We start from the raw sequence: 54,814 nt of genomic DNA, 5'->3' as shown, positions 1-54,814 counted from the left end.
CATCCGGATGACGCCGGGTACGCGCTGTGGGCGGATGCGCTGATCGCTGCGGGCATCGGGCGGGGTGGCCATGGAACAACAGCGACGACATCGCTTCGTTAACCGGTTTCAGGCTAAGCGATGGCCATGACCGCCGCCACGCCCATCGCCGCCGATCCGCGCCCGCCATCGGCGGTCAGCGGCGGTGCGGGTCTCGCCGGGATCGCCGGCGTCTTCGCGTGGATCATGGTCGCGCGGCATTACCATATGGACGGGCCGTATGCGGCGCTGGTCAATCTGGTGGCCTGTGGCGTGCCGATGGCGCTCTGGTCGCTGCTGGTCGACAAGGTGCATCGCAATCTGTCTACCGGGATCGACTGGACAGGCCCGCGGCCTTGGCGCGAGACGATCGACATCAGCCTGACCAAGCTGGCGGGGCTGTGGATCACCTGGGGGGGGATCGCGCTGATCTATGCCACCGGGCGCTTCTACTGGATCGGCAATTTCGCGTTCGCGATGTGGTGCCTGACCTGGGCCGCGCCGGTGCTGTTCGTGTGTTCGGTGCCCTATGTGCTGTGGATCGACCGGCGACTGGTGGCCCCGCGCGATGGCGCGTGGATGCTGGGCGCGTGGATGACGGGGCAGGCGGGGGTCGAGCGCGAGGCGATCTACAATCACCTGCGCAGCTGGGGGGTGAAGGCGTTCTTCCTCGCCTTCATGCTCGGCGGTCTGCCGGGCGGGTTCGGCGAGTTCGTGCGCGGTGACCTGAGCGTCGTGCTGCGCGATCCGGTGGCGCTGTCGCTGTGGCTGATCGCGCTGATGTTCCTGATCGACATGGCGTTCGCGACGGTCGGCTATGTCCTGACCTTCCGTCCGCTCGATTCGCATATCCGCACCGCCAATCCGTTCGCGGCGGCGTGGATGGCGGCGCTGATCTGCTATCCGCCGCTGACGCTGATGATGGACGGCGGGGTGCTGGATTATCATATCGGCACCGCCAGCTGGACCTACTGGCTGCAATGGCATCCGGTCCTGCTGGCGCTGACCGGCGCGGTGCTGGTCGGTCTGACGGGTATCTATGCCTGGGCGACGGTGGCGTTCGGGCCGCGCTTTTCCAACCTGACCAATCGCGGGATCCTGACGCACGGGCCGTATCGGTGGACGCGGCACCCGGCCTATTGGTCGAAGAACCTGTTCTGGTGGATTTCGACCGTGCCGTTGCTGTCGACCGGCAGCCTGGTCGACGCCGCGCGCGCGACGTTGACCCTCATGGCGGTCAGCGGGGTGTATTACTGGCGCGCGAAGACCGAGGAGCGGCACCTGATGCTAGATCCTGACTACCGCGCCTATAACGACTGGATTTTACGCAACGGTGCAATTGCGCTGGTGCTGGCGTGGGTGCGGCGGCGGGGCAAGGCTGTCTGAGGCCCGAAACCTTTCGTTTCCCGGCGAAGGCCGGGGCCCAGCAGGGTAAACGGCGGTGCACAACTCCCAACGCTAACCCAACTGGGCCCCGGCCTTCGCCGGGGAACTGAAGAGCCTGTGCATCCGCCGCGATGCGGCCTTCAGAAGCTGGCCTCGCCGTACACCTTCGACACGTCACCGTTCCATGCGCCGTGATAGCGCTCCAGCAGCACCTCGGCCGGCACCTTGCCGCTGCGGACGATATCGCGCAGCGGATCGAGGAAACCGGTTTCGTTGTCGCCCGCACCATTCAGCCGCGACCGCGCCGACAATCCGGCTCCGGCAATGTCGAGCACCTGCCCCGCCACATCGCGAAGCTTGCCGCCACCGGGCAGCGGCGCGTCGAGCGCGAGCTTCGGCACCGCATCGCGCAAGCGTTGGCGATCGCCGATGTCCCAGTCCTTGACCAGATCCCACGCCGCATCCAGCGCCTGGCTGTCGTACAGCAGCCCGACCCACAGCGCCGGCAGCGCGCAGATCCGGTTCCACGGGCCGCCATCCGCCCCGCGCATTTCCAGGAAGGTCTTCAGCCGCACTTCGGGGAAGGCGGTCGACAGGTGATCGTTCCAGTCGTCGAGCGTCGGCTTCTCGCCCGGCAGGACCGACAGTTCGCCCTTCAGGAAGTCGCGGAACGACAACCCGGCGGCGTCGATGTAGCGACCCTCGCGGTAGACAAAGTACATCGGCACATCGAGCGCATAGTCGGCGTACCGCTCATACCCAAACCCGTCTTCGAAGACGAAGGGCAGCATGCCGGTGCGCGCGGGGTCGGTGTCCGACCAGATATGGCTGCGGTACGACAGCATCCCGTTCGGCCTGCCCTCGGTAAAGGGCGAAGCCGCGAACAGCGCGGTGGCGAGCGGTTGCAGGGCCAGGCCGACGCGGAACTTCTTCACCATGTCCGCCTCGGACGCATAGTCCAGATTGACCTGGATCGTGCAGGTCCGCAGCATCATGTCGAGGCCCATCGCGCCGACGCGCGGCATGTGCCGCAGCATGATGGCATAGCGGCCCTTGGGCATGATCGGCAGTTCGGCGCGGGTCTTGTCCGGCCACATGCCCATGCCGAGGAAGCCGATGCCGAGCTTTTCGCCGGCGGCCTTCACCTGTTCCAGATGGCGGCCGGTTTCGGCGCAGGTCTGGTGCAGATTGTCGAGCGGTGCGCCGGACAGCTCGAACTGGCCGGCAGGTTCCAGGCTGATGCTGCCGTCCGCGCCCGACATGGCGATGACGTTTCCGCCCTCCATGACCGGGGTCCAGCCATATTGCTCCAGCTCGCCGAGCAGCGCGCGGATGCCGCCAGCCTCGTCATAGGACGGGGCGTGATGGTCGCTGGTCGAATAGACGAATTTTTCGTGTTCGGTGCCGATCCGCCAGCGATCCTTGGGCTTCTCGCCGTGCGCGAAGCTGGCGATCAACTGGTCGCGCGACTCGATGGTCGGTGCGTTGCTCTTCGAAACCGGATCTGACGTCATGAACCGCGCCTTACGCTGCGACGCGGGGCGGCGCTAGTGGGACGAACATGGCCGTTCAGGTCCAGTCCCCCGCCGCCGCCATCCACAGCGCGGTTGCAGCAGCAGCGGCGGTATCGGCGCGCAGGATGCGGGGGCCAAGCGCGATGCCGATCGCCTGCGGCATGGCGCGGATCGCGGCGCGTTCGTCGGCGTCGAACCCGCCTTCGGGGCCGATCAGGATCGCCGCCGCACCGGGTTTCGCGCGCATTGCGTCAAGCGCGGGCGCACCGCCGGTTTCGTCGGCGAAGAACAGCGTACGTTCGTCGGGCCAGTCGCGCAGCAGCGCGGGCAGTTTGACCGGGTCCGCAACCTGCGGGATGGCGGTGCGGCCGCATTGCTCGGCTGCCTCGATCATGTGGGCGCGCAGCCGGTCGGTATTCGGCTTGTCGACGACCGTGCGGCGGGTGACGACAGGGACATAGCGGTCGACGCCCAGTTCGCATGCCTTTTCCGCCATCCAGTCGACGCGGTTCTTCTTCAGCGGCGCGGCGCACAGCCACAGGTCGGGGACCGTTTCGCGTGGGCGCAGGCATTCAGTCACCTCGACCGACAGGTCGCGGCGGCCGACGTCGCGGGCGATGGCCAGCCATTCGCCGGTCGCATCGTCGAACAGCTTTACCGGATCGCCGACTTTCGTCCGCATCACCGACACCAGATAATGCGCCGCCGGCCCGTCGATCCGGCGAACGCCGGGGGCAAGGGACTCCTCGACGAACAGGCGCGGCGTCGATTGCGGCGGCCAGGCGGGGGTGGCGGGCATGGGGGTATCCTGTTGCATGGGCTGGTCCCCTCTACCCGTCCGGTTCGAGCGAAGTCGAGAAACCCGATGTTCTAATGTTTCGGCAGGCGTCGTTTCCACAGCCGTCGCCCGACGACAAAGGCCAGTCCGATCGCCAGCACGGTCAGCACCACGCCGACCGCCGCGACCCCCGCGACGCGCAGGATCGCCCAGAACAGCGCCTCGACGAAGCGCCCGACCGCGACCGACAGGCCGATCATGGGGTGGTGACGGGGTTGCGCACCGTCACGGGGTAGCCGCTTCGGGCTTGCGCGCCAAACGCCGTGTTTCTAGGCGGGACTGGAGTGCGGGTAGACTTGGATGTCCGATGGATGCGTTGCTGTTGTCACTCAGTCCACAAGGCGAAGCTTTCGCAAGGTTTGTCCGTCCACCCCGGCCTTCGCCGGGGTGGTGAGATGGAGCAATCCGGTTGATAAAAACCGCATCGCCAACGAAAGCTACGGCCATGACCGATACCATCGTCCCCGACAGCGAGCACAAGGGGCTGGTCGGCCGCCTGCCGCCGACCTTGCGCGGGTTCGCGCTGCTGGCGCGGTTCGACCGGCCGATCGGCTGGTGGCTGTTGTTCTGGCCCGGCGTCTGGGCGATCGCGCTGGGGGGCGGACTGGTCGACCGGTTCGATCTGGTGGCGTGGTTCCTGCTGGGCGCGATCGCGATGCGCGGAGCGGGGTGCGTGTACAACGATATCGTCGACCGCGATCTGGATGCGAAGGTGGCGCGTACTGCGCTGCGGCCGATCCCGGCGGGGCTGGTGTCGGTGAAGGCGGCGTGGGGGTGGCTGCTGCTGCTGTGCCTGGTCGGACTGGTGGTGCTGGTCCAGTTGCCGCCGCTGGCGGCCGGCGTCGCGGTGGCGAGCCTTGCGCTGGTCGCGGCGTACCCCTTCATGAAGCGCATCACCTGGTGGCCGCAGGCGTGGTTGGGGCTGGTCTTTTCCTGGGCCGCACCGGTCGGCTGGGTGGCGGTGACGGGCGGGGTCGGCTGGCCGCTGGGGCTGCTCTATGCCGGGTCGATTGCCTGGGTGATCGGGTACGACACGATCTATGCACTGCAGGACCGCGAGGACGATGCGATGATCGGCGTGCGATCCTCGGCACTGGCACTGGGCCGATCGGTGAAGGCCGGCGTAGCGGGGTTCTACGCCGCCGCAATCCTGTGCTGGGCGGGCGCGGTGTGGCTGGTCCGGCCTGACCTACTGGCGCTGGTCGCGCTGCTGCCGGTGGCGGCGCATCTGGCGTGGCAGGTGGCGACGCTGGTCGTGGGCGATGGCGACAATGCGCTGCGCCGGTTCCGGTCGAACCGGTTTGCCGGCCTGCTGATGGCGCTGGCCTGCGCGGCGGTGGGAACCGTGCTCTAGCTATCGCGGCGCAGCGACCCTAAATCCGGGCGATGCTGACACCCGAACACGCGCAAGCGCGCGCCGCCGATATCGTTACCCGCGCCAGGGCCGCCGGTGCGGACGCCGCCGATGCGGTGTTCGCCGCCGACGCCGCGCTGGAAGTCTCCGTCCGCCTTGGCAAGCTGGAGGATGTCGGTCGGTCCGAGTCCGAGGAACTCGGCCTGCGCGTGTTCGTCGGCAAGCGGTCGGCCAGCGTCTCGACGTCGGACCTGTCGGTCGCCGCGATGGACGCGCTGGTCGAACGCGCGGTGGCGATGGCGCGCGAGGCGCCCGAGGATGCCTGGGCCGGCCTCGCGCCCGAGGAGCGGCTGATGCACGGCGCACCGCCGCATCTGGATCTGGAGGATGCTGGCGATCCCAGCCCCACGACCCTGCGCGACATGGCGATGGCGGCGGAGGATGCGGCGCGCGCGGTCCCCGGCGTCACCAACAGCGAGGGCGGCGGGGCCAGCGCTTCGCGCGTCGTCTGGGCGCTGGCCACCAGCCACGGCTTTGCCGGGGCGTACGGCGCGACCGGATACGGCCTGTCGGCCAGCGTGCTGGCGGGCGAGGGCAGCGGGATGCAGCGCGACTACGCCTATCATTCCGCCCGCCACCGCGCGCACTTGGATTCGCCCGAGGATATCGGTCGCGAGGCCGGCGAACGCGCGGTGGCGCGGCTGAACCCGGGCCGTGTCGTCAGCGGGCCGATGCCGGTGGTGTTCGATCCGCGCGTCGGCACCTCGCTGCTCGGTCATCTGATCGGCGCGATCGGGGGGCAGGCGATCACGCGCAAGACCAGCTTCCTGCTCGACGCGCTCGGCACGCGGATCTTCCCCGAGGGCGTTCAGGTGCGCGACGATCCGCACCGTCCGCACGGCCTGCGCTCGCGCCCGTTCGATGGCGAAGGACTGCCGGTGTCGCCGACCGCGATCATCGAGGATGGCGTGCTGGAAACCTGGCTGCTCGACAGCGCGGCGGCGCGGCAACTGGGGCTGGAGCCGACCGGCCACGCCGCGCGCGGTATCGGCGGCGCGCCGGGCGTCTCGACCAGCAACCTGTACATGGCGGCGGGGCATGTCCCGGTTGCGACGCTGATCGAGGATATCGCCGACGGCGTGTTCGTGACCGAGCTGATCGGCAGCGGCGTCAACGGTGTGACCGGCGATTACAGCCGGGGCGCGGCGGGCTTCCGCATTGTCGACGGGCAGATTGCCGGGCCGGTCGCCGAGTTCACGATCGCGGGCAATCTGAAGGACATGTTCGCACAGGCGACGCCGGCCAACGATCTGGTCTTCCGCTTCGGCAACAACGTGCCGACGATCCGCATCGATGGAATGACCGTCGCGAGTGGCTGATCCGGGCGATCTGGCGCACGCGGTCGCCGATGTCGCGGCAGAGGCAGGGCGGCTGGCGATGGGGCGTTGGCGCACCGACTTCCGGCAATGGGAAAAGGCGCCCGGCAACCCGGTGTGCGAAGTCGACCTGGCAGTCGACGTGCTGGTGCGTCAGCGCCTGTCGGCGCTGTTGCCCGATGCCGGCTGGCTGTCGGAGGAGACGGTGGATACCGCCGACCGGCTGGCGCGTCGCCGCGTCTGGGTGGTCGACCCGATCGACGGGACGCGTGACTATATTCGCGGGCGGCCCGGCTGGTGCGTGTCGATCGCGCTGGTCGAGGCGGGGCGGGTCGTGATCGGCGTGCTTGATGCGCCGGTCCGGCAGGAGGTCTGGCGTGCGGTTGCCGGCGGCGGCGCATGGCGCAACGGGGTGCGGCTGGCGGCCGGGTCGTGCGCGCGGATCATCGGTGCGCGGGTGCCGACCGATGCGCTGCCCAAGGCCGATCGCGACCTGACGATGGTCGCCAAACCCAATTCGATCGCGCTGCGTATCGCGATGGTCGCCGCCGACGAGGCCGATCTGGTCGCGACGCTGCGCTGGGGCAATGAATGGGACATCGCCGCCGCCGCGCTGATCGCGGCCGAAGCGGGTGCGGGCGTCACCGACGCGCTGGGCGGCACGCTGACGTTCAACAAACCCCAGCCGCGCGATTTCGGGGTGCTGGTGAGTGCGCCCGGTATCCACGCGGCGGCGGTGGCGCGGCTGGCGGACCGGGTGGCGGCGGCGCGGGGGTAGGTACGACTTTCCGTCATTGCGAGCGTAAGCGAAGCAACCCAGGGCGTCCTGATCCGGCTCTGGATTGCTTCGCTTACGCTCGCAATGACGGGTCAGTTATAGTGCGGTCGTGGAATCCTGCACGGCATAGCGGACCGGGGCCTCGGGCAGCATGAGCATCGGCACGGGCTGTCCGGCGGTGACGAGCACCTGATCGACAGGAACCGCGTCGTTCGCCTCGCGCGCGACGAACGCCTGTATCAGCCGGGTGCCTTTGGTGGGTACCAGCGTGGCGGGGATCGGCGTCGGGGTCCGGCCCATCGCCGCCAGCCAGTCCGGCCGGCCGCCGATCCGCCGCGTGGCCGGATGGGCGACCTGCAGGTCGACATGTCCGCGATACTGGCCGACGACGAGCGGCTTGCCGCCGTTGACGAGCACGGCCGGCCGTGTGCCGATCCGGTCTGCTGCCGCTGCATAGAGCAGGGGCGAGCCGCTTCCGTAAGGGTTGAGCGTTGTCTGGTCGATCGTCAGCGGGTCGATGCCGGTCATCGCCTTCAGCCGGGTCGCCATCCAGCGAACGGGGACGCCCTCCATCACGATCGGTGCTTCGGTGGCGTGGCTGAACCCGACATGGATCAGGATCTTCGACGCCGGATAGGCCCTCACCGCGCGACGGACGAGGTAATCCGCCTGCATCTGTTCGCGCCGGGCAACCTGCGCCTTCCAGTCCTCGCCGGGCGGGCGGCTGTAGTCCGTCGTTTCGTACGCGACCGGGCGATAGCCAAGCGCCAGCGACTGGCGGATGAAGTCGGCGAAGACCGGATCCTGGGTGTAGGTACCGGTTGACCGGCGGATGTAGCCATCGTGTGACAGCCTTGCCATGTCCTTGGCGACCACCGCGTCATCGGGGCGGTTGGAGAAGGTTTCCGCCGCCAGCACGTCATAGCCGAGGGGGCGCAGCGCCTTTGCTACAGCCAGACCGAACGCGCGATCGCGGGGCACGGCGTGGTCCTCGTTCAGGATGACGATCCGGGTCTGGCGCGCGCGGGCGACGATGGCCGCGATGGCATCGGTCGCGGTCGCGGTACGCAAGGCGGCTAGGTCGGCCGGCTCCGGGGGGAGCGGGACGACACCCGGTTCCGGCGCTTGCGGGCCCGGTTCGCCGGTCATCATCCCCTGCAATTCGGCCCAACTCTGATAGGCGGGACCGGGCTTCGGGCTGCCGTCGGCGTTGAACGCCTCCGGATGCAGCAGGTCGGCGGCGGCACGATAGTGGCCATCGCGCCGCGCCTTCCAACTGGCCTGTTGCGAATCCGGCTTTGTTGCGTCCTGCGCAAGTGTCGCGGCACTCATGACGCCGGCAACGACGGCCATGATCGTCCGGATCCGCATTCAGCCCGGCTCCCCGTCACCGCGATACTTGATTTCCAGATAGCGACCGCGTGTCGCCAGGCTGTCGAGGTCGCCTTGGGCCAGCCGGTTGGTCATGTCGCCGATTTCCTGGTCAATCACCTTCAGGCCCGCGACCAGTTCGGCATCGGGCGTGCGGCCGTTGCGCGGGACGCCGCGTAAAGGGGCTGGCACGCGCTGATAGTCGGCGACGAAGGCGGGCAGTTGTTCGCCGATCAGCCGGCGCAGGTCGGCGGCGTCGGGCGTATCATCCTCGACCCGCGCGAGTTGCGGGCCGAGCGCGTCGAGGCGCAGGCCGATCTGGTCGACCAACGTGATCGCGGGCGCGGGAAGGGCCTGGCGCTGCGCCGACAGCCAGCGGCCGGTCTGGGCGGGCAGGGCCTTCAATTCGACCGCGCGCAGCTTGTCCGGGCTGGGCGCCGGGCGTTGGTCGGGCAGGATGGCGAGCGCGAGGGTGGTGGCGATCAGCAGGACCATGACTAGCGTCGTGCCGATGATCCCCAGCGGCACAATCAGCCCCACGACGAACGCGGCGATCAGGATCGCGGCATCGGCGACGACGATCCGGGTCAGCCGGCGTCGGGCGCTGCCGGTGTTGCGGCGGCGTGCCGACGGGATCGCCGGCGCATCGCTGCTGCCGATGCGGTCCCAGGACGCGCGGGCGCTGCGGATGGCGTCGTCTACCTCGCTCACAGGCCCTACATCGCCTCCAGCTTGAACTGGCTGCCGCCCGAAATGGCACCCGCGCCTTGCGTCGCGCCCTCCGCCCGGGCGATATAGCCGCGCGACTTCTCGACCTCGCCCGACAGGGTGTTGACCGTCGTCTTCATCGAATCGAGCGCCTTCAGCTTGAACGTGTCGATCGCGTCCATCGTCTCGTAGATGTTCTGGAACGCGCGTTGCAGCGTCTCGATCGGGATGGTCGAGGCGGCGGCCTGTTCGTGGATCGTCGCCGTCTGGCTGCGCAGCAGCTTCCCCGTCGAATCGATGATGTTGGCGGTGGTGGTGTTCAACGCGGTGATCTGTTCCAGCACCAGCTTCTGGTTGATCAGCGCCTGCGCCACGGTGACGGCGGTGCGCAGCGCGGAGACGGTCGTGGTCGATGCGCGGTCGACCCCCTTCACCAGCTCGACATTGTTCTTCTTGACCAGGTCGAGCGCCAGATAGCCCTGCACCGTGACCGCCATCTGGGTCAGCAGATCCTGCGTCCGCTGGCGGGTGTAGAACAGCGCGGTCTCGCGCACCGCCTTGGCTTTGGCGGGATCGCTGTGGTCGAGTTCGTTGGCCTTGTCCTCCAGCCGCTGATCCATCGTCCGCGACAGCAGGATCATCTGTTCCAGCCGACCCATCGCGTTCCACAGGTTCGCGCGTTCGGTGTCGATGGCGGCATTGTCCATCAGCAGCTCGTCCTTGCCGCTGGCGAGGCTTTTCAGGATCTGCGCGATGTGCGTCTGCGAGGATTTATACCCGTCGAAATAGTCGCGCATCTTGCTGCCGAACGGGATCATGCCGAACAGCTTCTTCGGCGCGGACAGGTTGCCGCGCTTGCCGGGATCGAGATCCTCGATGATCCGGCGCAGCTGGGCCAGGTCGGAGCCGACGCCCGTTTCCTGGTCCATCGCCTTTACGGGACGGTCGAGGAAGCGGTTCGACTGGCTGGAGGCGTCGCGGATCTCCTTCGACCCCATCGCGGTGATCGCGTCGACGCGCTTGCCGAACTCCGGGCTGTTCACGTCCTGCGCCAGCAGGTCGTTGACGAAGCCCTCGACGCGCTCGTCCAGCTTCGACTTCGTGGCGGCATCGACCGGGACCAGACCGGCGGCCTGTGTCGGCGCGACGACCGGCACGGCCTCCGGCGGGGTCAGGACCAGCGCGGGACCAGCGGTGGTGGTGTCGGCGGTGGTGGCCATCGCGGGTAATCTCCGTGTCGTTCGCGTCGTTCCTGGGCGAACCCTGACGCGGTTCGGGGTGCGGTTCAAGTGTGTTGCTGATGTAATACGCAAATGTCGCCGTTCAATCACGCGAACGACCCGAAACTGCAATCATTCCACCGTAGCAACGACGCCAAGAACAAAGGGGACGACCATGACCACGACGCTGACCCGCGGCCTTGTCGCCGCGCTGCTGTGCTGCGCCTCATCGGGGGCGCTTGCGCAGGCCGCCGTTCAGGCACCACCCTTGCCAGAGGCCCCACAGGACGCGCAGGACCGGCTTGCGACCGATGGCGGCGATATCGTCGTGACCGCGCAGAAACGCGAGCAGTCGATCAAGGACGTGCCGCTGACCGTGTCGGCGCTGAGCGGCGCGCGGCTGGCCGAGATCGGTGTCAATTCGCTGTCGGAAATGGCGCTGTTCATCCCCGGCCTGCGCATCCAGGAGCAGAGCGCGAACAACCCCGGCTTCGTCATTCGCGGCATCACGTCGGATTCGGGGTCGTCGCAACAGGGCGCGCGCGTCACCTTCTATTACAACGGCGTCGACATTTCGCGGACGCGCGGCGCGTATCAGGATCTGTACGACCTTGAGCGGGTCGAGGTGGTGAAGGGGCCGCAGGCGACGCTGTTCGGCACGGCGGCGGCGGTCGGCGCGGTCAGCATCATCTCCGCCAAGCCCAGGCCCGGGTTTTCGGGCGAGCTGAACGCGACCTATGGCAATTTCAACCGGACGCAGGTGTCGGGGTTCCTGAACGCCGGCAACGACACGATCGCCGCGCGGCTCGCCTTCGCGTACAAGTACCGCGACGGCTATGTCCGCAACATCGCCGGCGATCCCGATGTGCCGAACCAGAATCAGGGGCGCGTCGATCAGGACGATCTGAACGGGCAGGATCAGCGCGGCGTACGCGGGTCGATCCGCTGGACGCCGACCACCAGCCTGACCGCCGACCTTGTCCTGACCTATGACGGTCAGCGCAATCCCGGCACCGCTTTCAAGAGCCGCGCCTTCGCCCCGACCGGCGGGCAGACCGGCGACTATGGCTATGCCGAATTGTCCGGCTCGCCCTACAGCCTTGAGGTGTTCGGCAAGCGCAAGCTGGGGCTGGACCGGAATGTGTACGACGCCAACCTGACGGTCGCGGTCGATGTCGCGCCGGGCGTCACCTTCACCACGGTCAACGGATATCGCCGGTTCGACAGCAACGAGACGTTCGACGCCGATGGCGGCCCGGCCTGGTATCTGGAGTTCGCCGAGGACGCCAAGGGCGACCAGTGGAGCCATGAAAGCCGCTTCGCGTTCGAGGGGCCGAAATATCGTGCCTCGTTCGGCTGGAACGCGTTCTTTGAAAACAATTCCCAGCGCGTGCCGTTCTCGACCGAGGAGGGGACGTATCTCGCCTGTTCGGTGACCGGGGCCTATGCGCCGTTCCGTAACAACCTGAACCTGGCCGGTATTCCCACGGGCACGGGTTGCGTCGCGCCGAACGGCACGATCCCGGCGGCGTCGCGCGCGACCGCGATCCTGACGCGCGGGGCGGCGAGCCAGATTCCCTATGCGGCGGTGTTCACCAATTTCGGCAACAACGACACCTATTCGATGTTCGCCGATGCGACCTGGATCCCGACACCGGCGCTGGAACTGACCGCCGGCGCGCGGGTGCTGATCGAGGACCGGCAGTCGGGCTACAGCTCGATCCAGCCCAATTCGGCGATCCTCGCGTCATTCGGGATCCGCACCAGTTTGCTGGGCACCGCCAACACCAATGGCGTGAAGTTCGAGGCGCAGCGCAGCTTCGCCGCCGTCCTGCCCCGCGTGAACGCGCTGCTGCGCATGACCGACGACGTCAACCTGTATGCGACGGTCAGCAAGGGGCGCCGATCGCCGGTGGTGCAGCTGGCCGCGCGCGCGGGCACTCCGGTGACGCCGAACCTTCAGATCGTGCCGGAGGAGAATGTCTGGAACTACGAAGGCGGAATCAAGGGCGCGGTCGGGCCGTTCAGCGGGTCGGTCGGCGTGTTCTACCAGAATTACGACGGGTTCCAGGTGTCGGTGACCAACAATGGCGTGACGACGACGCAGAGCGCGGGATCGGCCAAGAATCTGGGCGTCGAGGCCGAGGGCAATCTGCGGCTCGGCCAGGTGCTGACCCTGTTCGGCAGCTTCGCCTATATCGACGGCGGCATCGGCAAGGATACGGTCAACGGCGTGTTCGCGGGCAACCGCTTCCGCCTCCAGCCCGAGATCACCGCCGCCGCTGGCGCGACGCTGCGGATGCCGGTCGGGTCGGCAACGCTCTACGCCACGCCGTCGGCGACCTATCAGAGCAAGGTGTTCTTCGAATTGCCGAACAACAACGCCATCAGCCAGGGCGGCTATACGCTCGTCAACGTCCGCGCAGGGCTGGAGTTCGCCGAAGGGCGATACCGGATCGGCGGCTTCGCGCGCAACCTGACGAACAAGCGGTATCTGATCGACGCCGGCAACACCGGTGGCGGGTTCGGCGTGCCGACCTATATCGCCGGCGAGCCGCGCTTCTATGGCGTGGAGCTGGGCGGCAAGTTCTGACCCGAAAAAAAACGGTGCGGGCGCAGGCGGGCGGGGAACCTTCCTGCCCGCACCTTGTTGCCGCGCACCATTTCGGCTAAGGGCGCGGCAATATCGACCCACATCTACGAAATCGAGAACCTTATGAGCCTCCGCAACGTGGCGATCATCGCGCACGTCGATCACGGCAAGACGACCCTGGTTGACCAGCTCTTTCGCCAGTCCGGCACGTTCCGCGACAACCAGCGCATCGAAGAGCGCGCGATGGATTCGAACGATCTCGAAAAAGAGCGTGGGATCACGATTCTCGCCAAGCCGACCTCGGTCGACTGGACGCCCCCGGGTGCCGCTGAAAGCATCCGCATCAACATCGTCGACACCCCCGGCCACGCCGATTTCGGTGGCGAGGTCGAGCGTATCCTGTCGATGGTCGACGGCGTCGTCCTGCTGGTCGATTCGTCGGAAGGCGCGATGCCGCAGACCAAGTTCGTGACCGGCAAGGCGCTGGCGCTGGGCCTGAAGCCGATCGTCGTCGTCAACAAGGTCGACCGCGCCGATGCGCGCATCCAGGAAGTGCTGGACGAGGTGTTCGACCTGTTCGTGTCGCTCGACGCGAATGACGACCAGCTCGACTTCCCGGTGCTCTACGCGTCGGGCCGCAACGGCTATGCCTCGACCGACATGGACGCGCGCGAAGGCACGCTGATCCCGATGTTCGAGACGATCGTGAAGCATGTGCCCGCGCCCAAGGTGGAAGTGGAGGACGTACCCTTCACGTTCCTGGTCACGCTGCTGGACCGCGACAACTTCCTTGGTCGCGTGCTGACGGGCCGCGTCAATTCGGGCAAGATCAAGCTGAACCAGCCGATCCACGCGCTGAACAACGACGGCAAGATCGTTGAGACGGGCCGCGCGTCCAAGATCATGTCGTTCCGCGGCCTGGACCGCGTGCCGGTCGACGAGGCCAAGGCGGGTGACATCATCTCGCTTGCAGGGCTTTCGGTCGCGACCGTGGCCGACACGATCGCCGACATCACGGTGACCGAGCCGCTGCACGCACAGCCGATCGACCCGCCCACGCTGTCGATGCGCTTTGCCGTGAACGATTCGCCGATGGCGGGTCGCGAGGGCACCAAGGTGACGAGCCGCATGATCCGCGAGCGCCTCTTCCGCGAAGCCGAGTCGAACGTCGCCGTGAAGGTGACCGAGGCGGCTGACAAGGACAGCTTCGAAGTCGCCGGCCGCGGCGAGCTTCAGCTGGGCGTGCTGATCGAGACGATGCGCCGCGAAGGGTTCGAGCTGGGCATCAGCCGCCCGCGCGTGCTGTTCGGCGAGGACGAGGACGGCAAGAAGACCGAGCCGTACGAAACCGTCATCATCGACGTCGATGAGGAGCATTCGGGCACGGTCGTCGAGAAGATGAACCTGCGCAAGGCCGAGCTGACCGACATGCGTCCGTCGACCGGCGGCAAGACCCGCATCACCTTCTCCGCGCCGTCGCGGGGCATGATCGGCTATCACGGCGAGTTCCTGTCGGACACGCGCGGCACCGGCATCATGAACCGGCTGTTCGAGAAGTACGGTCCGCACAAGGGCCAGATCGAAGGTCGCAAGAACGGCGTGCTGATCTCGAACGGATCGGGCGAGGCGAACAACTACGCACTGGGTCCGCTCGAAGAGCGTGGCATCCTGTTCGTCGGCCATGGCGAGGCGCTGTACGAGGGCATGATCGTCGGCGAGAACGCCAAGCCGGACGACCTTGAGGTCAACCCGATGAAGACCAAGGCGCTGACCAACTTCCGCGCCAGCGGCGGCAAGGACGATCAGGTCCGCCTGTCCCCGCCGAAGCGTGCGACGTTGGAGCAGGCGATCGCGTATATCGACGATGACGAGATGGTCGAAGTCACGCCGAAGTCGATCCGCCTGCGCAAGCGTCACCTTGATGCGAACGAGCGCAAGAAGGCCAGCCGCGCCAAGATCACCGGCTGATCGTTCGGACCAATGACGACGAAGGGGGTGGCCGAAAGGCTGCCCCCTTTTTCATGTGCGGGGTCGTCGGGCGGCGGATTGGGGGGACAGCGGAAGGCCTGTCTGGTTGTTGATGCCGACAACCAGCTTGTTCTGCTTATCGGCCGATGACATCATCCCGATCCGTCATTGCGAGCGTAGCGAAGCAACCCAGGGCTGTGTCTCCGACGCTCTGGATTGCTTCGCTACGCTCGCAATGACGGGGGCCTACCGTCGGGGCCGACCATACCGCCCGCCGCCTGCTGCTGGTCAGCGCCAGCGAAGCACGGTCATCACCGGAAAGTGGTCCGACGAATAGCGAACGCCGTCATGGTCGGTGATCGTCGCATAGGACCGGGGCGTGAACCGCCGTGCGAAAATCCAGTCGATGCGGCGGTCGGGCGTCCCGGTGAAGTCGTGGAAGGTTTCCACCGGGCCGGTCGCGCCGGCGATCCGGGTATCGGTCAGGCTTGCGGTCAGCGTGGCATAGGCGGCGCTGCCCGGTACGGTGTTGAAGTCGCCGGTCAGGACAACCGGTGTCGTGCCGGCGATGGTGGCGATCCGCCGGGCGATCAGCGCGGCCGCCCTGGTCCGGGCCGATTCGTCTTCCGCGCGGTAGGGGAAGTGGGTGTCGAACAGATAGAAGGTTCGACCGGTGCGGGTGCGGAACTTGCCCCAGGTGACCATGCGCGGCAGCGGATGGCCCCAGGTGATGCTGGCGATCGTGTCGGGCGTGTCGGACAGCCAGAAATCGCCACTGGCCAGCAGGGTCATCCGGTCGCGGCGATAGAAGACGCCCATATGCTCGTCGCCATGCCCGCCACGCCGGTCGCGACCGAACCAGGTGAAGGCCGGCAGTTTGCCGACGATATAGTCGCCCTGAACCTTGAACAATTCCTGCGTGCCGATGATGTCGGGATCGGCACGGGCGATGGTGGCGACCAGCAGGTCGCGGCGCTGCGCCCACGCGTTCGGCCCGTCAGACGCGATCGGCAGGCGAACATTGAAGCTCATGACGCGCAGGTCGCGCGGGCCGTCCTTCGCGGTTGCGGGGGTGGCCATGGCGACAAGCGCCGCCAGCATCATCACGAAACGGATCATTATCCCTCCAGAGCGCGGGCGCGGCGACGCTGGACCGAACTGCCCAGCCCGAGGGCCTCGCGATATTTGGCGACCGTGCGCCGGGCAATGTCGAAGCCCTTCGCGTTCAGCAGGTCGACCAGCGTATCGTCGGACAGGATCTTGGCCCCTTCGTTGGCGATCAGCGCGCGGATCGCGTTTTTTACCGCCAGCGCCGAAACCGCCTCGCCGCCCTCGGTCGCCGCGATTGCGCTAGTGAAGAAATATTTCAGTTCGTAGAGGCCACGCGCGCAGGACAGATATTTGTTGCTGGTGACCCGACTGACGGTCGATTCGTGCATCTCGATCGCTTCGGCGACCTGTTTCAGCGTCAGCGGGCGCAGGTGGGTAACACCGTTCAGGAAGAATGCCTCCTGCTGCTTCACGATCTCGGTCGCGACCTTGATGATCGTACGCTGGCGCTGGTCGAGCGCTTTCACCAGCCAGTTGGCGCTGGCGAGGCAATCGGACAGCCAGGCCTTCGACGTCTTGTCCTGCTTCGTGCCGGACAGCTCGGTGTAATAGCCGCGGTCGACCAGCACGCGCGGCAGGGTTGCGCCGTTCAGTTCGATTGCCCAGCCATCCCTGGTGCGGGCGATGAACAGGTCGGGGACGACCGCGCGCGCCGGCTCGCCACCGAAGCGGCAACCGGGTTTCGGATCATAGCCGCGTAGTTCGCGGATCATGTCGGCCATGTCTTCGTCATCGACGCCGCACATCCGCTTCAGCCGGGTCAGGTCGCCGCGCGCCAGCAGATCGAGATTGTCGATCAGCCGGGCCATGCAGGGGTCGTAGCGATCCGCCTCCTCCGCCTGCAGGGCAAGGCACTCGGCCAGGTCGCGCGCGCCGACGCCGGTCGGATCGAAGGTGTGGATGACCGCCAGCACCGATTCAACCCGGGCAATCGGCACGCCCAGCCGGTCGGCGACCTCACGGAGCGGTGCGGTCAGGTAGCCGGCGTCGTCGATCTGGTCGATCAGATGTGCGGCGATAAACTGGTCCGCGCCGTCCACCGCGACGCCGGCCTGCGCCAGCAGATGGTCGTGCAGGCCAAGGCTGGTGTCGGCGAACGCGTCGAGGTCGGGGCCGTCTTCGCTGCCCATCCCGCCGCTGCCGGTCGCGGCCAGCCCAAGGCCACCGTCAAGGCCGCCGATGCCGTCGGCAGCGCTGTCGTGATGGAAGCTGTCGGCGGCAAAATCGACGTCGATCGCCGCTTCGCCCGCGTCGCCGCCGGACAGGACGAGTTCGTCGGCCCCGGCCGGGGTATCGCGCAATGGCTCGGGTGTCGGTCCCGCGTCGCCGCCGTCGTCGGTGCTGCCGGCCTGCAACAGCGGGTTGCGCTCCAGCTCCTCGGCCAGAAACCCCTCAACCTCAAGATTCGACAGCGCGAGCAGCTTGATCGCCTGCTGCAACTGCGGCGTCATCACCAGCGACTGCGACTGGCGGATGTCGAGGCGGGGGGCGAGGCTCATGGGGTGGGCGGTGACGTCATGGTCAGAGCGAGAAGCCCTCGCCCAGATACAGGCGGCGGACATTGGCGTCGGCGACCAGTTCGGCGGGCGAGCCGGTGAACAGCACGCGGCCGTCATAGATGATGTAGGCGCGGTCGACGATGTCCAGCGTCTCGCGGACATTGTGGTCGGTGATGAGCACGCCGATGCCGCGCTGCTTCAACTGGCACACCAGGTCGCGGATGTCGGCGATGGAGATCGGATCGATGCCGGCGAACGGTTCGTCGAGCAGGATGATCGACGGATTGGCGGCCAGCGCGCGGGCGATCTCTGCGCGGCGACGCTCGCCGCCCGACAGCGCCATCGCCGGCGCGTCGCGCAGGCGGGTGAGGCCGAATTCATCGAGCAGGGTTTCCAGCTTGGCCGCGCGCGCGGCGACGTCCGGTTCGGACAGTTCGAGGACGGTGAGGATGTTCTTCTCGATCGTCAGTCCGCGAAAGATCGAGGTTTCCTGCGGCAGATAGCCAAGGCCCAGAATGGCGCGGCGATACATCGGCAGGCCGGTAATGTCGTCGCCATCGAGCATGATCCGGCCCGAATCGGGCTTCACCAGACCCATCACCGAATAGAAGCAGGTCGTCTTGCCCGCGCCGTTGGGGCCGAGCAGGCCGACGACCTCGCCCTTGCCGACCGACACCGATACATCGGTCAGGACGGTGCGCTTGTCATAGGACTTGGCGATCGACACGACCTGAAGCCCATCCATGACCGGTGCCTCGACGATCGGTTCAGCCATCGGGACGGGGCCGATGTCAGGAATGTCGAGCGTTGGGGCGTCCATGGATGTCATGCCTTGCAGGAATGGATTGCGGTGTCGTTACCGCAACTGCGTCTGGCAGGAAACATGCATGTTCGCCGTGATGCCCGGCGGATCGGCTCAGTTGCGTTTGGGCACCGAGAAGGTGCCGGTCACGCGGCCGCCGCGCTGGGTAACGGTGCCCGCACCCGGATCGACCGTGCCGCCTGACGTGCCGCCGCCGGCGACCGACGACCCGTCGATGACGGCGCGGTCGGTATCAAGATTCAGCGTCAGCCGACCGCCGCTCACGGTGTTGCCGTTCTGGGTCAGCGTGACGCCGCCCAGCATGGTGATGACGCGGCGATTGAGGTCATAGACCGCGTACTGGCTGCGCGCGGTCTGGGTCGGGCGCTTCACGACGACGCTGCCCGATGCGTCGAGTCGCGACACCTGCGGACTGCCGCCGATGACCTGACCGGTATAGGCCACCGTCATCCGCGCGGCGTTCAGCGTCATCGTTCCCTGCCGCACCGCGACGTTGCCGCTGAGCACCGCGCGCGCCGCCTTGTCCTGCAATTCGATGTGATCGGCGCCGAAATCGATCGGCGCGTTCGAATCATGGCGCGCCTGCGCCGATGCCGGGACCGCGAACGGCAGCGTCGACAGGAGCGATGCCGAAGCAAGCAGGGCGAGGTGGAGAAGGGGCAAGCGCATGGCGGCTATTTCGTGCGTCGCGGGTCAATCCGCAAGCGGGCATTGCCGTCCAGCGTTACAGTGCGGGCTTCCAGGTCGGCGCGCATCGCGTCGGCGCGGAACGTCCCCTGCGGCACGGTGCCGGTCGCGACCCCGCCGCTGCGCATCTGGCGCGTCTTCAGGTCGACGATGGCGTTGCTGGTGTCGAGCCGGTAACCGTTGGCGGCGGTGACGTTGACCGGGCCGTCGATCTTCACCTGTTCGCTGTCCATGTCGTAGCGGCCGGTATCCGCCTTGATCTGGGCGGGGCCGTCGGTCAGCTGGATCAGGGCTGCCAGCGCGTTCAGCTGGACGATCGGTTCGGCCGAGCTTTTCTGGATCGCGGAGCCGGCCGACAGCGAGAATCGCTGACCCTTGCCGTCCTCGCCCCGGTACTGCGCCGCCTGGATCTTCATCCGCTCCTTGGCGACCTCGACCTTGTTCTTGTCGAGCACGAACGACACGTCACCGCTGGCGGTCAGCGGGGCCATGACCAGAAACGCCGCCAGCACGCCGATCGCGGCGGGCAGGGCGAAGCGCAGCGTCCCGATCAGCCGGTCGTGGCGGCTGCCGGGCGCAGCCCAGACCTGGCGGTGCGAACGAACGATACGGGCAGTTTCGGACATGGGCCGGCCTTAGGGCAAAGGATTACATATGCGCAAAGATATCGACCTCGGGCCAGCCGGCCAGATCGAGCGCGGCGCGGGTCGGCAGGAAATCGAAGCACGCCTGTGCCATGTCCATGCGCCCCTCGCGCTTCAGGCGGCGGTTCAGCTCGTCGCGCAGGCGGTGCAGATAGCGCACGTCGGACGCGGCATATTCCTTCTGCGCATCGGACAGGACGGGCGATCCCCAGTCCGACGACTGCTGCGCCTTGGACAGTTCCTGCCCCAGCAGCTCGCGCACCAGTTCCTTCAGGCCGTGGCGGTCGGTGTAGGTGCGCACCAGCCGCGACGCGATCTTGGTGCAATAGACCGGGGCCGCGGTGACGCCGAGATAATGATCGATCGCCGCCAGGTCGAACCGGCCGAAATGATAGAGTTTCACCCGGGCCGGATCCTCCAGCAGCGCGCGCAGGTTGGGTGCCGCGTAATCGCTGTCGGGGGCGAACCGCACGAGATGTTCGTCGGGACCGCCGTCGGACAGCTGGACGACGCACAGCCGATCGCGCGGGGTCAGCAGGCCCATCGTCTCGGTGTCGACGGCGATGTCGCCCGGGCCGAACGTGTCGACGGGCAGATCTTCTTCGTGCAGATATACGGTCATGCCATGTGCCGTAGCGAAGCGGGGGCGTGCGCTCAATGCCAATGCGCGATGGCAGACACCGTCCGGTCGTCGGAACGGGGCGCAAGTGTGCCGCCAAGGCCACAATTCGGCCAGTATCGACGCGAGCCGGTGCCGGCGTGCGACGAATCTGTTCGCGAGGGCCGATAAAGTGCGCTATGGATATGAAGTGGCGCAAAAGGTTTGGCGTCCAAGGACCTGCGTTCGTCGCCCGGCGTTCAGGTTTTGCTGATTTCATGGGCGAACCGGGAAGACGAACAGGGCTTATGGGTTTCGACAAGGGTGGCCGCGGCAATCGTGGCGGACGCGGGCGCGACAAGCGCGATAGCTTCGGTGGCGGCAGCGACGATTTCGGCGGCGGCAGCAGCTATGGCGGCGGCGGTGGATTCGGCGGTGGCAGCAGCTATGGCGGCGGCGATCGTGGCGGCTTCGGCGGCGGCAGCAGCTATGGTGGCGGCGGCGGTGATCGCGGCGGCTTCGGCGGCGGCGGCGGCGGCGGTGGTTATCGCGGCGGCGGCGGTGGCGGCGGCTTTAGTGGCGGCGGCGGCGGTGCCGGTCGCGGCATGCCCCCCCAGGTCGTCGGCGAGGGCACGGGTGTCGTCAAGTTCTTCAACGCGCAGAAGGGTTTCGGCTTTGTCGTGCGTGATGACGGCGGCGAGGACGTGTTCGTTCACATCAGCGCGGTCGAGCAGGCCGGCCTGACCGGTCTGGCCGAAGGTCAGCCGATGGGCTTCACGCTGGTCGATCGCGGTGGCCGCATTTCGGCGACCGAGCTGAAGATCGACGGCGAGCCGATGGCTGTCACCGACCGCGGTCCGCCGCGTGACCGTGATGCGCCGCGCGATTCGCGTGACGCACCGCGCGACTCGCGTGGTCCGATGGGTGGCGCACAGGCCGGCGGCGCGCAGCGTCAGCTGACCGGTGAAAAGGCGACGGGCACCGTCAAGTTCTTCAACGCGATGAAGGGCTTCGGCTTCATTCAGCGCGACGATGGCCAGCCTGATGCATTCGTGCACATTTCGGCGGTCGAGCGTGCCGGCATGGCGTCGCTGAACGAAGGCGACCGGCTTGAGTTCGAGCTGGAAGTCGATCGTCGTGGCAAGATGGCGGCGGTGAATCTGAACGGCGCAAGCTGAACCGACGACCATGAAAAGGGCGCGCAGACGATGGGTTCGCGCGCCCTTTTTTATTCTACCCCTGATCCTGGGTGTGTCGGCGGTTCCGATCGCGGCACACCCGCCCGTCGCTTTCGCGCTGGCAACGATCAGCGTTTCTGCCGGGTCGGCGCTGAAACTGCGCGCGGTCGTCGGTGCGCAGCGGCCGGCGGTGACGGCATCGGCCACATCCGACACGCCCGTGCGTGCCACCCCCGCCATTCGCGCATTCGCGACCAGTATTCCTGCCAGTATCCCTGCGCGCGTGATCGCGACGCTGCCGCACGATCCCGACGCCTTTACCGAAGGCCTGCTGATCAAAGACGGGCTGCTGTACGAAAGCACGGGTAATCTTGGCCGATCGGTGATCCGCGTCAGTACCCTCGCGACCGGCCATGTGCTGCGCGAAGCGGCGCTTGCCCCGGCGCTGTTCGGAGAGGGCATCGTCGACTGGCGCGACGAGATTGTCAGCGTGACGTGGAAGACGGGTCTTGGTTTTCGCTGGGACCGGGCAACGCTCGGCTATCGCGGCAGTTTTCGCTATCCGGGCGAGGGTTGGGGACTGACGCACGACGCCACCTCGCTCATCCTCAGCGATGGCACGCCGATCCTGCGAATCCTCGACCCCGTGACCTTTGCCGAACGGCGGCGGGTGACGGTCACCGCCAACGGTGTACCGGTGCGCGATCTCAACGAACTCGAATGGGTCGACGGTGAAATCCTCGCCAATGTCTGGCGTACGACACGGATCGCGCGGATCGAACCGGCAAGCGGGCGGGTCAAGGGCTGGATCGACCTGTCGGCAATCGCCGCGACGATGCCGAAGGATGACCCTGATTCAGTCGCCAACGGAATCGCGTGGGACGCAAAAACGCGCCGACTGTATGTGACGGGCAAGAACTGGCCGTCGCTGTTCCAGATCGCGTGGCCGCCACGCTGAGCGCGTATGCCGCGCAGGATCGGCACGCCGGTGATCGGCTATGTCGGGCCTTGGATCAGTTTAAAATCCAGGGCCTTATCCAGCCGCGATGATCAGATAGGCACTCAGCGTATGTGTCATCTTTTGTATCACCCCGCCTATGTCGCCTTGGAATGCTTCGGGCGGCTTGACCGCGCGCTGGCACGATTCAGACCAACTCAAGAGGCCAAGCGCGATAAAGCCTTGGGCGGATCGACATTCATCCCGGCAATGTCTTTAGCGATCGTCATCCCGGGCTTGACCCGGGATCCAGAGCCACAGGCGACGGCCCTAGATTCTGGGTCAAGCCCTGGATGACGGAGGAACCGACGAGGATCGGCTGTAAAGACGGTGGATGTCGATACGTCCTGGGCTGAGATCGCCCGTTATCTGCCATTCTGTGTGCTGTGCGGTTGGTATTCTGCTGGCGCGGGTGCGTCTCCTTCAACTCGCGCGATCGGATCTGCCATCGACCAAATGACGGGGCGACGTTCACGACCATCTGACCATCGCCGCATTTAGCGTCACCGGCCGTAACAATCTGCGCATCCCGTCCGCGAACGGCCTAGGGTAGGCGCATGACGACTCATCCGACCGGACGCCTTCCGTCGCTCGACCTGTTGCGCGGTATCGCGGTGATGGGGATGATCCTCGTCAATTCGGCGGCGGCGATCCATTACGACCGGCAGGTGGCGGTGCCGCCGTGGCTGCTGCATGCACATTGGAACGGGCTGACGCTCGCCGATCTCGTCTTTCCGGCCTTTCTGATGATGATGGGCGTCGCGGTGCCGATGGCGGCGGCGGGGCGGGGTGCGCGAGGGATCGGTCCGGGGCAGGCGCGGCGGATCGGCGGGCGCGTCATCCGGCTGGTGCTGCTCGGCGTCGTGTTGTCGAACCTGTACTGGTTTGCGCGCTTCGACAGCGGCGCATGGCGGCCGTTCGGCGTGCTGCAACGGATCGGCCTCGTCTACGGCGCCTGTGCGCTGCTGTATCTGGGTTGCGGTCGGCGGGTGCGGGTCGGACTGATCGTTGCGATCCTGATCGGCTATGCGCTGCTGTTGCTGGTGCCGACGCCGGACGGGGTGCCGGTCGACCTGATGCTACCGGGGCGCAACGTCGCCGCGTGGGTCGACCGCTGGCTGCTGGGCAGTCATCGCTATGTCGCGGGCGCGGCGGGTTATGATCCCGAGGGCGTATTGGGGACGTTGCCGGCGATCGCGCACGGGCTGATCGGGGTGGAGGTCGGCGCGTATCTGCTGGTCGCGCGTGGGCGAGCGGCGGCGTTGCGACTGGCGCTGGCCGGCGCGGCGATGATCGCCGGCGGACTGCTGGCCGCGCTCGTGTCGCCGATCGTGAAGGATCTGTGGTCGAGCAGCTTCGTGCTGGCGACGTGCGGCACGACGACGCTGGCGCTCGGCGGCCTGCACGCGTTGGTCGATCATGACGGGTGGAAGCCGGGGCGGGCCGCGACCACCGCGCGCGATTTCGGGATCAATGCGGTCGCCGCCTACACGCTGCACATGGTCACCGCCTCGGTCGTCGGCTGGGATCTGTTCTACGCCGTCGTCGCGCCGTTGATGCTGGTCCTGCCGACCCCGGTCGCGGCGATGGCACCCGTGCTGCTGTACATGGCGGCGATCGGGGCTGCGATGGCGTGGCTGCGGCGGCAGGGCTGGATCGTGAAGCTGTAGGCGTCAGACGATCATGCGGGTCAAGGTGTCGATCCGGTCGGCCTCGGCCGCCGGCTTGTCGAGGCGGATGCGGGCGATCCGGGGGAAGCGCATGGCGACGCCGGATTTGTGGCGTTTCGATTCGTGGATCGAATCGAACGCGATCTCCAGCACCAGCGACTTTTCGACCTCGCGAACCGGGCCGAAGCGGTTGAGCGTGTTCTTTCGCACGAAGCCGTCGAGCATCCGCAATTCCTCGTCGGTGATGCCCGAATAGGCTTTCCCCACCGGCAGCAACTCGCCGTCCGCGGTCCAGCAACCGAAGGTGTAGTCGGAATAATAGCTCGATCGCCGGCCGGAGCCGCGCTGCGCGTACATCATCACGCAATCGGCGGTCAGCGGATCGCGCTTCCACTTGTACCACAGGCCGGTGCGGCGGCCGGTGACGTAGGGCGAATCGCGGCGTTTGAGCATCACCCCCTCGATCGCGGCGTCGCGCGCACCGTCGCGGACGGCCTCCAGCGCGGTGAAATCGGTGGCGGCGATGACCTGGCTCAGGTCGAATCGGTCGGGGTCGAGCCGCGCGACGAAGGCCTCCAGCCGGACACGGCGTTCGGTCCACGGCAAGGCGCGCAGATCCTCGGTCCCGTCGACGAGAATGTCGTAGAGGCGAACGAAGGCGGGATAGTCGGCGAGCATCTTCGCCGACACCGTCTTGCGCCCGAGACGCTGTTGCAGCGCGTTGAAACTGGCAGCGCCACCGCCATCCTCCAGCGTGCCGCCCTGATGCGCGCCCTTGACCAGCAACTCGCCATCGACCGCGCCGATGCCGGTGAAGGCGGCGGCGACGTCGGGAAAACTGGCGGTGACGTCGTCACCGGTGCGGCTGTAGAGGCGGGTCTGGCCGGCGACGTGGACGATCTGGACGCGGATGCCGTCCCATTTCCATTCCGCGACATAGTCGGTCAGATCGACGCGCAGATTTTCCAGCGGGTGTGCGAGCATGAACGGGCGGAAGACGGGGACATCGGCGGGGGTCGGCTGCTCCCCGCGCCCCTCCGCCCAGTCGAACAGCGTCGCGTAGGGCGGTGACAGGCCGTGCCACACCTCCTCCACCGCATCGACATCCAGCCCGAACGTGTCGGCCAGCGCCTGCTTGGCGAGGCGGGCGGACACGCCGACGCGGAGCGCGCCGGTCGCCATCTTGAGCAGGGCAAAGCGTTCTTCGGCATCCGACTGGTCAAGCATCGCCGCCAGCGCGCCGGGGGCATCGGCGCGGGACAGATGCGCCAGCCGATCGACCACATCGGAGACGGACAGCGGCGGCAGGGCGGGCGCGGGGTCCGGCGTCGGCCACAGCAGCGCGACGGTTTCGGCGGTGTCGCCGACATAGTCGCGGCTCATGCGGAACAGGACCGGGTCGACCCGCTGTTCGATCAGCCCCCTGATGACCGCCGATTTGACGCCGGGCAGGTCGAGATCGCCGGTGAGCGCCGCCATCGCCCAACCGCGATCCGGGTCAGGCGTGGCGCGCAGATAATCGCCGATCAGCCGCAGCTTGGCGTTGCGCGACCGGGTGTAGATGAGCGAATCGAGAAGCGCGGCGAAGGCGTGCATGACCGGGTAACGCTTAGGGCCGGGCGCGGCTCCCGATAGGAGAGATCGCCATGCGCTTTCCGCCTCTCATACCGATGGCTGCCGTCCTGTTCGGCATCGCGGTCGCGATTGTCGGCGTCGGCCTCGCCAACGCGGTGGCTGATCCGGTGGTCCGGCGAACCGGTATCGCACTGCCGGACTGGCCGGCGGGCGCGGCCCCGGTGACGATTGCGCTGGTCAGCGATCTGCATGTCGGCAACATGACCATGCGCGCCGGGCGGCTGGAGCGGATGGTGGCGCAGGTGAACGCGCTGCGGCCGGATCTGGTTCTGATGGCCGGCGACTTCATCGGCGGCCACCACCGCGTCGATGCGGCGCTTGGCGAACCGATCCTCGCGCGGGGGCTTGCGCGGCTTCGCGCGCCGCTGGGCGTCGTGGCGGTACTGGGCAATCACGATCACTGGACCGACGCGGTTCGCGTTCGGCGCGCATTGCGGCGCGCGGGGGTGACGGTCCTGGAGAACGGGGCGGCGGTGCGGGGACCGGTGGTTATCGGCGGCCTCGACGATCGTGTCACCGGGCATGATCGCCTGCGCCGGACCATAGCGGCGATGCGGGCAATGCCCGGTGGCCGTGTCCTGCTGGCGCATTCGCCCGATACTCCGCCGGATCTGCCCGACGATATCACCATGCTGATGGCCGGACATACCCATTGCGGGCAGGTTGTCCTGCCGGTGTATGGCGCGGTCGTGTCGGTATCCGACCATGGTGACCGGTATCGTTGCGGCATCGTGCCGGAAAAGGGGCGGCGGACGATCGTGACGGCCGGGCTGGGGACGAGTGGGCCACCGCTGCGCTACGGCGCCCCACCCGATATCTGGCTGATCCGGCTGGGACCGGCATCCGTCAGTCGATCGCGCTTTTGACCGCCTTGCCCGCGAGCAGACCCATCACCAGAAACACGACGAACAGCGCGATGGCGATGAAGAACAGGATCTTGGCGATGCCGATGAACGCACCGCCGATGCCGCCGAAGCCGAGCAGCGCCAGCACGAGGCCGATGACAAGAAAGGTGAATGCGAGTTTCAGCATGGCGGGATCCCTGCAAGTAGAAAGGGCAACCCGAAGGCCGCCCCGGTAATCAACCTTGTCATCAACCCTTACGGCTGGCCTCGAACAGGAACCAGGCGCGTTCCTCGGCCTGGTCGATCCAGTCGTCGGCGAGGCTGCTGGTCGCGGTATCCTTGGCTTCCTCGGCGCGCTCGCGGGCTTCGCGTAGCGCCTCGACCAGCTTCAGATTGTCGTCACGCAGTTCGGCGAGCATCGCGTCGGGACCGACGAAGTCCTTGTCGTTGTCGGCGATATTCTGATGACGGGCGATGTCGCCGATCGAGCGCAGCGTGGTGTTGCCGGTCTTGCGGACCCGCTCGGCAATCGCGTCGGTCACGCCCAGAATCTGCGTCGCCTGATCGTCGAGCATCAGGTGGTAATCGCGGAAATGCGGGCCGGAGACATGCCAGTGGAAGTTCTTGGTCTTCAGATACAGCGCGAAACAATCGGCCAGTGCGATGTTCATCGCCTCGGCAACGGATTTGGTCGCGTTGCTGTTCAGGTCGGTCGGGGTTTTCAGCTTGGCGGTGGTATCGGCCATCGGGCGTCTCCGGTATGAAAGGATGTCGCCGACGTAACGATCCACCTCCGCATTGGCTCCCGGGGCGATCAAGCGATCGTTTGCGGCTGCGTGATCGACGCGTCAGATCAGTCCGACGCCGCGCAGGCCCATGACCAGCCCCGCGACGAGCATCATGACCGCGACGACCAGCCGGATCCGCGCGAGCGGCAGGCGCTGCCATCCCGCTTCGCCCAGCGTCACGGCGACGGCGACGACGGCGAGCGAGCCGATCGTCGATCCCAGCGCGGCGGCCCATGGCAGGGGCGACCGTGCGGCCAGGGCCATCACGACGAACTGGATGCCATCACCAAAGGCGAGGATGAACAGGCCGAGCAGGCTGGTCAGCGCGACGCCGATGCGCCATCCCGTCAGGCGGGCCGGAGCCTTGGCCGGAAACAGTGCGCCGCCGCCCTGCAATAGCAAGGCAAGTCCCAACAGGACGTCGCGCGCGCGCGGGCTGAGCATCGGCGCGACCAGCATGGCGGCGATCACCGCCAGCGCGCCCGCCGCGGCCAGGGCAACGCCGGCCATCGCGATCACGATGCCGGGCCGACGATAGCGATCGGCGAGGATCGCGGCCAGCCATGCGGTTCGGTCACCGATCTGCGCCAGCGCGGCCACGACCAGCGCGGCCATCAATACATCCATGCAATCAGCTCGCGAATCGGACCGAACAGGCGGCCGCATAGGCATCGCATGCCTGTGTATCGAACCGGTCGCAACCGACCGCATCGGCCAGCACGCCAAGCCAGCCATGAACGAGCGGCCCGTGTTCGCCGCGCGCGATCGCCGAATCGAGCAGGGCGGCGACGGTGACCGCCGGGTGCAGGCCGCCGCGCCATGCAATGCGACGGATGATCGCGATGTCGGGGGCCAGGTCGCAGGCGCGGGCATAGGGGGCGCGGACGTCGAGCGATGCGATTCGCGCCGCCAGATCCGCGCGAATCGAGTCGAGGTCGTTTGCCACGGTTACCTGCCCCATCATCCCGCTCCTCCATGATTATGGGGACAAAGCTGCGCCCATGGTGGTAAACATCGCATGAAAGCGTGGGTGCGGTGCGGGTTTGCCGGGCGTGGCGGTTGACTTTGGCGCGTGCGTCCGCCATGCGCTGCCCCCTGATGAGCGGCGGCGCGTCCGCCGCTTTTGCATTTCTACAAGACACAGGAACTTAGGCTCATGGCCAAGCCGACCACCGTCAAGATCAAGCTCTTGAGCAGCGCCGATACCGGTTTCTTCTATGTCACGAAGAAGAACCCGCGGACGAAGACCGAGAAGCTGAGCTTCAACAAATATGATCCCGTCGTGCGCAAGCATGTCGCGTTCAAGGAAACCAAGATCAAGTAATCCGCGTCGGCGGCCCTCGGGCTGCCGATGGATTCGACGGTTTGTGGGTCGCAGGTCACGGGCTTGCGGCCCGTTTTCTGTTGGTCGTGGAAGTGGGGCGCTACAGCAGCGCGCCGACCGCCTCCATGAAGCGGGCGAGGCTGATCGGCTTCGAGACATAGGCATCGGCCCCGGCCGCGCGGATCCGCTCCTCGTCGTCGCGCCCGGCATAGGCAGTGACCGCCATGACGGGGATCGTGCGCAGGTCGTGATCGGCCTTCAGCTCCAGGATCAGGTCGTAGCCGGTCACATAGGGCATCTGGATGTCCATGATGACGAGGTCGGGCAGGAACGCGCGGGCGCGCGCCACCGCCTCGCGGCCGTCACGCACGGGTTCGACCGCGAACTGGTGCGCGCGCAGCAAGTCGCAGAAAAGCTTCAGGTTCAGTTCGTTGTCCTCGACAACGAGCACCCTTTTTGTCACCCGATATCGTCCCATCTTCCCGCAAGAAAGCACGGTACGCAATGGCGCGCACGGATACAAACAAAGATGGCGGGGATCCGACCCAGCTTGCCCTGCGCGCGCTGGTGTGGACGCTGGCCGAACCGGAGCGGGCGATGCGGCTGCTGTCGGTGACGGGTCTGGACCCGCACGACCTGCGCTCGCGGGCGAGTTCACCGGCGGTGCTGGCGGCGGCGCTCGCATTTCTGGAAAACCACGAACCCGACCTGATCGCCTGCGCCGCCGCGATCGACACGACCCCACAGGCGCTGGTCAACGCCCATGCCGAACTGGAGACGATGTGAAGCCCCTGCTCATCAGCGATTGCGACGAGGTGTTGCTGCACATGGTGCGGCATTTTGGCACCTGGCTGGACGAGGCGCATGCGATCGACTTCGATCTCGGCGCGGGCGATTTCGCCAACAGCATGACCCGGCGCGACGGCGGTCCGGCGGTGACGCGCGAGGAGATGTGGGATCTGCTCGGCGGGTTCTTTCCCGACCAGATGAACCGGCAGACGCTGGTGCCGCATGCGGCCGAGGCGCTGGCCGCGATCGGCGAAATCGCCGACATCGTCATCCTGACCAACCTTGGCGACCACTGCCGCGATCCGCGCAGCGAACAGCTCGCGCAGTTCGGCATCCATCACCGGGTCGTCTGCAATACCGGCGGCAAGGGCGATCCGGTCGCGCGACTGGTCGCCGAATATCGGCCCAGCGTGACCGTGTTCGTCGATGACCTGGCGGTGCATCACGAATCGGTCGCGAAGGCCTCGCCGCAGGTCCACCGGCTGCACATGATTTCCGAACCGGACCTGGCCCGGCATGTCGCCAGGGCGCCGGCCGCGCATGCGCGGATCGACGACTGGCGCGAAGCGCAGTCCTGGATCATCGCCCGCTTCGCCGAGGGCGTGCCGGCGGTTACCTCGATGGGGGTGTTGGCGTAAGGCTTGACCACGGGCGGGCGGGTGTGGTGATGGCGGTGGCATGACCCAAGCAATCGACGCAAAGCTGGCCGAGCGCGGCCTTTCCCTGCCCCAGGCCGCAGCGCCGGTGGCGTCCTATGTTCCCGTCGTCGAGGCGGGCGGGCTGCTCCATGTATCGGGCCAGTTGCCGTTTCTCGACGGGCAACTGATGACCGGGCGGGTCGGCGACGGTGCCGACCTGGCGTTCGCGACGCAGGCGGCCGAACGCTGCGCGCTGATGGTGGTGGCGCAGGTGAAGGCGTATCTCGGCGGCCTCGACCGCGTCGAACGGATCGTGAAGCTGGGCGTGTTCGTCAACAGCCACGCCGACTTTACCGACCAGCCCAAGGTTGCCAACGGCGCGTCGGACCTGATGGTCGCGCTGTTCGGCGACGCCGGCAAGCATGCCCGCAGCGCGGTCGGCGTACCGGTCCTGCCACTGGGTGCGGTGGTTGAGATCGACGCGATCATCGCGGTAAAGCAGGGCTGAGCAACCTAGCCTCCTGTTCCCCGGCAAGGCCGGGGAACAGGAGGGCAAGCGGTTGTCGCCTATTGCGGACGTTGACCTGACTGAACCCCGGCCTTCGCCGGGGAACGGATGTGGTGCGGTCAGCCTGCGCTTCGCTAATCCGCTTCCGCCCCTTGGAGCGCCCCGTCCGCGCCCCTATTTCCGGGCGATATGACGACCGTCACCGCCCGCATCGCCAGTGGCGTCGCCGCCATCCCCGCCCAGCACTGGGACGCCTGCGCCGGCACGGGCAATCCGTTTGTCAGCCATGCCTTTCTGTCGGCACTGGAACGGTCGGGCAGTGTCGGCCCGCGCACAGGCTGGCAGGCGCTGCCGATCGTCGTCGATGACGCCGACGGCGTGCCCGTCGCGATCGCGCCGGCTTATGGCAAGAGCCACAGCCAGGGCGAATATGTCTTCGACCATGCCTGGGCCGATGCGTGGACGCGCGCCGGCGGCGACTATTACCCGAAGCTGCAGATCGCCGCGCCATTTTCCCCGGTGCCAGGGCCGCGCCTGCTGCTGCGCGACGCCGCGCGCGGACCTGAGCTGATCGCTGCGATCGAGGCGCTGGTCGACCAGAACAACCTGTCGAGCGCGCACGCGACCTTCATCGCTCCGCACGAGGTGCCGGTGTTCGAGGCGGCGGGCTGGCTGATCCGGCAGGGAACGCAGTTTCACTGGCGTAACGACGGCTATGCCGATTTCGACGGGTTTCTCGCAGCACTCGCCAGTCGCAAGCGCAAGAGCATCCGCAAGGAGCGTGCCGCCGCGCTGGAGGGGCTGACCGTTCGGCATGTGTCGGGCGCGGACCTGACCGAAGCGGACTGGGACGCGTTCTGGGTGTTCTATCAGGATACCGGCGCGCGCAAATGGGGGCAGCCCTATCTGACGCGCGCGTTCTTCAGCGAGATCGGGCGGACGATGGCCGATACGGTGCTGCTGATCCTCGCCGAGCGGGACGGGGTGCCGATCGCCGGTGCGCTGAACCTGATCGGGGGTGATACGCTGTACGGGCGCTATTGGGGCGCGACCGAGGAGGTGCCGTTCCTGCATTTCGAGCTGTGCTATTATCAGGCGATCGACGCGGCCATCGCGCGCGGGCTGGCGTTCGTCGAGGCCGGCGCGCAGGGCGAGCACAAGCTGGCGCGCGGTTACGCGCCGGTCGCGACGTGGTCGGCGCATTATATTCCCGATGCCGGGTTCCGGCGCGCGGTGGCGGGCTTCCTGGATCGCGAGGGGCAGGCGGTGGTGGTCGAGCGCGAGTATCTCGACGACTTCACTCCGTTCCGGAAGGGCCCCTGAACGAGGGCCACAGCTGCGGTGGCGGGCGGCGGTCGTCGATCCGGTACAGCACGTTGCGGCCATTGCGCCAGATCGGCGTCAGCCCGGTCAGCAGCCGCCGGTCGACCCTGGACGGGTTAAGCAGCCAGACATAGTCGAACGCGTCGCGCGGCAGCGTCTGCAACGAAAAGCTGAGCGGCCGCCACCACTGACCCCGGCAATAGACGTCCGTCACGATCTGCGACGGATCGTGGGCGAAGGCGCGCGCGGGATAACGGGTCGTCAGCGTCTGTGCGCCGGCCATCGACCATTGGTCGTTGGAAAAGGCGAGACGACGAACCAGCAGCATCGCCGGCACATGATCGAGCCGGGTGAAGGTCCAGTCGTCGCTGCACCGACGCCCGACGAAGCTGACGACGCGGGCACCGCGCGGGATGTGGTCGAGCGCGGTGAGGGTCGCATCATAGCTGCGGTCGTACAGCACGAAACTGGCGGTGGTGCCGGCCAGCCGCACGCCGAAGAACGCCAGGCCGATTGCCGCGAACGTGGCCGCGCCGCGCAGCGACAGGCCCTTTTTCGGCCGCAGCGCGACGATCGCGATGGCCAGCGCATAGGGGGCGAGCCGCATGTCGGCATAGGCGGAGCCGAACACGATGCGCGGCAGGATGAAGAACACCGCGAACAGAAACAGCGCGGACAGCCCCAGATTGCGCGAATATTCGATCCGGTCGTCGCGGAACCCCTTTACGAGGATCATGTAGAGAACGATTGCCGAGGCGACGTCATACGCCTTCCACCGGTCGCGCAGGACCATCGCCATCCAGCTGATCTTGGCATGCCAGTTGAACCAGTCGCCGGTTTCGCCGGTGACGTGATTGCCCGACCGCCAGAAGATCATCAGCGCCATCGGCAACGCGAGCGGTACGCAGCCAAGGCCGGCGCGGACAAGGGATTCAAGCCAGTGGCGCAGGCCGCGCTTGTCCCGCGCCTGCGCCAGGTCGTGCTGGCGGATCAGTTCGGCCGACAGCGCCAGCACGCCCAGCACACCCCAGCCGAAGGTATGGCACAGCCACAGCAGGCACGAGACGGGCACGAAGATCGCGGCGCGCAAGCCCAGCCGCCCCAGCCGTGCCAGCCGCAGCCACAAGGCGAACAGGTTCAGCGCCAGCGCGATGGCGAGCGCGAAATTGACGAAGCCGAACTGGAACGGGAAGCAATAGGCCAGCGGCAGCGCAAACAGCGCGGTGGCCGGGATCCGTCCATGCACCTCGCGCGCGATCCACAACAGGCCGGTGACGGTCAGGACCGGGATCGCCATGACGATCAGCTTGGTGCCAAGCTCAAGCCCGAACAGGTAGCCCATCGGGATGACGAGCAGGTCGATCCCCAGATTGCCGATCATCGACCATTGGAAATTGTACCAGTCGTGCAGCCAGGGCGCGCTGTTCCACGCCTCCTGCACGCGGTAGCGGCCCATGTGCCCCGGCAGGTCGACCAGCGGCGGAATGTCCGGCCACAGCAACGGGATCGCCGCCGCGAGTGCCATCGCCGCCACGAACCATCGTGTTTGCCACCAGTGCAGCCGATCCCCCTGCATCCGCCCGCCTTAGTGCGCGGAAGGGGCCGCCGACAAGCCGTCTCGCACGAAGATCGCGCCGGACCGACTGCCGGGCGTCAGCGCGTGCCAGCCGGGCAGGGTTCCAGCCACCATCAGCGCGTGTGCGGTGGTGCCCGCGCGATCCACGCCGCGCTGGTCGGGGCAGGCAACGACATACGTCACCCGCCACTGGCGCGCGATGTCCGAGGCCAGTGCCGGCGGCGCGGCATAGAAGTGATACATCGCCAGATTGCCCGCATCGTTGCGGTGATAGGGTGCGGCGACCAGCGAATGCGGCGTGGCTGCGACGAGATAGGGGCCAAGGTCGATCGGGGCCATGACGACTCCGGGCGGCAGCGCCGCCAACTGCGCGCCGATGGGTGTCCGGTTGCAGCCCGCCGAAGGCGTTTGCGGTGCTGCTGGGGCCAGAACGCCGGCGGCGATCGGATACAGGATCCCCGCCGAAATCAGCCAGGCGGCCACCAGTGTCGGCGTACGGCGCGTGCGGGCGCGGGCAATCGCGGCCGCCAGCGAAGGCGCGGCGAGCATCGTGCCGGCATAGGCCCCCCGCATCTGGACACAGGCCAGCGCCAGCGCGGTCGCCTGGACGATCAGCAGCAGCGTCCAGTCACGCGAACGCCGGGTCGCGACATGCCACAGGGTCGCGCCAAGCCCGACCAGCATCAGCCCGAGATAGCCGAGGCTGGTTGTCGGCGACGCGGTCAGGATCGACTGTGCCTCGCCGACCTGAGCCAGCCATACCGTACGCAGCAGCGGATCGACCCGGCCATACGGGCTGAGGCACGCGGGGGCCGCGACCACGATCGCCCAGACGGCGAGAGCGGCCACCGCCAGTGCGGCCGTGGCGCGGTGGCGGACCGTGTGCAGGGACTGCCCGGTTGCGGCGAGCAGTACCGGCACGGTCGCGGCGATGGCGGCGGCGCGCAGGGTCGTGGCGGTAAATCCGTCGCAGGCCGGATAGGTAAACAGGCGCGGGGCAAAGATCGCCCAGCCGATCGCAAGGCCGCCGGTCGCGCCGACAGCAATGCCGCCAAGCCGGGTGTCGGCGGAATCGCGCACCCAGTCGACCAGTGCGACCAGCGCGATGGCGGCGACGAGCGGCGTGGTTTCCAGCCCGACGACGAGGCTGGCGGTGGCGGACAGTCCGACCACCGCGCCGCGCCGGCGTGACGGTGAACCGGTCATGGCGAGCAGGGCAGCGAGCAGCAGGACGACCTGTAACCCGTGATGGTCGATCCGGCCGGGCAGGAAGATGGTGGTCGCGGGATAGGCGATGGCGGCGACCACGCCGGCGGTCTGCGCCGACGATCCGCCGCCAACGGCGCGGGTGATCTGTATGACGAGCAGCAGCGCGGTAGCAAACAGGACGGGCGGCCAGACGATGACGGCGACAAGTTCGCCCGCGTGTCGCCCGATCAGCGGGGTCAGGCCGACGATCAGCCCGGAAGGCACGAGATCGGCCAGCCGCGTCCAGTGCATCGCCAGCCCGCCGCCAAGCCGATATTGCGTCAGATCGGCAAAACCCTGTCCGTCGATCCAGTCACGGATTTGCTGGAGGCGCATGACGTCGTCGGTATCGGGCAGGCCCAGCATCGACAGCGCTGGCCAGTCCGCGATTCCCCAGCCGATCGCTAGGACCAGCGCGAGCGCGGTGGCGAGGATCGTGTCGCCGATCAGGGCTGGGCGGAGCTGGACCACGCGGGCGAGGTAGGGGGTACGTGGTTAAATTGGCGTTAGGGGACGCTGCTGCCCGTCATTGCTTCGCTTATTCTGGCAATGACGGACATGTGGGAAGGGTGTGCCGCCCCGCTCCCGCTCCCCGGCGAAGGCCCGTGCGCGGTCGCCACGTTCGCGGTGATGACGGGCATCGCGCCAATCACGGACGCCTACCCAGCTGGGCCCCGGCCTTCGCCGGGGAGCACACGCCCCGTCAAACCTGGTCGCGGCGTCCCAGCAGGCGCAGGCGCAGGGCGTTCAGCTTGATGAAGCCGGCGGCGTCGCGCTGGTCGTAGGCGCCCTGGTCGTCCTCGAACGTCACGACCTTTTCCGAATAAAGCGAATAGGGCGACTTGCGGCCCGTCACATGGACGCCACCCTTGTACAGCTTCAGGCGGACGGTCCCGGCGACCTTGGTCTGGCTGTGGTCGATCGCGGCCTGCAGCATCTCGCGTTCCGGCGAGAACCAGAAGCCGTTGTAGAGCAGCTCGGCATAGCGCGGCGCGAGTTCGTCCTTCAGGTGCGCGGCCCCACGGTCGAGCGTCAGCTGCTCGATCGCGCGGTGGGCGAGGTGGAGGATCGTGCCGCCGGGCGTCTCGTACATGCCGCGCGACTTCATGCCGACGAACCGGTTCTCGACCAGATCGAGCCGGCCGATACCGTGCGCGCGGCCCAGATCGTTCAGTTTCGCCAGCAGCGTGGCCGGCGACATCCCCTCGCCGTTGATCGCGACCGCGTCGCCACGCTCGAAATCAATGGTGATCGTCTCGGGCGCGTCGGGCGCGTCCTCGGGGCTGACGGTGCGCGAGAAGACGTATTCGGGAACCTCGTCCCACGGATCCTCCAGCACCTTGCCTTCCGACGAGGTGTGCAGAAGGTTGGCGTCGGTCGAGAAGGGCGCTTCGCCGCGCTTGTCCTTGCTGACCGGGATCTGGTGCTGTTCGGCGAACTCGATCAGCCGGGTGCGGCTGGTCAGGTCCCATTCGCGCCACGGTGCGATGACCTTGATATCGGGCGCGAGCGCGTAATAGCCGAGTTCGAAGCGGACCTGGTCGTTGCCCTTGCCGGTCGCGCCGTGGCTGACCGCATCTGCATTCACCGCCCTCGCGATCTCGATCTGGCGCTTGGCGATCAGCGGCCGGGCGATCGACGTGCCGAGCAGGTACAGCCCCTCGTACAACGCGTTGGCGCGCATCATCGGGAACACGTAGTCCTTCACGAACTCCTCGCGCAGGTCGTCGATGAAGATATGTTCGGGCTTGATCCCCATCATCTCGGCCTTGGCGCGCGCCGGCTCCAGCTCCTCGCCCTGACCCAGATCGGCGGTGAAGGTCACGACCTCGCAACCATAGGTCTGCTGTAGCCATTTCAGGATGACGCTGGTGTCCAGCCCGCCCGAATAGGCGAGGACGACGCGGTTGACGGACTCGGACATGGGCGGTTCCTGATTGGCTTTACGACGATGGGGCGGCGATTAGGACGCGTCCGCCGGTGATGCAACCCGGCTGCGCAGGCGCTGTTCGGTGTCGCCGATATAGTCGCGGGTGACGGGCACGCCGGTGCGGCTGCGGGTCAGCTGGATCTGGTAGTTGCATAGCCCGCCGTGCCGGAACGCGGCGGCGGCACCCGCCAGATAGAATTGCCACATGCGAAAGAATCGCTCGTCGTACAGGGCGACGATCTGCTCGCGCGCGGCGGTGGTGCGGTCGTACCAGTGGTCGATCGTCCAGCCATAGTGCAGGCGCAGCACCTCGACATCGGTCGGGAACATGCGCAGCCCTTCATAACCGCGCACGATCTCCGACAGGGCCGGGTTGTAGCCGCCGGGGAAGATGTACTTGACGGTGAACTCGTCGGTGACGCCCGGACCGCCCATCCGGCCGATGGTGTGCATCAGCATGACGCCGTCCTCGGTCAGCAGGTCGCGGCATTTCTGGAAGAAGGTACGGTAGTGCTTGACCCCGACATGCTCGAACATGCCGACCGAGACGATCCGGTCGAACGTGCCGGTGACGTGACGATAGTCGATCAGCTCGAACGTCACCTTGTCGGCGACGCCGGCTTCTTCCGCACGGCGGCGGGCGACCTTCAGCTGTTCCTCGCTTAGCGTGACGCCCAGCACCTCGGCCCCGGTCTTTTCGTGCAGGTACAGCGCCATGCCGCCCCAGCCGCAGCCGATGTCGAGCACGCGCATGCCGGGGCCGATGTTCAGCTTGGCGGCGATATGCGCCTTCTTGTCGTTCTGCGCCTGTTCGAGCGTATTGGCGGGATCGGTGAAATACGCGCAACTGTACTGCCGGTCGGCGTCGAGGAAGAGGTCGTAGAGCCGGTCCGAAAGGTCATAGTGATGCGCGACGTTCTTCTTCGACTGGCGCGCGCGGTTCACGCGGGCGACCTTGTGCGCGACCTTTTCCAGCATACGGATCGGCAGTGCGGGGATCAGGGCGTTCGCGCCGGCCTCCCACGGGTCGTTCGCGGTCATCAGGTTGACCAGATCGCGGATATCGCCCTGCTCGATGACCAGCCGGCCGTCCATGAACGCCTCGGCCGCGCCAAGGGCGGGATGGCGGACGATCGCACCTGCCGCGCCCTTGTCGGCAAAGCGGATCGCGACGTCGGGAAAGTCGGGATGGGGGGCGCCCATGGTGCGGACGGTGCCATCGGCGTGGGTTACGCGGAGCGTACCGCGCTTCACGCGGTGCAGGAAGAAGCGGTCGATCAGAGCCATGTGCGAATATCTAGGATCGGCGGCGGATCAGGGCAACGATCGTGTCGTATATTCGCCGATGATCCTCAGATTCCGGCATACCAGTCGTAGTCGACATTATCCTCCCAATAGCCGCCCTTGCCCTTGCCGATCCCGTCCAGGCTGGCGACCGCGTCGACACTCATCAGATATTTGGCGTGCTTGTAGCCAAGCTGCCGCTCGACGCGCAGCCGGACCGGCGCGCCATTGGCGACGCCCAGCACCGCCTCGTTCAGCGCCCAGGCCAGAATCGTCTGCGGGTGGAAGGCATCGACCAGGTCGATCGATTCATAATAGGGCTGTCCGCCATACAGGTCGGCGCAGGTGAACACGACGTAGCGCGCGGCATCGCGAATCCCGGCGGCCTTTAGGATGGTGCCCAGTTGCGGCCCGGTCCACTGGCCGATCGCGCTCCATCCCTCGACACAGTCGTGGCGGGTGATCTGGCGGCGGTTGGGAAAGCGACGCAAGTCGGGCAGGCTGATCGACAAGGGCGTCGCGACAAGGCCCCCGACCCGCAATCGCCAGTCGGCAAAATTGTTCGCCTGCATCGCGCGATAGGCCGGCGTACCGGGATCGCGCGTGCCGTTCGGGCGGAAGAACGGCGAACGCTGGTCGGGGCGGAACTCGGGCGCGAGCGCGTCGCGGTTCGACAGCGCGCGTTGCAGGCCGCGGTGCATGTCCTCGCCGGCGAACAGGATTTTGCGCGCAGCCGGAATCTGCACGACCTTGTCGCAGCCGGCCAGCAGCAGGCCGGCTCCACCGGCGATCAGGGTGCGGCGGTGGATCAGGGGGGCGGTCAGGTTTTGGGTCATGCTTCGGGCACCCGCCAGCGGCCGGTAATCATCGACCGGATTTCGTTGCCGACACCGGCCAGGATGACCAGCACCAGATGGACGACGGTGAAGCCGCCGATCAGCACCGCCAGGATGAAGTGGATCGACCGCGCCGACTGCCGCCCGCCGAACAGGTCGAGCAGCCACGGCCACGCCGCGTTCATGCCCGGCGACATCGTCAGCCCGGTCAGGATCAGCAGCGGGATCATGATGAAGATCACCGATACATAGCTGAGCTTCTGCAGGATGTTGTACGCGGCCGGTCGTTCCGGGTCGTGAAAGCGGAAGGCGAGATGCCCCTTGATGTCCGCCCAGACATGACGCGGCGCAAGTCCCCTGGCGCGCACGCGCAGGTCGCGCTGGAAATGGCGGTTGAGCAGGCTGACGATCATGAACGCGAGCAGGCCGAACCCCAGCACCAGGGCAAAGAACAGGTGCCAGCGGCGCGAGATGGCCAGATTGTAGCTCGACGGAATCGTGATCCAGGCGGGCATGCGCGGCACCTGCGCCCAGGCATGGTCGAAGTTCGCGCCGTAGCGGCCCCAATACAGGCGCGGATGCGCGTTGGAGATGCCAAGGCCACTGCCCAGCAGGACGATGATCGCCACCGCATTGATCCAGTGCCACAGCCGGGTCGGCAGGCGATGGCGTTTGATGATCGTGCCGGCCGGGAGTGGATCGTTCATGCCGCTTCTTCGCTGTAGCCGGGACACCCGATCCATAGCAGGTTTTATCCATGACTGAATGGCATTCTTACGACCCCGCCGCCGGCCACCGCCTGCCGCACGATCCCCTTAACGCGATCGTCGCGCCGCGCCCGATCGGCTGGATCAGCACGGTGTCGGCCGATGGCGTCCGCAACATCGCACCGTACAGCTTCTTCAACCTGTTCAACTATGCGCCGCCGATCATCGGCTTTTCGTCGATGGGGTGGAAGGACAGCGTCGCCAATATCGAGGCCACGGGCGCCTTCGTCTGGAACCTCGCCACCCGCCGCCAGGCCGAGGCGATGAACGCGACCGCGGCGATGGTCGGGCCGGAGATCGACGAGTTCACGCTGGCCGGGCTGGACACCCTGCCGTCGCAGGCCGTCGCGCCGCCACGAGTCGCGGGCAGCCCCGTCCAGTTCGAGTGTCGCCTGACCCAGATCGTCCGGCTGGAGACGAAGGAGGGCCGGGCGCTCGACCAGTGGCTGGTGCTGGGCGAGGCGGTGGCGATCCATATCGACACAGGCATGCTGGACGACGGGGTGTACCAGACTGCACGGCCACGCCCGATCCTGCGCGGCGGCGGCCCGGCGGACTATTTCGAGACGACGCCCGAAACGCTGTTCAGGATGCGTCGTCCGGGGTGATGTTCTCCTGCCAACGCAGGAACACGGATCATCCGTACGCCCGCCAGAAAAAAACGATCGTCGTCACCGCCGTCACCAGCAACGTCCACACCCGGATCACGCCGGCCGGCAGGATCAGCCCCAGCCGCGCGCCCAGATAGCCGCCGACGATGCCGCCGGCCATCATCGGCAGGCACAGGGTCCACGCGACCATGTGGGTGGCGACGAAGACGACCGTCGCCGCCGCGTTGGCGGTCGCCAGCATCAACGTGCGCGGCGCGGCGAGCTTCGCTGGTGACGCGCCCGACAACAGCCCCCAGGCGGCGGTGAGCATCAGCCCGACGCCGCCGCCGAAATAGCCGCCATAGATGCCCAGCAGCGTCTGCACCGCGACCAGCGCGCGCGGACCCATCGCCACGCGGGCATGCAGCCAGTCGGCGGCGCGGGTGCCGAACGCGATGGCGATGGTGGCGAACAGCAGCAGCCACGGCACGATCAGATCGAACGTGCGGGCGGATGTGACCACCAGCAACGCGCTGCCAACCAGCCCACCGATAAAGGTGATGCCCGCCAGCGTGCGGATGCCGACGCCACCGATCGGCTCCAGACCCTTGCGATAGGCCCAGGCGCTAGCAATCGCGCCGGGTTGCAGCGACACGTTGCTGGTCGCGTTGGCGATTGGGGAGGGCAGGCCGAGCGCGATCAGCGTCGGCATCGTCGCGAAGCTGCCGCCGCCGGCCAGCGCGTTCATCGCCCCGCCGACCAGCCCGGCTCCGGCGGCAAACGCCAGCGTGGCGACCTCAGCCAAGCGCGGCCATCTTTTCCTCGGACAGCCGGTCGATCTCGGCCCGGCTCTTTTTCTCCGACGCGGTCTTCAACTGGCCGCAGGCGGCGTCGATGTCGCGCCCGCGCGGGGTGCGGACCGGCGCGGAAATGCCGGCGGCGAAGATGATGCTGGAGAACGACTTGACCCGTTCCGGCGTCGAACATTCGTACGGCGCGCCCGGCCACGGGTTGAACGGAATCAGGTTCACCTTGGCCGGCAGCTCGTATTTGCGCAGCAGGCGGACCAGCTCGTGCGCCTCGGCATCGCTGTCGTTCTTGTCGCGCAGCATGACGTATTCAAAGGTGATGCGGCGCGCATTGTTGGTGCCGGGATAGTCGGCGCAGGCCTGCAACAATTCTTCGATGCCGTATTTGCGGTTGATCGGCACGATTTCGTCGCGGACCTCCTTGGTCACGGCGTGCAGCGATACGGCAAGGTTGACGCCGATCTCGCGGCCGGCGCGCGCCATCATCGGCACGATGCCGCTGGTGCTGAGCGTGATCCTGCGACGTGACAAGGCGAGGCCGTCGCCGTCCATCACCAGTTTCAGCGCGTCACGCACCGCATCGAAATTATACAGCGGTTCGCCCATGCCCATCATCACGATGTTGGTCAGCATCCGCCCCTCGGGCTGGCTCGGCCATTCGCCCAGCGCGTCGCGCGCCAGCATCACCTGGCCGACGATCTCCGCCGGGGTCAGGTTGCGGACCAGCCGCATCGTGCCGGTGTGGCAGAAGCGGCAGTTGAGCGTGCAGCCAACCTGGCTCGACACGCACAGCGTGCCGCGATCGGCGTCGGGGATGAACACCGCCTCGTAATCCTGGCCGTCGTCGGACCGCAGCAGCCATTTTCGCGTGCCGTCGGTCGACACCTGTGCCTCGACCACCTCGGGCCGGCTGATGACGAACCGCTGTTCCAGCCACGGGTGCATGGTCTTGGAAATGTCGGTCATCACCGAAAACTGCGTGGCCCCGCGATTGTAGATCCAGTGCCACAGCTGCTTGGCGCGCAGCTTGGCCTGCTTCGGCTCCAACTGCGACGTCTCCAGCGCCATGCGCAGATCGTCCTTCGACAGGCCGAGCAGGTCGATACGCCCGTCGCTGCGCGGCACGAAGGCGCGCGGCACGGGCACGGGGTCGATATGCCCGGGGATGGACATGGGGGCGCCGGAAACTGTCTGCATGCGCGTCGCATAGACGAATTGGCGTCGGATTTCCACCGTGGCGAAAGGGAGGAACCGGTCAATGCCTGCGCTGGATCGCGGCGGGCTTGCCGGGGCAAGGGAAGGCGGGGATGGTGGGGTACACGAATCATGTCGGAGTTATTGTGTCGATCAACCCCCGCCCGCCCCGCCGGACCCTGTTGACCGTGGTCCTGACCCTCGCGGCGCTGGCCATGCCCTCCGCGGCAAGCGCACAGGAAATGCTCGACACCGATCCCAACACGCTGCCCGCGTCGCAGGATCCGCGCCGGACGACCAACGGCCTGGCGCAGACACCGCCAATGGGGTGGAACAGCTGGAACAAGTTCGCGTGCAAGGTCGACGAGGCGACGATCCGCGCGACCGCCGACACGATGGCGACGGGCGGCATGAAGGATGCCGGCTATCAGTATGTCGTGATCGACGATTGCTGGCACGGCGCGCGCGATGCGAACGGCTTCATCACCGAGGACCGGGCGCGATTCCCTTCGGGGCTGAAGGCGCTGGGGGACTATATCCATGCCAGGGGCCTGAAGTTCGGGATCTATTCCGATGCGGGATCGCGGACCTGCGGCGGACGGCCAGGCAGCCAGGGGCATGAATATCAGGACGCGCTGCAATATGCGCGCTGGGGCGTCGATTACCTGAAATACGACTGGTGCTCGACCGGCACGCGCAACGCGGAGGAGGCCTATGCGCTGATGGCCGACGCGCTGAAGGCCAGCGGTAGACCGATCCTGTTCTCGATGTGCGAATGGGGGAATGCGAAACCGTGGCTGTGGGCGTCGAAGATCGGCAACATGTGGCGTACCACCGGCGACATCACCGACAAGTGGAGCGGCAAGTACAATTACAGCCTCGGCATCGTCACCATCGTCGACCGCAACGAACCGCTCTGGCCCTATGCCGGTCCCGGCCACTGGAACGACCCCGACATGCTGGAGGTCGGCAATGGCGGCATGACCGCGACCGAATATCGCAGTCATTTCTCGCTCTGGGCGATGATGGCCGCGCCGCTGATCGCGGGCAACGACATCGCGACGATGACGCCCGAGACGCGGGACATTTTGCTGAACCGCGAGGTGATCGCGGTCGATCAGGATCCGCTGGGCGTACAGGGCCACCGGGTCGCGAAGTCCGGCGATTCGGAGGTGTGGTCGAAACCGATGGCCGATGGCGGACGGGCGGTGCTGCTATTCAATCGCGGCGAGGCGCCGGCTGCGATCACGGCGGACTGGACGACGCTGGGCTATCCCGCCGCGTTGGCGCTGGCGGCGCGCGATGTGTGGGATCACCGCGACATCGGGATGCTGTCGGCGCGGGTGACGCGGATCGTACCGGCGCACGGGGTGGTGATGATCCGGCTGCGCCCGAAAGGGGGAGCGAAGGGGAGCTGACGCGTCCGACGATCGCGGCGTTGCCGACCATCGGGGCGGAACATCCGGGGTAGCCGGCGTTTTCACCGTATCGACCACGGGACACGATCGGGAGGAACAACGCCCATGGGTATGCTGCAGGACGGGACATGGACCAGCGAGACGGCGGTCGCCCCGACGGATGACACGGGCCAGTTCCAGCGCGCCGAGAGCGGGTTTCGCGGCTGGCTGACCGCCGATGGCCGCGATGGCCCGGACGGCCAGCCGGGGTTTCGGGCCGAGGCGGACCGCTATCACTTGTATGTCAGCCTGGCGTGCCCCTGGGCGCACCGCGTGCTTGTCGTCCGTGCGCTAAAGGGGCTGGACGCCGTGCTGCCGGTGACGGTCGTCGGCCCGGTGATGGGCGAACAGGGCTGGAGCTTCACCGCGGAGGCCGGCGGAACGGGCGATCCCGTCAACGGGGCCGATCATCTGCATCAGGTCTATGCACTGGCGGACCCCGGCATGACCGGCAAGGTGACGGTGCCCGTGCTGTGGGATACCGTCGGCAAGACGATCGTTAGCAACGAATCCGCCGACATCATCCGGATGCTGAACGATGCCTTCGATTCGCTCGGGGCCAGGCCGGGCGATTATTACCCGTCGGCGTTGCGCCCGGCGATTGATGCGGTGAACGACCGGGTCTACGATCAGTTGAACAATGGCGTCTATCGCGCCGGCTTCGCCACATCGCAGGCGGCGTATGACGAGGCGGTGAGCGGCGTGTTCGACACCCTCGACTGGCTGGAGGCCGGTCTGGAGGGCGACTGGCTGGTCGGCGACACGCTGACCGAGGCGGATATCCGGCTGTTCACCACGCTGGTCCGGTTCGATCCGGTCTATCACGGTCATTTCAAGTGCAATGTCCGGCGACTGGTCGACTACCCGCGTCTGCGCGCGCTGGTGCGGCGGATCGCCGATCTGCCCGGGGTGGGCGACACGATCGACCTGGATCACATCAAGACCCATTATTATCGCAGTCATCCCGACATCAATCCCAGTGGTATCATCCCGCTGGGACCGGACACACCGTTCTGACGGGCGGTCAGGACCGGGCGCAGGCCAGCCCGGCGGCGTCGATCGCGGTGGCGGCACCGGCCAGCGCATAGACGTCGGCGAATGGCCGTCCGCCGGGGGCCAGCGTCTCGACGCTCATGCTGCGGCCGCCGCGCAGGGCGCTGACGATCGCGCGGTCGGTGGCGGCGTCGGGCGCAAAGGCGTCGCGGTCGCGCGCGACCAGCGTAAAGCGCCGCTCGCCGATCGACAGGGTGACGGGGGCGATCGGGTCGCGCGGTCGGCTGAGGCGCACATGCAGCGAGGCGCGCAGGCCCCGCGTGGGCCAGGTCGCGACGCTGGCGACCCCGCCGACCGTGCCCCCGGCCTTCAGCGCGCGGGCGATCGCATAGCAGCGCGCCGGCGTCGGATCGCGAAACGCACCCCAACCCTGATAGATACCGATTGTATCGCGCGCCGTGCCGGTGGCGGGCAACGTCATCAACGCGAGTGCGGCGATGGCGCGGATCATGCCGGCGCGCGGCCCCGGCCCAGATGGACGATCCGTTCGACGCCGCCGGCAAGGGCGACCACCGACCCCTGCGGCAGGCCGGGCAGGACGGGGGCGTCGACCAGCGGGTCGGCGGGCGCGCCGGTCATCACCCCGCGCAGCACCCGCGACGAAATGCCGTGCATCACGACCAGCCGGTCGCCGGGACCGTCGCTGTCGTCCAGCCAGCCGGCGAGGCGCGCGGCGATCTGCGGATAGGTTTCGCCGTCGGGCGCCACCTTCAGCAACCCGCCGGGCAAGACGATCGACCCCAGTTCGGCGGCAAGGTCGGGATAGCTGCGCCCGCCCCACGACCCGGTGTCGATCTCGCCCAGCCGCGCGTCGGTGGTCGCACCGTGCCAGTCGAGGTCCAGATGCTCGGCGATGATCGCCAGCGTCTGGAGCGCGCGGCCGGTCGGGGAGGCCCACAGCGTCAGGGCCGGTTTCGGCCCCAGTTCGGCGAGCAGCGCACGGCCCATTTCGTCGGCCTGCGCGAAGCCGGCGCGGGTCAGCGGCGTGTGTGGTGCCGTGCCCTGCAACCGCCGCGCGGCGTTGAAGACGGTTTCGCCGTGCCGGGCGATGAAATCCCGACCGCGGCGCGGTTCGGAGACGTCGCGAGCGCCGCGTTGCGGCCAAGGAAGTTGGCTTGTCATCAGGCGCAAGCGTTTCAACCCCCTGTTGCCCGGATGCAACGGATTTTGCTGTTTAGCTGAGGTTCATGCAACGCCTGGGCTTCCGGTTCATTGGGACGGTCCACCCTGTCAGACGGGACTGTCGGACGGGGTGACACGATCACCAACGGAGTATCCCCATGCGTACCATCCTTCTCGCCTCCGCCACTGCCGCCGCCCTGACGCTGGGCTTCGCCGCGCCCGCCATGGCGCAGGATGCAGCCCGCGCCCCGTTCACCGGCCTGCGGATGGAAGGGCTGATCGGCTATGATTCGCTGAAGAACGGGTCGGACCGCGATTCGGAATCGAGCGACGGTCTGCTGTACGGTGCGGCGCTCGGTTACGACGTGCAGGCCGGGCCGGTCGTCGTCGGTGCCGAGGCGGAGATCAGCGGATCGACCGCCGATACGCGCAACGACAATGTGCTCGTGCTGGGCGATACCTACCGACTCGATGCCGGGCGTGACCTGTATGCCGGTGCGCGCGTCGGCTACGTCATTTCGCCGATGGCGATGGCCTATGCCAAGGCCGGCTACACCAACGCCCGGCTGGAAGAGACGTATGACGTCGGGTCGGTGCGGATCAACGATCACGTCAATCTGGACGGGTTCCGCCTGGGTGCCGGCCTTGAGTACAAGCTGAGCGGCAATACCTTTGTGAAGGGCGAATATCGCTACTCGCATTACGGCCAGACCGATGGCTACGACATCGACATCGACCGTCATCAGCTGATGGGTGGCGTCGGTCTGCGCTTCTGAGGCCGCGTTAACCATCCATTTACTTTGAATCGTGAAGGGTCGGGGCGCTTGCTCCGACCCTTTGTCTTTGGGTAGGAACCGTCTTGAGTTGCCCCCGGCCGATCGGCCCGCCGGGGCAGGGGGAATTATCATGAAGGCGACGATCGAACGCGCGACCCTCCTGAAGGGGCTGAGCCATGTTCAGTCCGTGGTGGAGCGCCGCAACACCATCCCCATTCTGTCCAACGTGCTGATCGAGGCGACGGCCGAGGGCGCGTTGCGGCTGATGGCCACCGACCTTGATCTCCAGATCAACGAATCGGTCGCCGCCGCGGTCGACCAGCCGGGTGCCACGACGGTGTCGGCGCACACGCTGTTCGACATCGCGCGCAAATTGCCGGAAGGGTCGCAGGTGCAATTGTCGGCGTCCGAAGGTCGCATGGCGATCGTCGCGGGCCGTGCGCGCTTCTCGCTCGGCACGCTGCCGCGCGACGATTTTCCGGTGATCGCCGAAGGGGAGCTGCCGACCCAGTTCGAGCTGCCGGCCGACACGCTGAAGCAGATCATCGACAAGACCCGGTTCGCGATCTCGACCGAGGAAACCCGCTATTACCTGAACGGGATCTTCCTGCACGTCGCCGCGACCGACGGTTCCGCGCCGGTGCTGAAGGCGGCGGCGACCGACGGCCACCGGCTGGCGCGCGTGACGCTGCCGTTGCCCGAGGGTGCGGCGGGGATGCCCGACATCATCGTGCCGCGCAAATGCGTCGCCGAACTGCGCAAGCTGCTCGACGAGGTCGACGGATCGGTCGGCGTGTCGATGTCGTCGACCAAGATCCGCTTCGATCTGGGGCAGGCGGTGCTGACGTCGAAGCTGATCGACGGCACCTTCCCCGATTACAGCCGCGTCATCCCGACCGGCAACGACAAGATCCTGACGATCGACCCCAAGGCCTTCATGGAGGGCGTCGACCGCGTGTCGACCATCGCCACCGAAAAGACCCGCGCGGTCAAGATGGCGCTGGACCGCGACAAGATCACGCTGTCGGTCACCTCGCCGGAAAACGGCACCGCGGCCGAGGAGGTGTCGGGCGAGTACGTGGCGCTGCCGTTCGAGATCGGCTTCAACAGCCGCTATCTGATGGACATTCTGGGGCAGATCGAGGGTGAGACGGTCGAGGTCCACCTGGCCGACGCCGCAGCACCGACGCTGATCCGCGAGAACGACAAGGCGGCGGCGCTGTATGTGCTGATGCCGATGCGGGTGTAAGGGGGGCTTTGGCCTTGCCTATCCGCCCACTTTTCGTTCCCCGGCGAAGGCCGGGGCCCATCTGGGTGACCGTTTGTAAGACGTTACGCACGTTGGCCTAACTGGGCCCCGGCCTGCGCCGGGGAACAGGAATGGCGACGGGATATAGTCTCAGCGTGCAACGCGGGTGACGTGGCCCATCTTGCGGCCGGGCCGGGCCTCGCCCTTGCCGTACAGGTGCAGGTGGGCGGTGTCCTCGGCCAGCAGCGCGGGCCAGCGGTCCATGTCGTCGCCGATCAGGTTTTCCATCTCGACCCGCGCGCCGGTCAGCGCGGTCGACCCCAGCGGCAGGCCGCAGATCGCGCGGACGTGATTCTCGAACTGCGAGGTCTGCGCGCCCTCGATCGTCCAGTGGCCCGAATTGTGGACGCGCGGGGCCATTTCGTTGAACACCGGGCCATCGGTGCCGACGAAGAACTCGCACGCCAGCACACCGACATAGTCCAGCTCGGCCGCGATTCGCATTGCCAGCGCGGTCGCCGGTTCGACCTGTGCCACCACCTCCGGCGGGGCGGGGACGGTGGAGGTATGGAGGATGGCGCTGCGGTGGACGTTGTGCGGCGCGTCGTAGCGCACGACCGCGCCGTCTTGCCCGCGCGCGATCAGCACTGAAAATTCGTGGGTGAAGGGCACGAACGCCTCCAGCACCGCCGGCCCGCCGATCGTGTCCCACGCGGCATCGACCATGGCGGGCGTCTCGATCTTCATCTGGCCCTTGCCGTCATAGCCGAAGCGCGCGGTCTTCAGCACCGCCGGGGTGCCGACGCGCGCGACGGCGGCGATCAGGTCGTCCCTCGACTCGACTGCCGCCCAGGCCGCCGGCCGCCCGCCGACGCTTTCGACGAAGCGCTTTTCGGCGATCCGTTCCTGTGCGTGGCGCAGGGCGCGCGGGTGCGGGTGGACGGCTACGCGCTCGGCCAGCCATTCGACCGGGGCGACCGCGATATTTTCGAACTCATAGGTCACCACGTCACAGGCGGCGGCGAAATCGGCCAGCACGATGCGGTTGTGGTAATCCGCGCGCGTCAGGCTGGACGCGGTCTGCGCGGCGACGCTTTCGCGGTCGGGGGCAAGGACGTGGGTGCGATAGCCGAGCTGCGCGGCGGCGCTGGCGATCATGCGGCCCAGCTGGCCGCCGCCAAGGATGCCGATGGTCGAGCCGGGGGGCAGTGGGGTCGGCGCGGTCATTGCGGGTCGATCGCCACGCCGTCGGTCTGACCCGTGCGCCAGTCCTGCAACCGCTGCGACAGCGCCGGATCCGCCAGCGCGAGGATCGCGGCGGCGAGCAGCCCGGCGTTGATCGCGCCCGCCTTGCCGATCGCCAGAGTCGCGACCGGAATGCCGCCGGGCATCTGGACGATCGACAACAGGCTGTCCATGCCCTTCAACGCCTTGGATTCGACCGGCACGCCCAGCACCGGCAGGTGCGTCATGGCGGCGGCCATGCCCGGCAGGTGCGCCGCACCGCCGGCACCGGCGATTACGACCTTCAGGCCCCGTCCTGCGGCGTTTTTGGCATAGTCGACCAGCCGGTCGGGGGTGCGGTGCGCGGACACCACTTTGGTTTCATGCGGGATGCCTAGCGCGTCGAGCGTGTCGGCGGCGTGGCGCATCGTCTCCCAATCGGACGTGCTGCCCATGATGATGCCGACGATCGGGTCCGTCATGCCTGTGCCCCCAGACGAAAGAGGGGATGTGCCTAGCGGGGGGCGGGGGGCGGGGCAACGGCGCGTTGTATAAACTTGTGTCCGGCACCGTGATCCCGAACGTGCTTCGGGATCCAGAGCCACAAGGCATGACCTATGTGGCGCTGGATCCCGGCGTGCGCCGGGATGACGAACGCTGTGTGCCGATGTGGTCGAAAACGACCCTACCGCTCGTTCAGATAGTAGCGGTCGGTCGCGTTCAGGTCGGCGTCCAGTTCATACACGATCGGCTGGCCGGTCGGGATCTCCAGCGCGGCGATGTCGGCATCGGAAATGCCTGACAGATGCTTGACCAGCGCGCGCAGCGAGTTGCCGTGCGCCGAGATCAGCACCCGCTGTCCGTCCTTCAGCGCGGGTGCGATGCGCGCATCCCAATAAGGCAGGACGCGGTCGATCGTGTCCTTCAGGCTTTCGGCCGCCGGGACCGCGATGCCAGCATAGCGGCGGTCGGCGGCCAGATCGAACGCGCTGCCCGTCTCGATCGGCGGCGGCGGCACGTCGAAGCTGCGGCGCCAGATGTGGACCTGCGCGTCGCCATGCTTCGCCGCCGTCTCCGCCTTGTCGAGGCCGGTCAGCCCGCCATAATGCCGCTCGTTCAGCCGCCAGTCCTTCTCGACCGGCAACCACAACCGGCCCATCGCCTCCAGCGCGATGTTGAGCGTCTTGATCGCGCGGGTCTGGAGCGAGGTGAAGGTCATATCGAAGTCGAGGCCCTTGGCGGCCATCAGTTCGCCCGCCGCGCGCGCCTCTTCCGCGCCCTTCTCGGTCACGTCGACGTCCCACCAGCCGGTGAAGCGGTTTTCCAGGTTCCAGGCGGACTGGCCGTGGCGGATCAGGACGAGACTGGGCATGCGGTTTCCTTAAAGCGTGAGCATCATGAACTGGTTGTGCGGACTGGGTCGATAGTCGGCGAAGGCGTCGCAGTCCACGAAGCCCGCGCTGCGATACAGCGCGACGGCGGGCGCGTAGGCCGCCGTCGTTCCGGTTTCGAGGAACAGGCGCGCATGGCCCCGCTGGCGGGCCTCCGCGATCAGATGCGCGAGCAAGGCGCGGCCGACGCCGGTGCGCCGCGCGCCGGGGGCCGCCCGCATCGACTTGACCTCCGCCTGATCGACGTCGAGTCGCTTGAGCGCCGCGAAACCGGCGAGCGCCGTGCCGCGCCACGCGGTCCAGAAGGTCACGTCCGGCGCGGACAGCCCCGTCTCGTCCAGCGCGAAGGCAAAGGCGGGGTCGGTGGCACTGCGCATGTCCGTCAGGTGCAGGGTCAGCAGCGGCGTGACATAGGGCGCGGCCGGATCGTCCTGCTGAATGAGCAACCCGCGCGTCACAGCGTGTCGATCACGTCCGCCAGCGTTTCGAGGCAGGCATGCGCCAGCCGCTTCGACCGCTCCGGCGACCAGCCGAACTCCGCGTCCGGGTTGGAATCATGATCCTTGAACGGCATTTCCAGCGTCATCGCGATGGCACCGAACCGGTTGGCGACCTGGTTGGTCGACATGGTCAGGTTGGCGCGGCCCGGCGCGGACTTGGGATAGCCAAGGCCGACCTGGAAGTCGGGCGTGTGTGCGGCCAGCCGGCGGCTATAGTCGTAGAACGCCTGCCCTTGCGCGTCGGTCCAGTTGGGAATGCCCTCGAACCCGGCGAAGAAATTGGCGGGGATCGCCTCGTCGCCGTGGACGTCGATCGAAAAGACCATGCCCGTCGCGTCCATCGCGTCGCGCACGCACAGCACTTCGGGGCTGCGCTCGGCCGACGGGGTGGCCCATTCGCGGTTCAGGTTCACGCCCGCCGCGTTCGTGCGCAGATGCCCGCGCCGCGACCCGTCGGGGTTCATGTTGGGAACGCAGTGGAACGTCGCCCTGGCCAGCAGATCCGCCGTGACGGGGTCGTCCGCGTCGGTCAGCCGCTCCAGCGCGCCCTCCATGAACCATTCGGCCATCGTCTCGCCCGGATGCTGGCGGGCATAGAGCCAGACCGGCTTGTCCCCCGTACCGATCGTCAGACAGTCGATCGGCTGCCCGTCCAGGCTCAGGCCCAGCTCGCGGTGGGTGACCCCCGGACGCAGCGCGATTCGCGCGATCAGGTCGGCATGCATTTCCATGGTGTAGGGCGCGAAATACGCGAACCAGACCAGGTCGGTGGTGCCCGTCCAGTCGAACTCCAGCACACCCTCGACATAGCGGGTGGGGATCATCCGCCAGGTCTTGCGGTCGGTGCTGACGCGCACCTTGTAGCCGGGCCAGCCGTCGGGATAGGCAGACTGGCCCGCGTTGGTGATTCGATAGGTCCGGGTTTCGCCAGCGACGCCGGCCACCCGGAAATAGAACCATTGCAGGAATTCGCTGTCGCGGTCCCGCACAATGGCCAGATCGACGGTGTCGCCGTCGATCCGGTCCACATGGATGTTGCCGCCGTCGAACGCGGCCGTGATGCTGATCGTCATTTCACCGTGATAGTGCGCCCCGACTCTCCGGGGAAGCCCGTGAAGAGCGCGCGGGCCAGCTTTCCGGCGCTGGCGTCGGGCTGCGCGTCGATGCTGCGGACGTCGGCGGCGTTCTGCGCACGGCCTTCCCAGATCGGCGATTGGTCGGCGGTGCGCTTGATCGTCACCGCCAGTTCCGACACCACGATCGCGGTGGGCTTGCCGCCGCCCACCGGCACGTTCAGCCCGCCGCCAAGCCCGACTCCGCCGCCACGACCACCCGTGAATGATCCGCCGCCAAGGCCGATGCTGAACGGCGACCGGGTGGGCGGCCCGTCCTGCGACGTACGCGTGAAGTTGACGGTCGCGACATAGTCGGCGCGCATCCCCGCGGCGGGCAGGCTGTAGCCCTGTTTCAGCAATTGTCCCTCGACGGCTGCGGCATAGCTGCGGAACTCGAGGCTGGCCGGGCCGGCGGCCAGCGGTACGACCGATACGGTACCGCGCGCGATGGGCGCGCCGAGATGATAGCGCAGGACTTCGGTCGGCATCGTCCTGATGTTCGTCGCGCATCCTGCAAGGCCGATCCCTGCGAGGCCGATCGCCATCCCTGTCCGAAGCTTCATGTCGCGAACCCTTTATTCTCGTGTATATGGTGCAGAACGCCCCAACGCCGCGATGGCTGCGCTGGGGTACAACCTTGACTTGGATGCGCCCGGACCTTAGGCGGTCGCGTCTTTCCGTACAGCCCCGTTTTGAAAAGAAGCGAATCGATCCCATGAAGATCCGCAATTCCCTGAAGTCGCTCAAGGACCGTCATCGCGACAACCGCGTGATCCGCCGTCGTGGCCGGACCTATGTCATCAACAAGACGAATCGCCGGTTCAAGGCCCGCCAGGGCTGAATCGTCATGCGGGCGTCTGCCGTCGTCTTCGACATCGGCAACGTCCTCTACGATTGGGATCCCAGGTTCCTGTACGAGCGCCTGATCGGTGACGGTCCGGCGCTCGACGTGTTCCTGCGCGACGTCGTGACCCGTGACTGGCATTTTCAGCATGACGCCGGCCGTCCCTTCGCGGAGACGTCGGCGGAGCTGACAACGCGATATCCTCATCATGCCGCGCTGATCGCGGCGTGGGGGCCGTGCTTTGCCGACAGCATCGGCGACGCGATGCCGGGCATGACCGCGCTGGTCGAGGATCTCGATGCGGCAGGCGTGCCGCTGTTCGCGATCACCAACTTCAGCCACGAGTTCTGGCCGCCCTTTCGCGCGCGCGAAGCGGCGCTGCTCGACCGGTTTCGGGGTATCGTGGTGTCGGGCGAGGAACGGCTGACGAAGCCCGATCCGGCACTCTACCGGCTGGCGCTGGACCGGTTCGGGCTGGACGCCGGCGATGCGGTGTTCGTTGACGACCGGGCGGAGAATGTCGCCGGTGCAATCGCCGTCGGCATGACCGGCCTGCACTTCGTGGATGCGCCGACGCTGCGCGGGCACCTGCATGACCTGGGCCTGCCCGTCTGAGGCTTTTGGTCCCGAGGTCTTGGGATCCTGCGGTCAGCGCGTGGCCGTACCGCGCGGCAGCGGGGCCAGACGCCGCATGTCGAGGGCATCGACGCCGGACAGGACGACCCGGCCGAACCGGCGGTCGCCCGTGTCGATTACGATCCCCGCCTGTGTCGACAGCAACGTGGTCCATGCCACCGGATGCACCGCGATCGCCTTGCCGATCCGCTTCATCGCGACGACCCGGCCATCGGCTCCGACCGCGATCGCGCCGGTGCCATCCGCCCCGACGATCGCACCGACCGCTGAAAAGTCGGCGAGCGTGGTTTCGGCCGCCGCCGCCGCGACCTCCGGCGACTCGATCCGCCGATCGCGCCGCCGCAGCGCCAGCCAGCCGATACCGCCAGCCAGCACGACGGATAAGGCGACCGCGCCACCGATTGCGACGGTTGGAATCATCGTCCGCCCGACAGCGTGTCCAGCAGCGGCCGGATCGCGCTGAGGTCATAGCCCGCGCCCTCGGCCTGCGCGACCAGTAGGTCGGGATTGCGCCCGGCCTTGGCCGCCGCCAGCGCCCACAGGTTGCACGATCGCGTGCCCGACCGGCAATAGGCCAGCACACGCCCCTCGGCCGCGACCAGCGCCTGCGCCATCGCGTCGAGCTGCGGATGGCTGAAGCCGGCATGGGTGACCGGAATCGCCGCGTATTGCAGGCCCGCGGCCTCTGCCGCCGCGCGGATGGCGTCGCCGGTGGGCTGACCCGGTTCCTCACCATCGGGACGGTTGTTGATGACCATCACATACCCATCGTCCGCCAGCGCGGCGATGTGTTCGGGCAGGATCTGGGGGGCGACGGAAACCGTCTCGTTCAGTACACGGATCATCGGACCATCCTAGGCCGGCCGGGCCGAAAAATCAGCCCGAAAACCCGTGTTTGCGACGAAATCGTATGCGGTCCTACGCGGCCTGGATGACGGCCAGGAACGCATCGCCATAGGCATCCAGCTTGCGCGCGCCGATGCCCGACAGCATCGCCAGCTTCTCTCGGCTGTCCGGCCTTTGCGCGGCCATG

At 67.3% G+C, this 54,814-nt stretch carries 60 protein-coding genes (2 of these 60 running past the window's edge); 23 read left to right on the top strand and 37 right to left on the bottom strand.

Translation table 11 applies throughout. The annotated features are described in order from the left end of the window. Both ASE75_RS10095 and ASE75_RS10090 read left to right on the top strand, forming a co-directional pair. On the top strand, positions 1–102 hold the 3' end of the coding sequence (locus ASE75_RS10095) for a GDSL-type esterase/lipase family protein (RefSeq protein WP_156340375.1). It extends 1,422 nt beyond the left edge of the window; the window shows 102 of its 1,524 coding nt (coding positions 1,423–1,524); the start codon falls outside the window, past its left edge; the stop codon is at positions 100–102. A gap of 24 nt (positions 103–126) precedes the next feature. After that, positions 127–1,404 (top strand): methyltransferase family protein, encoded by a 1,278-nt coding sequence (locus ASE75_RS10090; protein ID WP_055933348.1) that lies wholly within the window; start codon positions 127–129, stop codon positions 1,402–1,404. Positions 1,405–1,544: 140 nt separating this feature from the next. Here the strand turns inward: ASE75_RS10090 and ASE75_RS10085 are convergent, their stop codons facing one another. The 3 genes from ASE75_RS10085 to ASE75_RS15750 all read right to left on the bottom strand — a co-directional run bounded on the left by ASE75_RS10085 (position 1,545) and on the right by ASE75_RS15750 (position 3,956). Further along, positions 1,545–2,918, bottom strand: a complete 1,374-nt coding sequence (locus tag ASE75_RS10085; protein ID WP_055932823.1) for a glutamate--cysteine ligase — start codon at positions 2,916–2,918, stop codon at positions 1,545–1,547. A 55-nt stretch (positions 2,919–2,973) separates the two neighbouring features. Next, the gene (locus tag ASE75_RS10080) at positions 2,974–3,717 is read right to left on the bottom strand and encodes a 16S rRNA (uracil(1498)-N(3))-methyltransferase (RefSeq protein WP_055932820.1); all 744 of its coding nucleotides are present in this window, start codon (positions 3,715–3,717) and stop codon (positions 2,974–2,976) included. A gap of 71 nt (positions 3,718–3,788) precedes the next feature. Continuing rightward, positions 3,789–3,956 carry a hypothetical protein gene (locus tag ASE75_RS15750; RefSeq protein WP_200922345.1) on the bottom strand — a complete coding sequence of 56 codons (168 nt, stop codon included), beginning with the start codon at positions 3,954–3,956 and terminating at the stop codon, positions 3,789–3,791. 245 nt (positions 3,957–4,201) lie between these two features. Here ASE75_RS15750 and ubiA point away from each other — a divergent pair, with 245 nt between their 5' ends. Genes ubiA through ASE75_RS10065 form a run of 3 tightly spaced genes read left to right on the top strand, consistent with a single transcriptional unit; the run spans position 4,202 to position 7,264 of the window. Then, entirely contained in the window at positions 4,202–5,110 is a 909-nt protein-coding gene (gene ubiA, locus ASE75_RS10075; RefSeq protein WP_055932817.1) for a 4-hydroxybenzoate octaprenyltransferase, read from the top strand. A gap of 32 nt (positions 5,111–5,142) precedes the next feature. Further along, complete coding sequence (locus ASE75_RS10070) at positions 5,143–6,489, top strand: TldD/PmbA family protein (protein ID WP_055932814.1); 1,347 nt, start codon at positions 5,143–5,145, stop codon at positions 6,487–6,489. After that, positions 6,482–7,264 (top strand): 3'(2'),5'-bisphosphate nucleotidase CysQ, encoded by a 783-nt coding sequence (locus ASE75_RS10065; protein ID WP_055932811.1) that lies wholly within the window; start codon positions 6,482–6,484, stop codon positions 7,262–7,264. Before ASE75_RS10070 ends, ASE75_RS10065 begins: the two co-directional genes overlap by 8 nt. 96 nt (positions 7,265–7,360) lie before the next feature. On the opposite strand, the gene ASE75_RS10060 is transcribed toward ASE75_RS10065, so the two are convergent. From ASE75_RS10060 to ASE75_RS10050, 3 genes are read right to left on the bottom strand one after another with little or no spacing between them, the layout of a single operon-like run. Continuing rightward, positions 7,361–8,635 (bottom strand): hypothetical protein, encoded by a 1,275-nt coding sequence (locus tag ASE75_RS10060; RefSeq protein WP_055932809.1) that lies wholly within the window; start codon positions 8,633–8,635, stop codon positions 7,361–7,363. Continuing rightward, positions 8,636–9,346: a hypothetical protein gene (locus ASE75_RS10055; protein ID WP_055932806.1), complete on the bottom strand. Its 711-nt coding sequence runs from the start codon at positions 9,344–9,346 to the stop codon at positions 8,636–8,638. A 5-nt stretch (positions 9,347–9,351) separates the two neighbouring features. Then, positions 9,352–10,563 carry a toxic anion resistance protein gene (locus ASE75_RS10050; RefSeq protein WP_055932803.1) on the bottom strand — a complete coding sequence of 404 codons (1,212 nt, stop codon included), beginning with the start codon at positions 10,561–10,563 and terminating at the stop codon, positions 9,352–9,354. A 175-nt stretch (positions 10,564–10,738) separates the two neighbouring features. Between ASE75_RS10050 and ASE75_RS10045 the strand changes: the two genes are divergently transcribed. Together ASE75_RS10045 and typA are read left to right on the top strand one after the other, a co-directional pair. Further along, on the top strand, positions 10,739–13,156 hold the full coding sequence (locus tag ASE75_RS10045) for a TonB-dependent receptor (protein ID WP_055932800.1): 2,418 nt from the start codon (positions 10,739–10,741) through the stop codon (positions 13,154–13,156). 123 nt (positions 13,157–13,279) lie between these two features. Next, positions 13,280–15,124 carry a translational GTPase TypA gene (gene typA / locus ASE75_RS10040; protein WP_055932797.1) on the top strand — a complete coding sequence of 615 codons (1,845 nt, stop codon included), beginning with the start codon at positions 13,280–13,282 and terminating at the stop codon, positions 15,122–15,124. A 288-nt stretch (positions 15,125–15,412) separates the two neighbouring features. Here the strand turns inward: typA and ASE75_RS10035 are convergent, their stop codons facing one another. From ASE75_RS10035 to ASE75_RS10010, 6 genes are all read right to left on the bottom strand, one after another. Next, positions 15,413–16,243 carry an endonuclease/exonuclease/phosphatase family protein gene (locus ASE75_RS10035; protein ID WP_156340371.1) on the bottom strand — a complete coding sequence of 277 codons (831 nt, stop codon included), beginning with the start codon at positions 16,241–16,243 and terminating at the stop codon, positions 15,413–15,415. After that, complete coding sequence (gene rpoN, locus ASE75_RS10030; RefSeq protein WP_055932794.1) at positions 16,243–17,733, bottom strand: RNA polymerase factor sigma-54; 1,491 nt, start codon at positions 17,731–17,733, stop codon at positions 16,243–16,245. Before rpoN ends, ASE75_RS10035 begins: the two co-directional genes overlap by 1 nt. Before the next feature lie 22 nt (positions 17,734–17,755). Continuing rightward, positions 17,756–18,478 carry an LPS export ABC transporter ATP-binding protein gene (lptB, locus tag ASE75_RS10025; protein WP_156340395.1) on the bottom strand — a complete coding sequence of 241 codons (723 nt, stop codon included), beginning with the start codon at positions 18,476–18,478 and terminating at the stop codon, positions 17,756–17,758. 171 nt (positions 18,479–18,649) lie between these two features. Further along, the gene (locus tag ASE75_RS10020; protein WP_055932788.1) at positions 18,650–19,225 is read right to left on the bottom strand and encodes an LptA/OstA family protein; all 576 of its coding nucleotides are present in this window, start codon (positions 19,223–19,225) and stop codon (positions 18,650–18,652) included. 5 nt (positions 19,226–19,230) lie between these two features. Next, positions 19,231–19,869 carry an LPS export ABC transporter periplasmic protein LptC gene (gene lptC, locus ASE75_RS10015; protein ID WP_055932785.1) on the bottom strand — a complete coding sequence of 213 codons (639 nt, stop codon included), beginning with the start codon at positions 19,867–19,869 and terminating at the stop codon, positions 19,231–19,233. A 22-nt stretch (positions 19,870–19,891) separates the two neighbouring features. After that, positions 19,892–20,509: a ribonuclease D gene (locus ASE75_RS10010; protein WP_055932782.1), complete on the bottom strand. Its 618-nt coding sequence runs from the start codon at positions 20,507–20,509 to the stop codon at positions 19,892–19,894. Positions 20,510–20,793: 284 nt separating this feature from the next. Here ASE75_RS10010 and ASE75_RS16110 point away from each other — a divergent pair, with 284 nt between their 5' ends. The 3 genes from ASE75_RS16110 to ASE75_RS09995 all read left to right on the top strand — a co-directional run bounded on the left by ASE75_RS16110 (position 20,794) and on the right by ASE75_RS09995 (position 24,330). Beyond that, on the top strand, positions 20,794–21,663 hold the full coding sequence (locus tag ASE75_RS16110; RefSeq protein ID WP_055932780.1) for a cold-shock protein: 870 nt from the start codon (positions 20,794–20,796) through the stop codon (positions 21,661–21,663). A gap of 73 nt (positions 21,664–21,736) precedes the next feature. Continuing rightward, complete coding sequence (locus ASE75_RS10000; protein WP_235512632.1) at positions 21,737–22,621, top strand: glutaminyl-peptide cyclotransferase; 885 nt, start codon at positions 21,737–21,739, stop codon at positions 22,619–22,621. Positions 22,622–23,217: 596 nt separating this feature from the next. Continuing rightward, positions 23,218–24,330 (top strand): acyltransferase family protein, encoded by a 1,113-nt coding sequence (locus ASE75_RS09995; protein WP_055932777.1) that lies wholly within the window; start codon positions 23,218–23,220, stop codon positions 24,328–24,330. A gap of 3 nt (positions 24,331–24,333) precedes the next feature. On the opposite strand, the gene ASE75_RS09990 is transcribed toward ASE75_RS09995, so the two are convergent. Continuing rightward, the gene (locus ASE75_RS09990) at positions 24,334–25,926 is read right to left on the bottom strand and encodes a cisplatin damage response ATP-dependent DNA ligase (RefSeq protein WP_055932774.1); all 1,593 of its coding nucleotides are present in this window, start codon (positions 25,924–25,926) and stop codon (positions 24,334–24,336) included. A gap of 50 nt (positions 25,927–25,976) precedes the next feature. Between ASE75_RS09990 and ASE75_RS09985 the strand changes: the two genes are divergently transcribed. After that, on the top strand, positions 25,977–26,831 hold the full coding sequence (locus ASE75_RS09985) for a metallophosphoesterase (RefSeq protein WP_055932769.1): 855 nt from the start codon (positions 25,977–25,979) through the stop codon (positions 26,829–26,831). Here ASE75_RS09985 and ASE75_RS09980 read toward each other — a convergent pair. The 4 genes from ASE75_RS09980 to ASE75_RS09965 form a co-directional block, all read right to left on the bottom strand. After that, positions 26,812–26,997 (bottom strand): DUF1328 family protein, encoded by a 186-nt coding sequence (locus tag ASE75_RS09980; protein WP_055932766.1) that lies wholly within the window; start codon positions 26,995–26,997, stop codon positions 26,812–26,814. The genes ASE75_RS09985 and ASE75_RS09980 overlap by 20 nt on opposite strands. A gap of 61 nt (positions 26,998–27,058) precedes the next feature. Further along, positions 27,059–27,556: a Dps family protein gene (locus ASE75_RS09975; protein ID WP_055932763.1), complete on the bottom strand. Its 498-nt coding sequence runs from the start codon at positions 27,554–27,556 to the stop codon at positions 27,059–27,061. A gap of 102 nt (positions 27,557–27,658) precedes the next feature. Further along, positions 27,659–28,225, bottom strand: coding sequence for a TMEM165/GDT1 family protein (locus tag ASE75_RS09970; RefSeq protein WP_055932760.1), 567 nt, complete (start codon positions 28,223–28,225; stop codon positions 27,659–27,661). 4 nt (positions 28,226–28,229) lie between these two features. Beyond that, positions 28,230–28,559 (bottom strand): hypothetical protein, encoded by a 330-nt coding sequence (locus tag ASE75_RS09965; RefSeq protein WP_055933338.1) that lies wholly within the window; start codon positions 28,557–28,559, stop codon positions 28,230–28,232. 195 nt (positions 28,560–28,754) lie between these two features. Here ASE75_RS09965 and rpmG point away from each other — a divergent pair, with 195 nt between their 5' ends. Further along, a complete protein-coding gene (rpmG, locus tag ASE75_RS09960; protein WP_055932757.1) occupies positions 28,755–28,922 on the top strand; it encodes a 50S ribosomal protein L33 in 168 nt (55 codons plus the stop codon). Between the two features lie 100 nt (positions 28,923–29,022). Here the strand turns inward: rpmG and ASE75_RS09955 are convergent, their stop codons facing one another. After that, positions 29,023–29,385, bottom strand: a complete 363-nt coding sequence (locus ASE75_RS09955) for a response regulator (RefSeq protein WP_055933335.1) — start codon at positions 29,383–29,385, stop codon at positions 29,023–29,025. Between the two features lie 41 nt (positions 29,386–29,426). Between ASE75_RS09955 and ASE75_RS09950 the strand changes: the two genes are divergently transcribed. The 4 genes from ASE75_RS09950 (at position 29,427) to ASE75_RS09935 (ending at position 32,180) form a co-directional block, all read left to right on the top strand. Then, on the top strand, positions 29,427–29,708 hold the full coding sequence (locus tag ASE75_RS09950) for a DUF3572 family protein (protein WP_055932754.1): 282 nt from the start codon (positions 29,427–29,429) through the stop codon (positions 29,706–29,708). Next, the gene (locus ASE75_RS09945; protein ID WP_055932750.1) at positions 29,705–30,349 is read left to right on the top strand and encodes a hypothetical protein; all 645 of its coding nucleotides are present in this window, start codon (positions 29,705–29,707) and stop codon (positions 30,347–30,349) included. Before ASE75_RS09950 ends, ASE75_RS09945 begins: the two co-directional genes overlap by 4 nt. A 40-nt stretch (positions 30,350–30,389) precedes the next feature. Continuing rightward, the gene (locus tag ASE75_RS09940) at positions 30,390–30,857 is read left to right on the top strand and encodes a RidA family protein (RefSeq protein WP_055932747.1); all 468 of its coding nucleotides are present in this window, start codon (positions 30,390–30,392) and stop codon (positions 30,855–30,857) included. Positions 30,858–31,046: 189 nt separating this feature from the next. Beyond that, positions 31,047–32,180, top strand: a complete 1,134-nt coding sequence (locus tag ASE75_RS09935) for a GNAT family N-acetyltransferase (protein WP_055932744.1) — start codon at positions 31,047–31,049, stop codon at positions 32,178–32,180. On the opposite strand, the gene ASE75_RS09930 is transcribed toward ASE75_RS09935, so the two are convergent. The 6 genes from ASE75_RS09930 to ASE75_RS09905 form a co-directional block, all read right to left on the bottom strand. Beyond that, a complete protein-coding gene (locus ASE75_RS09930) occupies positions 32,155–33,756 on the bottom strand; it encodes a hypothetical protein (protein ID WP_055932741.1) in 1,602 nt (533 codons plus the stop codon). The genes ASE75_RS09935 and ASE75_RS09930 overlap by 26 nt on opposite strands. A gap of 9 nt (positions 33,757–33,765) precedes the next feature. Then, positions 33,766–35,475 carry a hypothetical protein gene (locus ASE75_RS09925; RefSeq protein WP_055932738.1) on the bottom strand — a complete coding sequence of 570 codons (1,710 nt, stop codon included), beginning with the start codon at positions 35,473–35,475 and terminating at the stop codon, positions 33,766–33,768. A 232-nt stretch (positions 35,476–35,707) separates the two neighbouring features. Beyond that, positions 35,708–36,928: an argininosuccinate synthase gene (locus ASE75_RS09920; protein WP_055932736.1), complete on the bottom strand. Its 1,221-nt coding sequence runs from the start codon at positions 36,926–36,928 to the stop codon at positions 35,708–35,710. A gap of 39 nt (positions 36,929–36,967) precedes the next feature. Beyond that, complete coding sequence (locus tag ASE75_RS09915; RefSeq protein ID WP_055932733.1) at positions 36,968–38,221, bottom strand: SAM-dependent methyltransferase; 1,254 nt, start codon at positions 38,219–38,221, stop codon at positions 36,968–36,970. Between the two features lie 65 nt (positions 38,222–38,286). Further along, positions 38,287–39,054, bottom strand: a complete 768-nt coding sequence (locus tag ASE75_RS09910; protein WP_055932730.1) for a molybdopterin-dependent oxidoreductase — start codon at positions 39,052–39,054, stop codon at positions 38,287–38,289. Continuing rightward, positions 39,051–39,761, bottom strand: coding sequence for a cytochrome b/b6 domain-containing protein (locus ASE75_RS09905; RefSeq protein ID WP_055932727.1), 711 nt, complete (start codon positions 39,759–39,761; stop codon positions 39,051–39,053). The genes ASE75_RS09910 and ASE75_RS09905 overlap by 4 nt, the downstream gene beginning before the upstream one ends. A 50-nt stretch (positions 39,762–39,811) precedes the next feature. On the opposite strand from ASE75_RS09905, the gene ASE75_RS09900 reads away from it, so the two are divergent. Then, positions 39,812–40,429, top strand: a complete 618-nt coding sequence (locus ASE75_RS09900) for a flavin reductase family protein (RefSeq protein ID WP_055932724.1) — start codon at positions 39,812–39,814, stop codon at positions 40,427–40,429. Between the two features lie 28 nt (positions 40,430–40,457). On the opposite strand, the gene ASE75_RS09895 is transcribed toward ASE75_RS09900, so the two are convergent. Together ASE75_RS09895 and rlmN are read right to left on the bottom strand one after the other, a co-directional pair. Further along, entirely contained in the window at positions 40,458–41,216 is a 759-nt protein-coding gene (locus ASE75_RS09895) for a sulfite exporter TauE/SafE family protein (RefSeq protein ID WP_055932721.1), read from the bottom strand. After that, positions 41,209–42,393, bottom strand: coding sequence for a 23S rRNA (adenine(2503)-C(2))-methyltransferase RlmN (gene rlmN, locus ASE75_RS09890; protein ID WP_156340393.1), 1,185 nt, complete (start codon positions 42,391–42,393; stop codon positions 41,209–41,211). The genes ASE75_RS09895 and rlmN overlap by 8 nt, the downstream gene beginning before the upstream one ends. Positions 42,394–42,602: 209 nt before the next feature. Between rlmN and ASE75_RS09885 the strand changes: the two genes are divergently transcribed. Beyond that, positions 42,603–43,832, top strand: coding sequence for a glycoside hydrolase family 27 protein (locus ASE75_RS09885; RefSeq protein WP_235512631.1), 1,230 nt, complete (start codon positions 42,603–42,605; stop codon positions 43,830–43,832). 105 nt (positions 43,833–43,937) lie between these two features. Further along, entirely contained in the window at positions 43,938–44,888 is a 951-nt protein-coding gene (locus tag ASE75_RS09880; protein WP_055932718.1) for a glutathione S-transferase family protein, read from the top strand. Between the two features lie 7 nt (positions 44,889–44,895). On the opposite strand, the gene ASE75_RS09875 is transcribed toward ASE75_RS09880, so the two are convergent. After that, entirely contained in the window at positions 44,896–45,375 is a 480-nt protein-coding gene (locus ASE75_RS09875; protein ID WP_055932715.1) for a hypothetical protein, read from the bottom strand. Beyond that, positions 45,372–46,046, bottom strand: coding sequence for a histidine phosphatase family protein (locus ASE75_RS09870; RefSeq protein WP_055932712.1), 675 nt, complete (start codon positions 46,044–46,046; stop codon positions 45,372–45,374). The genes ASE75_RS09875 and ASE75_RS09870 overlap by 4 nt, the downstream gene beginning before the upstream one ends. 158 nt (positions 46,047–46,204) lie before the next feature. On the opposite strand from ASE75_RS09870, the gene ASE75_RS09865 reads away from it, so the two are divergent. Both ASE75_RS09865 and dnaN read left to right on the top strand, forming a co-directional pair. After that, the gene (locus tag ASE75_RS09865) at positions 46,205–46,822 is read left to right on the top strand and encodes an outer membrane protein (protein ID WP_055932708.1); all 618 of its coding nucleotides are present in this window, start codon (positions 46,205–46,207) and stop codon (positions 46,820–46,822) included. 130 nt (positions 46,823–46,952) lie between these two features. Then, positions 46,953–48,071 (top strand): DNA polymerase III subunit beta, encoded by a 1,119-nt coding sequence (gene dnaN, locus ASE75_RS09860; RefSeq protein ID WP_055932706.1) that lies wholly within the window; start codon positions 46,953–46,955, stop codon positions 48,069–48,071. 150 nt (positions 48,072–48,221) lie between these two features. Here the strand turns inward: dnaN and ASE75_RS09855 are convergent, their stop codons facing one another. The 6 genes from ASE75_RS09855 to ASE75_RS09830 all read right to left on the bottom strand — a co-directional run bounded on the left by ASE75_RS09855 (position 48,222) and on the right by ASE75_RS09830 (position 52,864). After that, on the bottom strand, positions 48,222–49,298 hold the full coding sequence (locus tag ASE75_RS09855) for a 5-(carboxyamino)imidazole ribonucleotide synthase (RefSeq protein WP_055932703.1): 1,077 nt from the start codon (positions 49,296–49,298) through the stop codon (positions 48,222–48,224). Next, the gene (purE, locus tag ASE75_RS09850) at positions 49,295–49,777 is read right to left on the bottom strand and encodes a 5-(carboxyamino)imidazole ribonucleotide mutase (RefSeq protein WP_055932700.1); all 483 of its coding nucleotides are present in this window, start codon (positions 49,775–49,777) and stop codon (positions 49,295–49,297) included. The genes ASE75_RS09855 and purE overlap by 4 nt, the downstream gene beginning before the upstream one ends. 203 nt (positions 49,778–49,980) lie before the next feature. Next, positions 49,981–50,667: a 2,3-diphosphoglycerate-dependent phosphoglycerate mutase gene (gpmA, locus tag ASE75_RS09845; RefSeq protein ID WP_055932697.1), complete on the bottom strand. Its 687-nt coding sequence runs from the start codon at positions 50,665–50,667 to the stop codon at positions 49,981–49,983. A gap of 9 nt (positions 50,668–50,676) precedes the next feature. After that, entirely contained in the window at positions 50,677–51,144 is a 468-nt protein-coding gene (locus ASE75_RS09840) for a GNAT family N-acetyltransferase (protein ID WP_327196313.1), read from the bottom strand. After that, on the bottom strand, positions 51,141–52,259 hold the full coding sequence (locus tag ASE75_RS09835) for a M14 family metallopeptidase (RefSeq protein ID WP_055932696.1): 1,119 nt from the start codon (positions 52,257–52,259) through the stop codon (positions 51,141–51,143). The genes ASE75_RS09840 and ASE75_RS09835 overlap by 4 nt, the downstream gene beginning before the upstream one ends. Then, entirely contained in the window at positions 52,256–52,864 is a 609-nt protein-coding gene (locus tag ASE75_RS09830; RefSeq protein WP_055932693.1) for a DUF4136 domain-containing protein, read from the bottom strand. Before ASE75_RS09830 ends, ASE75_RS09835 begins: the two co-directional genes overlap by 4 nt. Before the next feature lie 152 nt (positions 52,865–53,016). Between ASE75_RS09830 and ykgO the strand changes: the two genes are divergently transcribed. Both ykgO and ASE75_RS09820 read left to right on the top strand, forming a co-directional pair. Beyond that, positions 53,017–53,142, top strand: coding sequence for a type B 50S ribosomal protein L36 (gene ykgO / locus ASE75_RS09825; protein ID WP_003046794.1), 126 nt, complete (start codon positions 53,017–53,019; stop codon positions 53,140–53,142). A 6-nt stretch (positions 53,143–53,148) separates the two neighbouring features. Next, positions 53,149–53,760 carry an HAD family hydrolase gene (locus ASE75_RS09820; protein WP_055932690.1) on the top strand — a complete coding sequence of 204 codons (612 nt, stop codon included), beginning with the start codon at positions 53,149–53,151 and terminating at the stop codon, positions 53,758–53,760. Between the two features lie 33 nt (positions 53,761–53,793). Here ASE75_RS09820 and ASE75_RS09815 read toward each other — a convergent pair whose 3' ends face one another. The 3 genes from ASE75_RS09815 to recQ all read right to left on the bottom strand — a co-directional run. Further along, positions 53,794–54,201 (bottom strand): hypothetical protein, encoded by a 408-nt coding sequence (locus tag ASE75_RS09815; protein ID WP_055932687.1) that lies wholly within the window; start codon positions 54,199–54,201, stop codon positions 53,794–53,796. After that, positions 54,198–54,626, bottom strand: a complete 429-nt coding sequence (locus ASE75_RS09810) for a TIGR01244 family sulfur transferase (RefSeq protein ID WP_055932684.1) — start codon at positions 54,624–54,626, stop codon at positions 54,198–54,200. The genes ASE75_RS09815 and ASE75_RS09810 overlap by 4 nt, the downstream gene beginning before the upstream one ends. A gap of 73 nt (positions 54,627–54,699) precedes the next feature. Beyond that, positions 54,700–54,814, bottom strand: partial view of a DNA helicase RecQ gene (gene recQ / locus ASE75_RS09805; protein WP_055932680.1) — the end only. Its footprint extends 1,652 nt past the window's final position; 115 of the gene's 1,767 nt are visible here — the last part of the coding sequence; its start codon lies beyond the right edge, outside the window; the stop codon is at positions 54,700–54,702.

The organism is Sphingomonas sp. Leaf17 (genome assembly GCF_001421505.1).
Taxonomy (GTDB): Bacteria; Pseudomonadota; Alphaproteobacteria; order Sphingomonadales; family Sphingomonadaceae; genus Sphingomonas.
The sequence above is the reverse complement of the archived record's forward strand: the minus strand, read 5'-3'. Positions and strand labels throughout refer to the sequence as shown.

Coding starts and splice junctions, on each gene's coding strand:
- ASE75_RS10090 (WP_055933348.1), top strand. CDS start 127: ATGACCGCCGCCACGCCCATCGCCGCCGATCCGCGCCCGCCATCGGCG.
- ASE75_RS10085 (WP_055932823.1), bottom strand. CDS start 2,918: ATGACGTCAGATCCGGTTTCGAAGAGCAACGCACCGACCATCGAGTCG.
- ASE75_RS10080 (WP_055932820.1), bottom strand. CDS start 3,717: ATGCCCGCCACCCCCGCCTGGCCGCCGCAATCGACGCCGCGCCTGTTC.
- ASE75_RS15750 (WP_200922345.1), bottom strand. CDS start 3,956: ATGATCGGCCTGTCGGTCGCGGTCGGGCGCTTCGTCGAGGCGCTGTTC.
- ubiA (WP_055932817.1), top strand. CDS start 4,202: ATGACCGATACCATCGTCCCCGACAGCGAGCACAAGGGGCTGGTCGGC.
- ASE75_RS10070 (WP_055932814.1), top strand. CDS start 5,143: ATGCTGACACCCGAACACGCGCAAGCGCGCGCCGCCGATATCGTTACC.
- ASE75_RS10060 (WP_055932809.1), bottom strand. CDS start 8,635: ATGCGGATCCGGACGATCATGGCCGTCGTTGCCGGCGTCATGAGTGCC.
- ASE75_RS10050 (WP_055932803.1), bottom strand. CDS start 10,563: ATGGCCACCACCGCCGACACCACCACCGCTGGTCCCGCGCTGGTCCTG.
- ASE75_RS10045 (WP_055932800.1), top strand. CDS start 10,739: ATGACCACGACGCTGACCCGCGGCCTTGTCGCCGCGCTGCTGTGCTGC.
- typA (WP_055932797.1), top strand. CDS start 13,280: ATGAGCCTCCGCAACGTGGCGATCATCGCGCACGTCGATCACGGCAAG.
- ASE75_RS10035 (WP_156340371.1), bottom strand. CDS start 16,243: ATGATCCGTTTCGTGATGATGCTGGCGGCGCTTGTCGCCATGGCCACC.
- rpoN (WP_055932794.1), bottom strand. CDS start 17,733: ATGAGCCTCGCCCCCCGCCTCGACATCCGCCAGTCGCAGTCGCTGGTG.
- lptB (WP_156340395.1), bottom strand. CDS start 18,478: ATGGATGGGCTTCAGGTCGTGTCGATCGCCAAGTCCTATGACAAGCGC.
- ASE75_RS10020 (WP_055932788.1), bottom strand. CDS start 19,225: ATGCGCTTGCCCCTTCTCCACCTCGCCCTGCTTGCTTCGGCATCGCTC.
- lptC (WP_055932785.1), bottom strand. CDS start 19,869: ATGTCCGAAACTGCCCGTATCGTTCGTTCGCACCGCCAGGTCTGGGCT.
- ASE75_RS10010 (WP_055932782.1), bottom strand. CDS start 20,509: ATGACCGTATATCTGCACGAAGAAGATCTGCCCGTCGACACGTTCGGC.
- ASE75_RS16110 (WP_055932780.1), top strand. CDS start 20,794: ATGGGTTTCGACAAGGGTGGCCGCGGCAATCGTGGCGGACGCGGGCGC.
- ASE75_RS09995 (WP_055932777.1), top strand. CDS start 23,218: ATGACGACTCATCCGACCGGACGCCTTCCGTCGCTCGACCTGTTGCGC.
- ASE75_RS09990 (WP_055932774.1), bottom strand. CDS start 25,926: ATGCACGCCTTCGCCGCGCTTCTCGATTCGCTCATCTACACCCGGTCG.
- ASE75_RS09985 (WP_055932769.1), top strand. CDS start 25,977: ATGCGCTTTCCGCCTCTCATACCGATGGCTGCCGTCCTGTTCGGCATC.
- ASE75_RS09980 (WP_055932766.1), bottom strand. CDS start 26,997: ATGCTGAAACTCGCATTCACCTTTCTTGTCATCGGCCTCGTGCTGGCG.
- ASE75_RS09975 (WP_055932763.1), bottom strand. CDS start 27,556: ATGGCCGATACCACCGCCAAGCTGAAAACCCCGACCGACCTGAACAGC.
- ASE75_RS09970 (WP_055932760.1), bottom strand. CDS start 28,225: ATGGATGTATTGATGGCCGCGCTGGTCGTGGCCGCGCTGGCGCAGATC.
- ASE75_RS09965 (WP_055933338.1), bottom strand. CDS start 28,559: ATGGGGCAGGTAACCGTGGCAAACGACCTCGACTCGATTCGCGCGGAT.
- rpmG (WP_055932757.1), top strand. CDS start 28,755: ATGGCCAAGCCGACCACCGTCAAGATCAAGCTCTTGAGCAGCGCCGAT.
- ASE75_RS09950 (WP_055932754.1), top strand. CDS start 29,427: ATGGCGCGCACGGATACAAACAAAGATGGCGGGGATCCGACCCAGCTT.
- ASE75_RS09940 (WP_055932747.1), top strand. CDS start 30,390: ATGACCCAAGCAATCGACGCAAAGCTGGCCGAGCGCGGCCTTTCCCTG.
- ASE75_RS09935 (WP_055932744.1), top strand. CDS start 31,047: ATGACGACCGTCACCGCCCGCATCGCCAGTGGCGTCGCCGCCATCCCC.
- ASE75_RS09930 (WP_055932741.1), bottom strand. CDS start 33,756: ATGCAGGGGGATCGGCTGCACTGGTGGCAAACACGATGGTTCGTGGCG.
- ASE75_RS09920 (WP_055932736.1), bottom strand. CDS start 36,928: ATGTCCGAGTCCGTCAACCGCGTCGTCCTCGCCTATTCGGGCGGGCTG.
- ASE75_RS09915 (WP_055932733.1), bottom strand. CDS start 38,221: ATGGCTCTGATCGACCGCTTCTTCCTGCACCGCGTGAAGCGCGGTACG.
- ASE75_RS09910 (WP_055932730.1), bottom strand. CDS start 39,054: ATGACCCAAAACCTGACCGCCCCCCTGATCCACCGCCGCACCCTGATC.
- ASE75_RS09905 (WP_055932727.1), bottom strand. CDS start 39,761: ATGAACGATCCACTCCCGGCCGGCACGATCATCAAACGCCATCGCCTG.
- ASE75_RS09900 (WP_055932724.1), top strand. CDS start 39,812: ATGACTGAATGGCATTCTTACGACCCCGCCGCCGGCCACCGCCTGCCG.
- rlmN (WP_156340393.1), bottom strand. CDS start 42,393: ATGTCCATCCCCGGGCATATCGACCCCGTGCCCGTGCCGCGCGCCTTC.
- ASE75_RS09880 (WP_055932718.1), top strand. CDS start 43,938: ATGGGTATGCTGCAGGACGGGACATGGACCAGCGAGACGGCGGTCGCC.
- ASE75_RS09875 (WP_055932715.1), bottom strand. CDS start 45,375: ATGATCCGCGCCATCGCCGCACTCGCGTTGATGACGTTGCCCGCCACC.
- ASE75_RS09870 (WP_055932712.1), bottom strand. CDS start 46,046: ATGACAAGCCAACTTCCTTGGCCGCAACGCGGCGCTCGCGACGTCTCC.
- ASE75_RS09865 (WP_055932708.1), top strand. CDS start 46,205: ATGCGTACCATCCTTCTCGCCTCCGCCACTGCCGCCGCCCTGACGCTG.
- dnaN (WP_055932706.1), top strand. CDS start 46,953: ATGAAGGCGACGATCGAACGCGCGACCCTCCTGAAGGGGCTGAGCCAT.
- ASE75_RS09855 (WP_055932703.1), bottom strand. CDS start 49,298: ATGACCGCGCCGACCCCACTGCCCCCCGGCTCGACCATCGGCATCCTT.
- purE (WP_055932700.1), bottom strand. CDS start 49,777: ATGACGGACCCGATCGTCGGCATCATCATGGGCAGCACGTCCGATTGG.
- gpmA (WP_055932697.1), bottom strand. CDS start 50,667: ATGCCCAGTCTCGTCCTGATCCGCCACGGCCAGTCCGCCTGGAACCTG.
- ASE75_RS09835 (WP_055932696.1), bottom strand. CDS start 52,259: ATGACGATCAGCATCACGGCCGCGTTCGACGGCGGCAACATCCATGTG.
- ASE75_RS09830 (WP_055932693.1), bottom strand. CDS start 52,864: ATGAAGCTTCGGACAGGGATGGCGATCGGCCTCGCAGGGATCGGCCTT.
- ykgO (WP_003046794.1), top strand. CDS start 53,017: ATGAAGATCCGCAATTCCCTGAAGTCGCTCAAGGACCGTCATCGCGAC.
- ASE75_RS09820 (WP_055932690.1), top strand. CDS start 53,149: ATGCGGGCGTCTGCCGTCGTCTTCGACATCGGCAACGTCCTCTACGAT.
- ASE75_RS09815 (WP_055932687.1), bottom strand. CDS start 54,201: ATGATTCCAACCGTCGCAATCGGTGGCGCGGTCGCCTTATCCGTCGTG.
- ASE75_RS09810 (WP_055932684.1), bottom strand. CDS start 54,626: ATGATCCGTGTACTGAACGAGACGGTTTCCGTCGCCCCCCAGATCCTG.